The following is a 57,671-nucleotide window of genomic DNA, read 5'->3' as shown; positions in this document are numbered from 1 at the left end:
GGGCCTATTCACCGCAATCGCAAATCCGTGCTCGTATCTGGAGTTTTCAACCGGATGAAACCATCGACTTGGCGTTCTTTGTTCGCCGCTTGCAACAAGCGCAACATTGGCGTGATTGGTTGGCCCAACGTGATGGGCTGGACAGTTATCGCCTGATTGCCGGTGAGTCTGACGGGATGCCAGGGATAACCATTGATCGCTTCCAAAACTTTCTGGTTTTGCAGTTACTTTCCGCCGGAGCAGAATACCAGCGAGCCACTCTCATCTCTGCGCTACAGCATTGCTACCCGGACTGTGCCATCTATGATCGTTCAGATGTTGCCGTGCGTAAGAAAGAAGGCTTGCCACTGGCACAAGGCCCTATCTTGGGTGAGCTCCCCCCTGCTCTGCTGCCGATTACTGAACATGGCCTTAAGCTATTGGTTGATATTCAGCAAGGCCACAAAACGGGTTTTTATCTTGACCAACGTGACAGTCGTTTAGCGGCACGCCACTATTCTTCTGGTCGCCGTGTACTGAACTGCTTTTCTTATACCGGCGCATTTGCTGTTGCTGCGCTGATGGGGGGTTGTAAGCAAGTCATTAGTGTCGATACCTCACAGGCGGCACTGGATATTGCCCAGCAGAACGTCGAACTGAACCAATTGGATCTCAACAAAGCCCTGTTTATACGTGATGATGTCTTTCAACTGCTGCGTAATTACCGTGCGCAAGGCGAAAAATTTGATCTGATCATCATGGACCCACCTAAATTTGTGGAAAACAAAAATCAGTTGGCGGGTGCTTGCCGTGGTTATAAAGATATCAATATGTTAGCACTACAGCTGTTAAACCCAGGCGGGATCCTGCTCAGCTTCTCTTGCTCTGGCCTGATGCCAACAGACTTGTTCCAGAAAATTTTGGCTGACGCCGCTCTAGATGCCGGATGTGATATACAATTTATAGAGCAGTTCCGACAAGCTGCAGATCACCCAGTGATTGCGACCTATCCTGAAGGGTTATACCTAAAAGGGTTTGCTTGCCGGGTGATGTGACTTGAAATACGTTGTTTTGCCCTTATGTATAACTTATGAGTTTTGAGTTGTGCCAGGTGTTCTCCGCTTTGTATGCTACAAGGCGGCGACCGGCAGTTTGAATTATCATAGGTATAAAATGCAAAACATTGTTCCTCAGGGGGCCATCATGATTGCCAGCAAATTTGGTATCGGACAGCAGGTTCGTCATAAACTGCTGGGGTATTTAGGTGTCGTTATTGATATCGACCCCCAATACTCGCTAGAACAACCCAAAGCAGACGAGATCGCTGCTAATGATGAGTTACGTTTTGCCCCTTGGTATCACGTCGTAATGGAAGATGAAGAAGGGATGCCCGTTCATACCTATCTGGCAGAGGTGCAATTGGCCGGTGAAGAGCAAGATGCCCACCCAGAGCAACCGTCATTAGACGAGTTGGCGGCATCCATTCGCAGTCAATTACTGGCACCGCGATTACGCAACTAAATACTAAAACCTGAGATACAAACGTAAGGGCTTAATGATGTTAAGCCCTTATTATTTGTTCAATCAATGTTCCAGACCTAAACGGGGGATCTCGATTTTCGGGCAACGATCCATAATCACTTTTATTCCCGCCGCTCTTGCCAGTACCGCGGCCTGTTCGTTGATCACCCCAATCTGTAACCATAACACCTTGGTACCAATGGCAATTGCGTCTTGCGCCACACCGTAAGCCGCTTCCCCATTACGGAACACATCTACCATATCAACAGGATAGGGAATATCCGCCAAGGTGGCATAAACTTGTTGACCCAGTAATATTTGCCCAGCCAATTTTGGGCTCACTGGCGTAATTTGATAACCCTGAGCCTGCAGATAAGCCATCACATGGTAGCTTGGGCGGCTTGGGTTATCACTGGCCCCGACCAACGCAATGGTCTTTACTTGTTTCAGTACATCTGCAATTTCTTGATCTTGCATGTTTAGCTCCTGGTACTTTGATAAGAATGCTGTCCATTCAGTGTAACCGAAGGAACTGTAACTGCTAAAATTTGTTGTATCCCGTTCATGCAAGGGCGGTGGTGCTTGCTACGCACAGATACTCGACTTTTCCTGAGCCTCCCCCTGTTTATTTTCGTTTTGCCCCGGTTAATGCTAGGCAGTGAAATACAGTTTCAGTAATCTGTGGAAAACCATCTGATTTGCCAAGGAAACCAACATGGAACAAACCACTCGCACACTCGCTGTATGCAAGCATATTGCGCTGGTTGCACACGATCATTGCAAACATGCCTTACTGAAATGGGTTGAAGACCACCAAGCTCAACTCATGCAACATAAACTTTATGCCACCGGTACCACCGGCGGTCTGATCCAGCGTGCCAGCGGTATTCCAGTGCAAAGCATGTTGAGTGGCCCAATGGGGGGAGACCAACAAGTTGGTGCACTGATTTCCGAAGGCAAGATTGATATTTTGATCTTTTTCTGGGATCCGCTCAATGCAGTACCCCACGACCCTGATGTAAAAGCCTTGCTGCGCTTGGCAACAGTCTGGAACATTCCGGTAGCCACCAACCGCTCAACTGCTGACTTTCTTATTGACTCATCCTTCTTTAATAGCAAAGTCGATATCGCCATACCGGATTATGATAAGTACCTCGCAGCACGCCTGCAGAAATAGGCCAATCACCATTCAAGCTGCAGTTCCTGCAGCTTGAATTTATCTGGTCACTGGACGCTCATTTAAGGTTTTCGCTGTACCGGTACACCGATATCCTGTAGCTGCTCAACAAATACTGAAGGGTTAGCGGGATCTTGCATTAACCAAACCTGGTGCCTGGCACGGGTCAACGCGACATACAGCAAACGCCGCTCTTCCGCCTCAGGGAAATTCTCAGGTTGCGGTAATAATACCGCTTCAAGAATAGATTCACGCGCCGCCGCCGGGAAACCATCATAACCATCACAGAGACCGGTAATGATTACGTAGTCTGCCTGCTGCCCTTTGCTGGCATGGATAGTCATAAACTCAATATTCAATTTGGGCCAGCGTGTCGCCGCTTTTTGCAAGACCTCAGGTTTGAGATGGTGATAACGGGCCAACAGCAAAATACGCGCATCGGGTGGCGCATAACCACTGAGTTTGTCCAATAAGGCTTCCAGTTGTTCCTGCGGCAGAATAACCACCGACTTTTTATTCCCTTTACTCAGGCTATTCAGCGTTTTTTTCAATTGATAAGGATTCTGCTGAACAAAGGTGTTGGCAACGTCTCCGATGCGGTCATTAAAGCGATAGCTGGTATCTAACGCGCATTGCGTTCCCTCACCAAAGTTCTCTGCAAAGGCGGTGGTTAACGACAACTCAGCACCACTGAAACGATAAATCGCTTGCCAATCGTCACCTACGGCAAACAAACTGGTGCACTTATTCTGCTTGCGCAACGCCGCCAACAATTGCGCACGTTGTGGCGAAATATCCTGAAACTCATCCACCAGAATATGCTTCCAGGGGGTGATAAAGCGCCCCTTTTCCAGAATATTCACCGCCTGATGGATCAACCCGGGGAAATCCACCGCACCTTCATCTTTTAAGGCGGTTTTCCATGCTTTGAGTAATGGCGCCATCAATCGGATGCGTTTGGTAAAGAGATCACGGCTCTCTTCATCCGCCTGCTCAATCATTTCCGCTTGGCTACCCCCATGGGTACGCATCAGCCCGACCCAACGTTCCAAACGGCTACCCAGGCGATCCGCTAAATGTGTGTCGTGCCAAAAATCCCCCTCGGGGATTTCCCACTCCAATTCTTCACTTAACCACTGACGCCAACCCTTTGCCTGCGCTTTTTTGTCGCTGCATTGTTGCTGCCAGTTTTTTATCAGCAGCGCACGACGCGCATGGGTATCGCTCTCGAGTTGACTGATCTTGGGGGCTTTACGGCTCCCCTGCTGAATAATCTGCAATGCCAATGCATGGAAAGTTTTAGCCTGAACAGCCACACTCCCTAACCGTTGCGCAATCCGCTCGTTCATCTCTTCAGCTGCTTTACGCCCGAATGCCAGCATCAAAATCTGTTCCGGTTCAGCCTCTTGCCTGAGCAGCAACCACCCCACCCGAGCAACCAATACCGAGGTTTTACCGCTGCCCGCCCCCGCAAGCACCAACACCGCATCTTCCCCATTCACAACCGCCCGGCGTTGTGACTCATTCAACGGGGATGTTTCAATAGTCTGGAAAAAATCTTGATGGGTGACCAGCATACGTTCGCTCCAGCGCAGATTGCGCTGTTCCACTTTGCGCCGCCCCTGCTGTAACCATTGCTGACACCGGTGATAGTTGTCGCGACAGAGTTCAAATTCCTCAAGACGCACCACTGGCATCGGTAACGCACTAAACGCCTGACGGATCTGCTGTTGCAATTTGCCTAATTCGGCCAGCTTGAACCACTTATCCTGTTGTTCAATATGCTGGATATGATCAACCTGTTCCTGCAATACGCTTGCGCAGATCTCACTCATCTCAACACTCCATTGCTGCCAGGAATGCTGTAAATGATGATAAAAACGCTGGGTTTCCTGCCATTCAGTCCCATGCAGGCGAACGACTTTTTCATCTGGTAGTTCAAACTCCAACTCACCCCAGACGATGCCCCGCTTACAGCGAACCTGTATTAACTGGTTAAAGGGAATAAGGTATTCATGCTTGTCCCCACTTACCTCAACACCAGCATGCAACAACCGCACTCGGTTGTATGGGTGCTGTGCCAGGTGTTTACCCAGCGATGTCGCTTTGAGTTCCATATGCTGATGCCGTGATTATGTTGAGATTAATATCACCAGTTTACCTGCGATAAGCCATGACACTCTAGTGTTAAAAAAAGTAGAATGCCTCTCTAAATATACGCAGATTTAGGTTACTTGCAGCCAGAAGAGCATCAGGCCCCCTGGAATCTGGCTGGCAGCAGGTATTTCCGCATTTTTATCGCACCATCATTAGAGGAAAATGACGATTATGCGTACTGTATTGAATATTCTTAACTTTGTCTTGGGTGGTGTCTTCACCACGCTAGGTTGGCTCATTGCCACCTTTTGCACCATTATTCTGATCTTTACCCTGCCATTGACCCGCTCTTGTTGGGAGATCACCAAAATTTCCTTCTTGCCGTTTGGCAACGAGGTGATCAGTGTTGATGAGTTATACCCAGAAAAACGTAACATTCTGCTGGCCTCAGGGGGGACGTTATTAAATATTGTCTGGTTTGTCCTGTTCGGCTGGTGGCTCTGTTTGTTACACATTGCGGCGGGTATCACGCAGTGCTTGACCATTATTGGCATTCCTATTGGGATCACTAATTTCAAGATTGCTGCCATCGCGCTTTGGCCGGTAGGTCGTCGTGTGGTTTCTGTTGAGATGGCACAAGTCGTACGTTCAGAAAATGCCCGCCGTCAGTATCATCAGCGCTAATTATCGCTCGCCGTTCAGGAGCTTATTGTGCTCGCTTTAGCACTGGCAATTCGCCGTTATATCTATAACAGCAACCTGCTTTATAATCTGCGCATTTTTATTGCGTTGGCAGGTGCTTCCGCCGTTCCTTGGTGGTTGGGCAGCCCGAAGCTGACCATTCCTCTCACTTTGGGGGTGGTCGCTGCCGCGTTAACGGACCTGGATGATCGGCTGGCAGGGCGGCTGCGTAATCTGTTGATTACGCTGTTGTGCTTTTTTCTTGCTTCAGCATCAATCGAATTACTCTTCCCTTATCCCTGGTGGTTCGCTCTGGGGTTAATCACCTCAACCTGTGCTTTTATTCTGCTGGGTGCCTTGGGGCAACGTTATGCCACCATCGCCTTTGGTGCGTTGTTAATTTCTATCTATACCATGCTCGGCACATCAATGTATGACACCTGGTATCAGCAACCTGTTCTGCTGCTTATCGGTGCCATCGGGTATAACGTGCTGGCTCTGCTGGGGCATTTACTTTTTCCCATCAAACCATTACAGGAAAACCTGGCCCGCTGTTATCAACAGTTGGCGAACTATTTAGATGCCAAAGCCAACCTGTTTGATCCCGATGGCGAATACCGTGACGAACGCCCTTGGTTAGAGGTTGCCATGGCCAACAGCACGCTGGTGGCGATGCTTAACCAGACCAAAACGTCGCTACTTACCCGGCTGAAGGGTGACCGAGGTCAGCGAGGTACCCGCCGAACGCTGCACTATTATTTTGTGGCGCAAGATATTCATGAACGTGCCAGTTCTTCCCACGTACATTATCAGGCGCTGAGTGAACAATTCCGCCACAGCGATATTCTGTTCCGCTTTCAACGTCTATTGACCATGCAGGCCCGCGCATGCCAGCAATTGGCGCAATCAATACTGTTGAAGCAAAAGTACCTGCATAATCCGCGTTTTGAACCGACGTTTAACCGTATAGAAGAAGCCTTGCTCCGGGTTACCGTGACACCAGAAAACAGTGACTTACTTCAGGCGCTTTCGCACCTGCTGAAGAATTTGCGCGCTATCGACGCACAATTGGCCAATATAGAATCAGAACAGAGCCAGCTCCGCCGACCAACAGAAGAAGATACGCTATCGGATGAGCAAATTACCGGATGGAGTGATATTCGCTTGCGTATCAGCCGCCACCTGACACCACAATCCGCCCTTTTTCGCCATGCCGTGCGTATGTCCTTGGTTTTATGTGTGGGTTACGCATTGATTCAAATTACCGGTATGCAGCACGGTTACTGGATCCTGCTGACTTGCTTATTCGTTTGCCAACCCAACTACAATGCCACCCGTAGGCGTCTAGCGTTACGCATCGTCGGTACACTTGCTGGTATTTTGCTCAGCTTGCCGATCCTCTATTTTGTTCCTTCCCTTGAAGGGCAAATGATGTTGATTGTCATCTCTGGCGTTCTGTTCTTCGCATTCCGCACCGTACAATATGCCCACGCCACGATGTTTATCACCCTGTTAGTCTTGCTCTGTTTTAATCTGCTGGGAGAAGGATTCGAGGTCATGGCCCCACGGGTCTATGATACGTTGCTGGGCTGCGCCATCGCCTGGGCAGCAGTGAGCTTTATCTGGCCTGACTGGAAGTTCCGTCAATTATCGTCCATCGTTCGTAACACACTGAACAGCGATTGCCGTTATCTGGATGCTATTTTGGTGCAATACTATCAAGGCAGAGATAATAGCTTGCCCTATCGCATTGCCCGCCGGGATGCCCATAATAGTGATGCAGAGCTGGCTTCAGTGGTATCCAACATGTCAGCCGCCCCGAAAACAGACAAAGATATTCAGGAAGCCGCATTCCGCCTCTTGTGCTTAAACCACACGCTGCTGAGTTATATTTCTGCCTTGGGCGCACATCGCGATCGCCTTGATAATAGTACTGTACTTGATTTGCTCAATGATGCCGTCTGTTATGTCGATAGTGCATTACACCATACGGAACAAGACCACCCGCGTCTGACACAAGCATTAAAAAACCTCTCTGGGCGTATTGAAATGCTGGTTACCGCACCAGAGAGCAAGGAACACTTGGTGTTGCAACAAATTGGTTTGGTTCTTGAGTTGCTGCCTGAATTAACACGGCTCAGCGCACAAATCGGCAAAGAGAATTAATTATTAACCGCTTGAATATAGGCTCTTCTACCCCATTGCGCTTCAAGACAGGAAGCCGCCGCAGTTTCCTCGAACCAGGTGGTTAATGTTGCACGCTGTACGTTGGGCAAAGCAGCATGATGGTATCCAGACATCGCGCCAGCCAGTGCCAGTAGCACTTTCACCCCCAGGTTTTTATGCCGTTGTTGCAATTGTAAGTAAGTCCGCTTTGCGCCCAGCAAGCGTAAGTCATAGCTACTTTGTATGCCCACTTGCCAAAGTAAGCGTTCCATTGCCGCATCAATATTCGGCAAATCTTTTAACCGCCCTTTACTCCGTCTTTTTACTTTTATCTCTTTACGAGACTCATGTAATGCCTGGCTGGCCAGGATCAACAGTTCGCGGCAATCAGCCCATAACCTGTCATCGACTCGATAATAACGCATCGTCATCGGTGCTCCGCGTTTTAAATACGTCATGTTCACCATTCCACGTGCACGGAAAGCCGGCTCCAGCGTTTCTGTCGCACGCAAGTACAACTCCCCTTCTGCAATAACCGCAAACATCGTGCCATCAGCAAGTAATCCGTAACCACCAAATTGCGAACGTGTCGTAATTTTCCCCAAGGCAGCAAAGCAGATTTTTGCCTGTACTATTCTTTTTGCGGATCTTCCATTCATTAAGTCCTCCTTTAATAAGTAAGCAATATTACCCAGTCCCATTCACTCGACAGAGGCATCTGCGGCGAGTTGAATGACCCGGATATCACATTCACTGTTGAAATAAACGTAACCGGAACAACTAATTAAAGAAAATACGCATTATCACGACAGGTGCCAATCATAAAATGCAGTAGTGCGTGGAATGATCTCAATTATGCGATGCGTTACGAAAATTTGTGTTGATCTTCTGTGTTTACATCTATACTGTATATAAACACAGTAATGGTGCAGGGGAATATACAATGCGTACTCAATCACTTAATCAAAGCCACTTCAGCCAAGTCCCTTTGCCTGCAGGTCAAACTGTTGCAAACGCCAAGGATGACAAAAAAAATGGCCTTATCAGTGAGCTGGTCTACAGTGAGCAGCAATCCGTTGTCACCCAGTTACTGGTGCCGTTGCTGCAGCAGCTAGGTCAGCAATCACGTTGGTTATTGTGGCTCACCCCACAGCAAAAGCTCAGTAAATCCTGGCTTCAGCAGGCTGAGTTACCGGTCAGTAAGGTGGTACAACTGAGTCAGATTTCGCCACTCGCCACTGTTGATGCCATGGAGAAAGCGTTACTGACTGGAAATTACAGTGTCGTTCTAGGTTGGTTGCCTGAATTAACTGAACAAGACCGTATAAAATTAAGCCGGGCAGCAGAATTGGGGAATAGTTACGGGTTTATTATGCGCCCACAACGCGATACTAATTCCCCCCACCGGCACCATTCCACTCTAAAAATTCACTCGCCTTTATACCATTAAGTCATTTTAAGACTTTTCTTGCATTCTCTCCCTGGGAATAATTACCCAGGGAATTGGTGTGCAAAATGTGATCAGATGCACTTTTGCAATAAGTAATTCGACAAAATAAGCCCTATTCTTCCTTGAATGTGTTAAGAAATGTGTCTAATCCAATATTTTTTAGAGCATCAGCACATCACGCTTGTAACTTTCGCGCCAAGTTGTAAACTTTACTCTGCTAAGATTGTTATACAACGCCAGTAATACTGGTAAAATAACAAATGAGTGCTAGAATCTTGGCGCAGGAATTTTAAACCAAAGGCATAACATAGCGTTAAGCTCATTGCCTATTTGGATGATAACGAGGCGTAAAAAATGAAAAAGACAGCTATCGCATTAGCAGTGGCACTGGCTGGTTTCGCTACCGTAGCGCAAGCCGCACCAAAAGATAACACCTGGTACACCGGTGCTAAACTGGGTTGGTCCCAGTACCACGACACTGGTTTCGTTGATGGGGCTATAGGTAACGGCCCTACTCGCGATTCTCAACTGGGTGCTGGTGCGTTTTTCGGCTACCAAGCTAACCAGTATATGGGTTTTGAAATGGGTTACGACTGGCTTGGTCGCATGGCTTATAAAGGCAATGTGAACAACGGTGCGTTAAAAGCCCAAGGCGTTCAACTGACCACTAAACTGAGCTATCCGATCATGAACGATCTGGATATCTATACCCGTCTGGGTGGTATGGTTTGGCGTGTAGACTCCACCGCTTACTTCGGTGGTAATATCAATGAGCGCGTATCTGGTGATGATACCGGTGTTTCTCCACTGGCAGCCATCGGCTTTGAGTATGCTCTGAATCAGAACTGGGCTACTCGTCTGGATTATCAATGGACCAGCAACATCGGTGATGCACAAACCGTTGGTGCACGTCCAGACAATGGTCAGCTGAGTGTTGGCGTAGCTTACCGTTTTGGTCAGGATACAGTGGCTCCAGTTGTTGCTCCAGCACCAACTCCAGCTCCTACCGTTGAAACCAAGAAGTTCACTCTGACTTCTGACGTTCTGTTTGCTTTCGGTAAATCAACGCTGAAACCAGAAGGTCAACAAGCTCTGGATCAACTGTACAGCCAGCTGAGCTCACTGGATCCAAAAGATGGTTCTGTTGTTGTTGTCGGCTTCACTGACGTAGTAGGTTCTGCTGAATCTAACCTGCGTCTGTCTGAGAACCGTGCCCAGAGTGTTGTCAGCTACCTGATCTCTAAAGGTATCCCAGCAGACAAGATCACTGCACGTGGTATGGGTGAAGCTAACCCAATTACTGGTGACAAGTGTGGCTACCGTTCTGGCCGTGCTACCCCAGCACAAATCGCTTGCCTGGCTCCAGATCGTCGTGTAGAGATCGAAGTGAAAGGCATTAAAGAAGTGGTAGCTCAGCCTCAGGGCTAAGTGTCAACTTCTGATAAAAAACCCTGCTCTGCAGGGTTTTTTTTTCTGATTTTAATTCAGATTTTTCATTTCTAACCGACTTAGCCGTTATCCTTACCCAAGATCGCTTTTAAATCTTGTTTCAATAGTGACATGTGGCTAGCATATTTATCTTTGTGTTCAGCATCTTCAATCAATTGAACAATGGTTTCAGACAAAGTAAGCTCTCGGCGCTGCGCCAGAGCGGCCAACCGCTGCCAGACCAGAAACTCCAGATCAATAGACTTTTTACGTGTATGCTGATGTTCTGAATTAAAATGGCGCTTACGCCGAGCACGAATAGTTTGCTGCATCCGGTTAGTTAACGCCAGATTCATATGCTCATTAATCCATGCCAGTACTTTTACAGGTTCATTTTCCAGTTTCAGCAATTCAGCAATGGCTTGTTGAGCAGCGCTGATTTCAAGGTAGCGCGTGATCAATTCACCTTCACGGTGCTTTTTCACCAGATATTTCCATTTCCAACCGCTCTCCAGATTTTCCAATTGCTGATATTTCATGGTGAACTCTTCTGTGACCGTGTAACTTTAGTAAGCATAACAGTTTTATAGCACTTTTCCCCGGCCAATAAACTCTTTTTAGCCGTTTTTTTAGACAGTCACCTCGCAATATCAAATTCCTCACACTCAGCCATGACTGAGCATGTATCAAGCTGACATATTCTTGTATAATCCCTTATTCACTTATTATTTGACGATTACATCTAACACTTTGACCATTAACCGACTTGAATGGCAATCTCTGTTGCCTAGTGCTGCGCCTTACCAGGCTATCTTTGACTCAGCTGCTCAATTGGCCCCTGTCGCCTTTGCTGCTATCCAGCCTCGTCTGGAAAATTCGCTGGCTCTATTTCTGCACCCTCAATCTCAGCCATGTTTTATGCTGTTAAAAGCGCAAGAAACCCATGAGCATCTTGCGCTAATCGCCAAAGTAACAAAACAGCTGCAACCTCCGCATATGATTAAAGGCAGCCGCTATGTGATTGCAGGAGGTAAAGCCAACATTGAAACTGCAGTTAATGATGATGAACCTTTTGCCGCCCATGGCGACTGCATTTTTCAGCAATGGATTGAGCCTGAACAGTTGTTTGGTTGTGTCAGAATTTATAACGGTGAAATCAGCTTACAGCCAGGTTTAATTCACCAGGCTAACGGTGGGGTGTTGATCCTGTCAGCACGGGCTTTGTTAGCACAACCGCTAATGTGGCTACGTCTAAAACAGATGATCATTCAGCGCCAATTTCAGTGGTTTGCTGCGGATGAAACCCGGCCATTACCGATTTATATCCCCCCCATGCCATTGGCGTTACGCCTGATTATCGTCGGTGATCGCCATAGTCTGGCTGATTTTGACGATATGGAACCCGAGTTATGTGAACAGGCTGTCTACGGTGAGTATGAAGACGATCTGCAACTTACCGAACCCGATGATATGGCGCAATGGTGTGGTTACATCAATAGTATTATTGCCGACCAACAGTTACCTCCGTTGGCTGCTGATGCCTGGTACCCACTAATGGTTCAAGCGGTTCGCTATTCTGGTGATCAGGGTAATTTACCCCTCTCCCCATTATGGATTAGTCAGTTGCTTTCTGAAGCGAAACTCTACACTCAGGAACAGCAGATCACGGCTAACACGTTGGAAGTAGCACAGAATGCCCGAGAGTGGCGTGAAAGCTATCTTGCCGAGCGAATGCATGACGATATTGAACTGGGTCAAATCATTATCGATACTGAAGGTGAGGTCATCGGTCAGATCAATGGCCTGTCGGTACTGGATTATCCAGGGCATCCTCGGAGTATGGGTGAACCATCACGCATCAGTTGTGTTGTCCACTTGGGCGATGGTGAGTTTACCGACGTTGAACGTAAAGCCGAACTAGGGGGCAATCTGCATGCTAAAGGCATGATGATCATGCAGGCTTTTCTGGTTTCTGAGCTGGCACTGGATCAACCACTCCCCTTTTCAGCGTCAATCGTTTTTGAACAATCTTATGGTGAAGTTGATGGTGACAGCGCATCGTTAGCTGAGCTTTGTGCGCTGATCAGCGCCCTGTCACAGCAACCTCTGACACAACAGATTGCAGTAACCGGCTCTGTGGATCAATTTGGCAATGTGCAGCCCATTGGTGGTATCAATGAGAAGATCGAAGGTTTCTTCGAAGTCTGTCTGCGCCGAGGCCTGACGGGACAACAAGGCGTCATTTTGCCCATATGCAACGTGCGTCATCTTTGTCTACGAGCAGACGTTATCGAAGCGGTGCGTAATGAACAATTTCATTTATGGGCGGTCGACAATGCAGGTCAAGCGCTACACTTATTAACAGGATATCCCTATAGCGATGAGCAGCAACCGAGTTTACTGGCGGCTATCCAAGAGCGCATTGCACAGGTGAATTCACATGAACGACGTCAATGGCCATGGCCGTTACGTTGGCTTAACTGGTTTAACCACGGCTGATCGGAGTTGTTCAGCGTACACGTGTAAGCTAATCTGCATCCTTCATTAATATAAGGCTGACTGAGAACATGGTAGATAAACGCGAGTCCTATACAAAAGAAGACCTTGAAGCATCAGGTCGTGGTGAGTTGTTCGGTGCGGGTGGTCCGCCGTTGCCAGCAGGTAATATGTTGATGATGGACCGCGTAATTAAAATGACCGAGGACGGCGGTAGTCATAACAAAGGTTATGTTGAAGCTGAACTGGATATTAATCCTGACTTGTGGTTCTTTGGCTGCCACTTTATTGGTGATCCAGTAATGCCTGGCTGCTTGGGTCTGGATGCCATGTGGCAACTGGTAGGCTTCTATCTGGGTTGGCTCGGTGGTAAAGGTAAAGGCCGTGCATTAGGCGTAGGTGAAGTGAAATTTGCTGGTCAAATCCTGCCAACCGCCAAGAAAGTCACCTATCGCATCAACTTCAAACGCGTTATCACCCGTAAATTGATTATGGGTGTAGCGGATGGTGAAGTGCTGGTTGATGGCAAGGTGATCTATACAGCTAACGACTTGAAAGTGGGCTTGTTTAAAGATACTGAAGCTTTCTAAACAGAAACCTCCGCCTAAGGCGGAGGTTGTTCTTTCTTACAGAGAGCCGCTTAAGCGGTCACAGCCCTGTCTTCCATAGCTTGTCGCCACCCTCCCAGCCAATTAGCCCGAGCGTCTAAAGATTGATAGGGGCAATGCTCCCTTGAGCGCCCGACAATACCTGCTTGATAACCTCTCGATTGAGCCCGCTCCAGACGATCTCTTTTCTGTCTTTTCATGCCTCGTTTCCCTCATTTTTACACTGCTGGAAAGAAAACACATGCCTGTATAAAATACAGTCACATTTAAGAAATAGCGCTATTTTGCTGGAAGGTCAATGTGCAAATTTAACAGCGATGTCATATTTGTGAGCTATGCACGAAGAATTTGCTAAGTGGCTGATAAGTCTAATATGGTTGTAATGTCATGATATAAAACAAAAAACCCGGAAAAGCATGGTATGCTTACCGGGTCTGCGTTAAAACACTTTGTGACAAAGGAAATTAGAGACGCGTAACCTGCGTGGCGATCTCTTGAGCTTCCTGCAACCAGCCTTGAGCCAAGGTACGGACCAACGCATCATAGCCATCCTCACTTTGCTTCAATTCCAGATTGAATGGCTGCTTAATCAACTTACCTTGATAACTTAGCACCCATTCACCGCGAACAATTGCCCTGCCATCATAGCGGCCATGAAAACCGTTAATAGTGACATTAAGCACCGCCTGCTCACTGTTCATCGGTTGTGATGAAACCACCCACCCCGGCAATGCTCCACCCAAATTGCTCAGTAGTGTCTGCTGTAACTGCTGATCCAACGGACTGGCCCACAAGTTATTCTGCCCCATCACAAGTTGCACATCGTTAGTCTGATATACCACCCCATTTTGGGCCAGAAAATCCGCCACACTAACATGCTCAATCCAGAGTTGGCGCGATGGTAGCGTGTTACTCACCGGCACCGGCGTACCTAACGCCGGTAACTGATAGTAGGTTTTAGTTGGCATACTGCTACAGCCACTCAATAACAATACCAGGGCGAACGTAATCCATTTCATCATTTATTGGCCTTCTTCGGCTGAGGGTCATCACTGCCCGCGGCTTCAAATACCAGGGCATTACTCTTGTCGTTCAAAGTGCGAAGCACAGGTTGCAACTCACGCAACACCTGATCCAGCCGTTGCATATCTGACACCATCTTGTTGTAAGCCGGCGAACCAGGTTGGAACCCTTTCATACTGCGACTCAGTTCCTGCAACGTTTTCTGCATATCTGCAGGCAATGCCTTCATCTCTTTACTGCCGATGATGTCATTAAGCGACTGGATAGTTTTCTGCACTTCACGCATGGTTTTCTGGCTTTCGGACAACGTTTTAGTGGCTTCATTGATCATTGGATTGAGCGGCAACGCGTTGATCTTATCCAACATCTGCACCAGTTTCTGTTGGATTTGGGCCAAACCACCATTGGTTGTTGGTAACACCGGATAACCAAAGAGCTCATGCGGCCCTTTCCACGGCTTCTCTTGCGGGTAGAAGTCTAGGTCGATAAACAGCGAACCCGTTAACAGGTTAGCGGATTTCAGCGATGCGCGCAGACCTTGAGACTCCGTATCCTTGAGATACTGCGCAATATTGAAGTTATTTCCTAACTGCTGTTTCAAGCGTTCAGGCTCAATATGAATCAGCACTGGAATACGGAAATCACTATCAAGACGCTGCTGCATTCCCTCTTTGTAGAACGGTACTTGCCCCACCGTACCCAGGCGAATACCACGGAACTCTACCGGCGCGCCCGGCTGTAAACCACGCACCGATTCAGAGAAGAACACCAGATAATCCTGGTGGATGGTATACAGAGAATCTTGAATACTGCGCTGATTGTCGAATAGCGCAAAATCCACCATCTCTTTAACCTGTTCTCCTCGTTCCCAGCCTTCCGGTACATCAAAACTGACACCACCACTAAATAGCGTCGCCAGTGAGCCCATTTCCATGCGCATTCCCTGGGCTGACATATCAAAAGCAATGCCACTGTCCTTCCAGAAGCGCACATTGCTGGTGACCAATTGGTCATAAGGGGCAGCAATAAAGAGTTGATAACGCATAGAGCGTAACTTGGGATCGAAATAACTGGTTTCTACCGAACCGACACGATACCCGCGGAACAACACCGGATCGCCCGCCGTCAACTGACCCGCTCGCGTACTATCAAGCACGATACGCAACCCTTTGGCATCGGGGGGAGCCAACGGTGGAGCATCCAACAGTTGAAAATGGTTTTGCCCCTCCTTGCCTTTGCTACCAGGTTGCAATTCGATATAGGCACCGGAGAGCAAAGTACCCAATCCCGATATCCCATCACGACCAATCTGCGGTTTCACCACCCAAAAAGCAGTGTCGTCGTGCAACAGTTTTTCCATATCATCATTGAGGCGAGCCTGTATCACCACTTTGCTCAGATCATCGCTTAGCGAGACACTTTCTACCGTTCCCACATCAACACTACGGCTCTTGATCTTGGTTTTCCCCGCTTCCAAACCTTCCGCTGAGGTGGTAATCAAAGTGACTTCCGGCCCCTGATGGCTGAAGTGGTAAAACAGGATCCACGCACCAATCAATGCGGTAACAATGGGAACAATCCATACCGGCGACCAGCGTTTGATCTTTTCGATTTCCGCGACGCTATGATTACTTTCAGTCACCTTGTGACTCCTTGTTGACTATTTCACTTGCACGATCCCAAGTCAGACGGGGATCAAACGTCATCGCTGCGAACATACTGAAGATAACCACCATGGCGAATAACAGTGCACCAATATCTGGGTAAATACTCATCAGTTGCCCCATACGTACCAACGCTGAAAGCACAGCGATAACAAAGACATCGATCATCGACCAGCGGCCAACAAATTCGACAACTTCATAGATTAAGTGCATACGCTCACTATCCGCTCTACTCTTACCTTTAACATTGGCATCCAAGCATAACCAACCAATCGCCAGCATTTTGAGCGAAGGCACCATCACGCTGGCAATAAAAATCACCATCGCCACCGGATAAGAGCCTTCTCCCCATAGCAGGATCACCCCGGCCATCACCGTAGAGGGCATTTTATTGCCCAAGGCTTCGGTGATCATAATGGGCATTAGCATGGACGGAATATATAACATTATCGCGGTCACCAATAACGACCAGGTCCATTGCAAGCTATGGCGACGGCGTGCATACCCCACGCTATAACAACGGGGGCATCTTGTTTGGTCTGCCGGCAAAATGGCTGTACAGCAGGAGCAAGAGCGCACTCCTTGGCGTAAACCCGTGCGGCCAACCTGTAACGGTAGAGCCAATTGGGGTGCTGGGGCGATATCTTGCCACAGCCAGCGCCGGTCAATACACTGAAAAGCTCGCACCTGTAGCAGACAAAACAGGCTATAGGGAATAAAACTGGTGCCAATACCAATATCACCATAGGCCATCAGTTTGACAAAACTGACCAGCACACCTGCCAGAAAAATTTCCACCATGCACCAGGTTTTAAACTGGAACAGGATCTTGGCCATCCATACTTTCAGTTTCAGTGGTAACGGCGCTCGGGTACACAACAAAATAATCGCCAACATGCAAAATGTCGGAACCAGTTGCACCAACACTAAAAACAGCGTCGCCAGACTGGTGTAATTTTCCGCCACCATCACTTGGGGGATCTGCAGCAGTTTTATCTCGCTGACTATGCCCGCAACGCGCATATTAATAAACGGGAATATATTGGCCAGTAACAGCATAAACAATGCACTGATAGCATAGCCAACCGGTTGTTTACGTGGTTCAGCCCAGCGAGTACTCAGTGTTGTTTTACAACGGGGGCAAACTGCCTTTAAGCCAAAGGCTAAAGGCGGCATCGCCACTAACATATCGCATTGCGGGCACAACATCAGACTATCTGCTGACTGCGGGCGATGCACCGCATGGCCATGTTGTTGTTGGCCATGTTGTTGACTATGTTGTTGTTGACTATGTTGTAGTCTATTTTCTTGGGAAGGCACCCTATAACTCCTTGATAGTGCTGCCTATCGGTAACGACCTGTCGCCATTCATGCAACAGGGTTATCATCACATTTTACCAATTAAGCGTTTTTCATTGCTTCCAACTCTTCCCAACGTGCAAAAGCCTCTTCCAGACTCTGTTCTGCCTTGGCGAGATCGGCCAGCACCTGTTGTGTTTCGTTATGTGGACGGGAGAAAAACTCCCCATCATTAACTTGCACCTGCAAAGCCGCAATATCCGCTTCCAACTGTTCGAGACGCTGTGGTAACTGCTCCAGTTCACGCAACAGGTTGTAGCTCAATTTGCTTGATGATTTCTTAGGTTGCTCAACCGCCTTTTCTACCGCGGCTTTCGGTTTTTCCACATCGGTTTGGCGCAACGGCTTGGCCGTCGCCCGCTGGTGGTGTGCATCGTAATAGCCACCGACATAAATGTCGATCACACCGTCACCTTCGAAGATCCAACACTCACTCACCGAGTTATCTACAAACTGACGATCGTGGCTCACCAGCAATACCGTACCCTGATAGCTATCAATCAGTTCTTCCAGCAGTTCCAGTGTTTCGACATCAAGGTCATTAGTCGGTTCGTCGAGGATTAATAAATTGCTGGGCCTCAGAAATAATTTCGCCAATAACAAGCGGTTACGCTCGCCCCCTGACAACGCCTTTACTGGCGTCATGGCACGTTTGGGATGAAACAGGAAATCCTGCAGATAGCCAAGCACATGGCGTGAACGACCGTTGACCATCACTTCCTGCTTGCCTTCCGCCAGGTTGTCCATCACCGTGCGTTCTGGATCCAGCTCAGCGCGGTGTTGGTCAAAATAGGCGACTTCTAATTTGGTACCGCAATGTACTCGCCCGCTATCAGCCTGTAACTGACCGAGCATCAGTTTCAGCAGGGTGGTTTTGCCACAACCATTGGGCCCCACCAGCGCAATTTTATCGCCACGTTGCACCTGAGCACTAAAATCACGCACCAGCACTTTGTCGTCGATCCGGTAATTAACCGCTTCCATTTCGAAAACAATCTTACCGGAACGTACCGCTTCTTCCACCTGCATCTTGGCGCTGCCCATCACTTCGCGCCGTTCTGAGCGTTCATTGCGCAAGGCTTTCAATGCGCGAACACGCCCTTCATTACGGGTACGTCGCGCCTTGATCCCTTGGCGGATCCACACTTCTTCCTGCGCCAATTTGCGGTCAAATTCAGCATTCTGCAGCTCTTCCACCCGCAATGCTTCTTCTTTACTTTCCAGATACAGGTCGTAGTTCCCTGGCCACGACACCAGTTTGCCGCGATCCAGATCGACAATCCGTGTGGCCATATTGCGAATAAATGAGCGGTCATGGGAAATAAATACAATGCTGCCCTGAAACTCTTTCAGGAACCCCTCCAGCCAATCGATGGCAGTGATATCAAGATGGTTGGTGGGCTCATCAAGCAATAACACCCGAGGAGAACTGACCAGAGCCCGGCCAAGGGCCGCCTTGCGTAACCAGCCGCCAGAAAGGGAAGAGAGCTCCGCATCACCATCCAAGCCAAGTTGTAATAGCACTTCACTGATACGGCTATCAAGCTGCCACAGGCCCTGATGATCGAGAATTTCCATCACCTTCGCCAATCTTGCCAGGTTCTTTTCGCTCGGATCCTGTTCGACTTGATGGGAAATAGCATGGTAAGCCTTCAGGTGCTCGGCCTGTTCTGCCACCCCTTCAGCTACAAAATCAAACACCGTACCGCCAATATTGCGCGGCGGATCCTGTTGCAGACGCGCCACAATCAGGTCCTGTTCATAAATAATACGCCCGTCGTCCAGCGGGGTCTCTTTACCCAAGATCTTCAACAGGGTCGATTTACCGGCCCCATTACGCCCCACCAGGCAGACACGTTCATTGTCTTCAATATGAAGTTCGGTGTTATCTAACAAAGGTGCATCACTGAAAGAGAGCCAGGCACCAGACAGACTGATTAACGACATAGCAATTATTTCCCTTCGCCAGCATGGGTCACCAGCCAGCAGTTGTGGATTTGACGGTTACGGGCAAAGTCTTGTGACTGCGTCTTGGCCGTAATTTCTTGCGCCTCCAGACCCAGCGCACTCAAACCCGCCAAATCCATCTGGAAACCACGCTTGTTATTCGAGAACATAATGGTCCCGTTATGGCGCAGTAACCGTTTTAAATCTTTCATCAGCGCCAGATGATCACGCTGCACATCAAAGCTATTCTCCATACGTTTGGAGTTGGAGAAGGTCGGGGGATCAATAAAGATCACATCAAACTGTTCATCGCTGTTATGCAACCATGATAGACAGTCTGCCTGAATCAACCGGTGCTGCTTGCCAGTCAAACCGTTAACCCGCAAGTTCTTCTCTGCCCATTCAAGATAGGTACGCGACATATCTACCGTAGTGGTAGTCCGCGCCCCGCCCAACCCGGCATGGACACTGGCGCTGCCGGTATAGGCAAACAGATTGAGGAAGTCCTTGCCTTTACTCATCTCCCCCAGCATACGCCGCGCGATACGGTGATCCAGAAACAGGCCCGTATCAAGGTAATCAGTCAGGTTAACCCACAATTTGGCATTGAATTCCGTCACCTGCAGGAACTCGCCCTTCTGCGCCAATTTTTCATACTGATTTTTACCCTTCTGCCGCTCACGGGTTTTCAATACCAGTTGGTTTGAGGGCAAATCCAGCACCGCCAAAGTGGCATTAATCACATCAAACAGGCGTTGCCGCGCTTTTTGTGCATCCACCTGCTTGGGTGGCGCGTACTCCTGCACCACCACCTTACTGCCATAGCGATCCACTGCCACGTTATATTCCGGTAGGTCAGCATCGTACAAGCGGTAACATTCAATACCCTGCTGTTTTGCCCACTTATCCAGTTTTTTCAGATTTTTCCGCAGCCGGTTGGCAAAATCTTCCGCCACCTGAACGGCAGCCATCCCTTGAGGATTTTCTGCCAACTGATAATTTTTCTGCACACATTCCAATGGGCCATTTTTCGCCTTGAATTGGCGCTCAGCACGCAATTGCAGACAACTGAGCAATTCAGGTGAGGCACTAAACAGTGAGAGCTGCCAACCGCCAAAAGCGCTCTTCATGATACGCCCGAGCATATTATGCAAGGCAACCAAGGCAGGTTCACTCTCCAGACGTTCGCCATACGGTGGGTTACTGACCACCGTACCTACCGGGCCTTGCGGCAAAGGATTAGTCAATTTACTGACATCGCTGACCTGAAGGGTGATTAACTCCGCAACACCCGCACGGCGTGCGTTACTGCGCGCCATTTCCAGTACCCGGCGATCATTATCCGAACCGAAGAAACGCGACGTTGTTTCCTGCAAACCTCGCCGGGCACGCACCTGAGCCTCGGTGAGGACTTCACGCCACAGTTCAGCCTGATGACCACTCCAGGCTGTAAAACCCCAACGATGGCGTTGTAACCCAGGAGCATGATCGGCGGCGATCATCGCTGCTTCAATCAATAACGTACCGGAACCGCACATCGGGTCGAGCAACGGTGTTCCTGGCTGCCAGCCAGAGCGCGAGATGATGGCTGCCGCCAGGTTTTCTTTCAACGGAGCCAAGCCAGTCTCATCACGATAACCACGCTGATGTAACCCGTCACCACTCAGATCAAGGGCAACACTGGCCATATCACGCTGCAGCCAGACGTTAACCCGGATATCTGGCTGCTGTTTGGCCACCGTGGGCCGTTGATTGATCTTACGGGTGAAGCTATCGACAATGGCATCTTTAACCTTCAACGCGCCATATTGGCTGTTACGGATCTCTTCATTCACCCCACTGAAGTGGACGGCAAACGTTTTATCGACACCGAATACGCTAGGCCAATCGATAGCCTGAACCCCCAGATACAGGTCCAAATCACTGTGCACACGGAATTCATTCAACGGCAACAGAATACGTGAAGCCAAGCGGCTCCATAGCAAACTCTGGTACAAAAGACGATCGTCACCCTGAAAATGGACCCCGCCCTGCACCACTTTGCAGTCATGGGCACCAAGCCGCTCCAGTTCGCTTTTTAATAGTTCTTCCAGTCCACGGGATGTGCTGGCAAACAGAGTGTTCATATCGTGCTTATCACCAAAAAGAAAATAGTGGCGCATTATAGCTAATCCTGGCCGCTTGTCATAAAGTTGCTCGATTCTGTCAGCCACTTCTTGCAAGATGTCGCTAAGTAATTCCCCATGGGCTAGCGCTATCACTCGCACCAGTCGCACGATGACCCGCAGCTATTGAATTGATTTATCGCATGGAGGTAACAGTGACCACCCTTTCTCGGCTCTATATTCATCCGGTTAAATCGTTACGCGCCTTACAGTTATCCCACGCCCAGGTAGGCAGTAGCGGGCTCGCTTGCGATCGTATTTTCATGATCACTGAGCCTGACGGTACTTTTATCACCGCCCGCCAATATCCGCAGATGGTACTATTCACCCCGGCGTTGCTAACCGACGGCCTGTTTTTAACCGCCCCGGATGGTGAAAGTGCTACCATTCGTTTCAACGATTTTAGCGCCTCCGCACAGCCAACCGAAGTTTGGGGTAACCATTTCACGGCGTTAATTGCCCCACAAGCAATCAACCACTGGTTAAGTGGCTATTTCCAGCGTGATGTGCAACTACGTTGGGTGGGGGAGGAATTAACTCGTCGGGTAAAAAAACACCCAGAGATTCCACTCTCCTTTGCTGATGGTTACCCGTATCTGCTGGTTAATGAGTCCTCATTCCAGGATCTGCAAAAACGCTGCCCTGCTGGTATCAAACTAGAGCAATTTCGCCCCAATCTGGTGGTCACCGGCAGCCCCGCCTGGGCAGAAGATAGCTGGCAAACGATTCGCATTGGGAGTGTGGTATTTGAACTGGTGAAGCCCTGCAGCCGCTGCGTATTAACCACCGTCAGCACCGAGCGTGGCCACAAGCATCCACATGGCGAACCACTCAATACGCTGCAACAGTTCCGTACAGCCGAGAATGGCGCTATCGACTTCGGCCAAAATATGATTGCCCGTAACAGTGGTATTATCCGCGTTGGCGATCACGTCGAGATACTGTCCCGCCAATCACCGCCATCTTATGGTGCAGGCGCGGTAATCGAAAGCCTATCGCCCCCAAAAGAGAGTGCCAAGAGTGTAACGATTGAATATCAAGGGAAAGTGTTTACCGGTAATAACCAGCAAATATTATTGGAGCAACTGGAACAACAAGGGATCCGAATTCCCTATTCTTGCCGGGCAGGGTTGTGTGGTAGCTGCAAAATAACCCTGATGGCAGGGGAAGTGGCGGCATTAAAAGGGAATGCGGTGAACAGCAATGGGTCCATTTTCTGCTGTAGCTGTATTCCCAAAAGCGATTTGCAATTAGCCTAGTGCTATCGCGGTTATCATACCGCCTTGGCGTAAAACTGGGCTGAGAACTCATCGGTGATGCAAGGCTTCAAACGGTCATGCATCACTTTGATGGCATCCCCCAGTTGCATATTGCGGCCAGCCAGTAACAATTGATTCTGTGCCAGCAAACATAGGCTGGCATTATCCCCGGCTTCCACCACCAGCAAACAGGCATCTTCACCGCTTTCCATCACTTTCACCAAGGCCAGTTCACCGTTCTTTGGCCGCAATGGATAATGCTGCTGAGCAAAATGCCAGCTCTTAGGCATCAGTGGTTTCAGAAAACGGAAAGCCACCAGCGCATTTAATACTAGCTCGGCACGTTGTTCATGGCTGAGTTTTATCTGCTTGCTCTGCTCTTCATAATTAAAATAGAGGGCGGCATCATCAACGGAGAAAGCACATTCACCGAATGCATCCGGAGTTAACATTTTTGCCGGAAAACGCGAACGAAAGATCATACCATTGGCTAAATCCAGCATCAGCCGATCATGCTCAGCGTCGAAATACCAACGCCAATTGTCATCAGGTTTTATCTTCATTTGTTATCCTTGCCGCCACATGCAAACGTGGTATTACGCAATATACCTTTCATCATGGAAAACCTAAATACCAGATAAGTCTGAAAACGGTATTTATGCCAACGAACAAAATATAGACTAGCCGGGGAAAGAAATAAACCCCCGACTAGAAAATGAGCAAAAATATTAGATGTGGTTAACAATATCTTTAATCAAACCCGGTCCATGGAAGATAAATCCGGAATAAATCTGTATCAAACTTGCCCCAGCGGCCATTTTTTCTCTGGCGGCGGTCAAAGAATCAATCCCACCGACACCAATAATGGGCAGGCGCCCTTGTAATTCTTGCGCTAAACGACGGATAACCTCGGTGCTGCGTAATTGTATCGGGCGGCCACTTAATCCTCCCGCCTGTTCACAATTATTCAGCCCCTCAACCAGTTTACGATCAAGGGTGGTATTGGTGGCGATCACCCCATCTATATTATGACGAAGTAGACTATCGGCAATTTGGATCAACTCTTCTTCAGAAAGATCCGGCGCGATCTTTACCGCCACTGGCACATATTTATGATGACGGGCATGCAATTCGCTCTGCTTATTCTTAATCGCCGCCAAAAGATCATCTAACGCTTCACCATACTGTAACGATCTTAATCCTGGCGTATTGGGTGAAGAGATATTAATTGCGATATAGCCAGCATAAGGATAAACCTTATCCATACAGATCAGGTAATCCTCTTTTCCTTGCTCCACCGGGGTATCTTTATTCTTGCCAATATTAATCCCTAGCACACCATCAAAATGGGATTTTTTAACATTTTCAACCAGATTATCTACCCCGTGGTTATTGAAACCCATACGGTTGATCAACCCTTCAGCTTCAACAATACGGAATAGACGCGGCTTGTCATTACCTGGCTGCGGACGTGGCGTGACGGTCCCTATTTCGACAAAACCGAAACCCATAGCGCCTAAAGCATCAATACATTCTCCGTTTTTATCCAGCCCTGCCGCCAAGCCTAACGGATTTTTAAAACTGAGCCCCATACAGTTCACCGGCTTGCTCGGCACTGACTGACGGATAAGGAACTCTAATGGGGTGCCGGTAATACGGCGGAGTTGGCTAAAGGTCAATTCATGCGCACGCTCGGGATCGAGCTGAAACAACGCCTTCCTGATGATGGGATAGTACATAGGCTCTCCGGTTAGACTGGTCAAGTGACTAGGTGTTGGCAGTGTCTACTTAACCGAATCATTGGGCTTCTGGATGAAACTGGAATGAACTTGAGTAGTCTTGCAAACCGGGGGCATATTATCCGGTATCCTGGCAGTAATTGGAATTGATTAACCGTATAAATCGCGTTTTTAATTGCAGGGCGACCATCGCCGCCCTGTTTTTTATGCGGCTAACGCTTTGGCGATCTTCTCGTACAGATCCCCTGAGAGCTGGTCCAGCCCTTTTAATTGCTCTAACGCCTGACGCATCAGTGCCTGACGCGAAGCATCATAGCGTTTCAAGCGGATTAACGGTTCAATCAAACGAGCGGCGACCTGAGGATTGCGCTGATTAAGATCACTGAGGATCTCCACCAGGAATTGATAACCACTGCCATCTACCGCATGAAAAGCCGCAGGATTGGCTGAAGCAAAAGCACCAATTAGCGAACGGATGCGGTTAGGGTTACTGAGGCTAAATGAACGGTGTTGTAATAATGCGCGCACGTTGCTGAGCACATCGGCTGCTGGGCTGGTGGCCTGCAGTACAAACCATTTATCCATCACCAAGCCATCTTGATGCCAACGTTGGTCAAACTCGGTCATTAACGCCTCACAACAAGGCAATTGCGCAGCAACCGCCGCTGCTAAGGCAGCCAGTGAATCAGTCATATTATCTGCCTGATGGAACTGCTGAGTCACTAATCGCTCTGCCAACGTCACCTCACCGAAGGCCAGATAATGCAGGCAGACATTACGCAATGAACGTTTGGCAATATCACCATGCTCAACTCGGTAACCTTGTGTTTTATTGGCATAATAGACCGCCAGCCACTCATCACCCATTTCTTGTGCCAGGCAATGGGTGATCGATTCATGCACCGCTGCAATCGCCGTCGGATCAATGGTGGTAAACAATTCCGCTATTTCGTTTTCCCCAGGAAGGGTGAGGATCTGTGCCGCCAACGCTGGATCCAGTTTTTCATCCAACAACACCGCACGGAACGCATCCACCACATGATGTGGCAATGACAGCGGTTGTTTTTGCTGATATTTCGCCACATTCAGCTTGATATAAATCGCCAGCAAGCTCTGCGCTGCATCCCAGCGGGCAAACTCATTGCGTGCATGCTGCATCAGGAAAGTTAACTGCTGATCGCTATAAGGATAATCCAACTTCACTGGCGCAGAAAATTCACGCAACAATGAAGGGACGGGCTTCTCCGCCACGTTATCAAACACAAAAGTCTGTTCAGCCGCAGTGACATTCAAGATGTTCTTCACCGGTGAGCCGGCTTTTTGCAGGGCTATCACCTTGCCTTGGCTATCATAAAGCTCAATATCCAGCGGGATATGTAATGGCAGTTTTTCTGGCTGGTCCGCTGTCGGTTCAGTTTTCTGGCTGACATGTAAACGGTATTGCTGCAGTTCGGCATCATACTCGTCGCGCACCGTCAACTGAGGTGTACCAGATTGACTGTACCAACGGCGAAACAGCGATAAATCAACGTTGGAGGCGTCTTCCATTGCTTGAACAAAGTCGTCACAAGTGGCGGCACTGCCATCGTGACGTTCAAAATAGAGCTGCATCCCCGCCTGGAACTGTTGTTCCCCCAGCAGTGTATGCAGCATACGAATCACTTCAGACCCCTTTTCATACACCGTTAAGGTATAGAAGTTGTTCATCTCGATCACTTTGTCTGGCCGAATGGCATGGGCCATCGGGCTGGCATCTTCGGCAAACTGAGCCCCGCGCATCACTCGAACATTATCGATACGGTTAACCGAACGAGACCCCAGATCGGAACTGAACTCCTGGTCGCGGAATACCGTCAACCCCTCTTTCAGACTCAGTTGGAACCAGTCGCGGCAAGTCACCCGGTTGCCGGTCCAGTTATGGAAATATTCGTGACCAATGACTGCTTCAATATTCAGGTAATCTTTATCGGTGGCAGTTTCCGCCTTCGCCAGCACATATTTCGAGTTAAAGACATTTAACCCTTTGTTTTCCATCGCGCCCATATTGAAGAAATCTACCGCGACGATCATGTAGATATCCAAATCATATTCCAGACCGAAACGCACTTCATCCCACTTCATGGCACTCTTCAGTGAGGTCATCGCCCAATCAGCACGATCCAGATTGCCGCGATCAACAAACAGTTCCAGCGCGACCTGACGACCAGAACGTGTGGTGAAGGTATCACGTAACACGTCGAAATCACCGGCTACCAAGGCGAACAAATAACAGGGTTTAGGAAACGGATCCTGCCATTCTACCCAGTGACGCCCATCGCCCAGTTCCCCGGCAGCAACGCGGTTGCCATTTGACAATAGGAAGGGGTAAGCGGCTTTATTGGCGGTGATTCGGGTGGTAAACCGCGCCAATACATCAGGACGATCCAGATAGTAAGTAATATGGCGGAAGCCTTCGGCCTCACACTGAGTGCATAATGCGCTGCCAGAAAGGTATAGCCCCTCTAATGCACTATTTTTTGCCGGATGAATCTCGGTAACCAGAGTGAGGGTAAACTGTGCCGGTAACTGTTCAATGGCCAGTTGATTATCCTGTTGATGATAAGCATGCCATGGCTGCCCATCCACCAGAATACTCACCAGCGTCAGCTCTTCACCATTAAGGACCAACGCAGCACCATCAGTACTGTTCTGCCGTTTGACCTGGCTGATTGCCGTTACTCGTGTAGTTTCGGCATCCAGTTCGAAATCCAAAGCGATATCCGTAATGGTGTAATCTGGAGCACGATAATCATGGCGAAACTTCGCCTGAGGTTGTGATGTCATAGAAAACCTTCGACGTTTCAGTGAGTAAAAAGGTAGCCGCTATACCCAGGTTAATTCCCATTACCTAAATAAGTGTTCCTAATACCGCTACACTTTAAGCTTTTGGTCGGTGGGAATGGTCAGGAACGCCAACACGCCGTAAACCCCTCCCTGGGGGCTCGTATCGCGCGTCCATGCGCTCAACGGTCGGCTAACCTGCCTCATTCTCACCTTTAGCACTATTACGCGCCGCTATTTAGGGTCAACAGTGAATAAACTGTACCACAGACAAGGGAAAAACCCAGTGACAGCGGTGAATTACCGCAAGATTTACCCTTACCGCTCAGCTAACTGTTTATCCCGTGTGCCGTTATTGCGCGCTGATTTAAGCAATCGTTCAATCCTTCGGTTATCAATGCCATAATGATTGCGATACTAAAGGAGAATGAAAATGAAATTTGTCGGTGCACATGTCAGTGCTTCAGGTGGGGTAGACCAGGCGGTACTCCGTGCCCATGAACTAGAGGCAACCGCATTTGCCCTGTTTACTAAAAATCAACGTCAATGGAAAGCGGCACCACTCACCACTGAGGTTATCGATAAGTTCAAGCGTGCCTGTGTACAATATGGCTATGGTCCACAGCAGATCCTCCCTCATGACAGTTATCTGATTAATCTTGGCCACCCGGACAGCGAAGCCCTGGAAAAATCCCGTGAGGCGTTTCTCGACGAAATACAGCGCTGCGAACAATTAGGGCTGACGCTACTTAATTTCCATCCTGGCAGTCATTTAATGCAGATCGATGAAGCGCAATGTCTGGCGCGTATCGCGGAATCTATCAACATTGCGTTAGATAAAACCCAAGGGGTGACGGCGGTGATCGAAAATACCGCCGGTCAAGGAACGAATCTGGGTTTTAAATTTGAACATCTGGCGGCGATCATTGACGGTGTGGAAGATAAAAGCCGCGTCGGTGTTTGTATCGATACCTGCCATACTTTTGCCGCGGGTTATGATCTGCGTAGTGAAGAGGATTGCCAGCGCACATTTCAGCAACTGGGGGATATCGTCGGCTTTAATTATTTGCGTGGCATGCATCTTAATGATGCCAAGAGCGAGTTTAATAGCCATGTTGATCGCCACCACAGCCTGGGTGAAGGCAACATTGGCAAAACCGTGTTCCGTTATATTATGCGCGATGCGCGCTTCGATAATATCCCGCTGATTCTGGAAACCGTAAACCCAGATATCTGGGCTGAAGAAATCGCCTGGTTAAAAGCGCAGCAATAAGTCGCCACTATCCTCAAGTAAAACCGGCACCTGTTTCAGTGCCGGTTTTGATGGTGACTTGTATTAATCGTTGATTGCTATTATGCCGCTGCCGACACCTCAGAACGCTTCAGGACGGCATAGCATCCCCCAGCCAGCAAGGTTCCGGCAACAATCGCCAGCAGATACAACAGCACCGGTGAAATCGCGCCAGGAATCAGCAGAACAAACAGACCACCGTGAGGTGCCATCAGTTTTGCCCCGAAATACATCGACAGTGCCCCTGTCAGCGCACCACCAGCAATACAGCACGGCAGCACTCGCATTGGGTCACGTGCGGCAAACGGAATCGCACCTTCACTGATAAAGCAAAGACCAAGTACCAACGCCGCTTTGCCACCTTCCTGCTCAGATTTCTCGAACTTGCGGCGTGCTAGAATCGTTGCCAGGCCCATCGCCAACGGTGGTACCATCCCTGCGGCCATAATCGCCGCCATTGGTGCATAGACAGATGAACTTAACAGCGCAACCCCAAAGGCATAAGCCGCTTTGTTGACGGGGCCCCCCATATCGGTACACATCATGGCACCCAGGATCGCCCCCAGCAGCACCGCATTGCCGGTGCCCAATGACTGCAGCCAATCGGTCAACCCCTCCATAATTTTCGCGACCGGCGTGCCCACCACGTAAATCATAATAAGGCCGGTGATTAAACTGGCACCTAGCGGAATAATCAGTATGGGCTTCAGCGCTTCCATACTCTGTGGCAGTTGTAACTTGCCACTGATGGCTTTAGCCACATAACCTGCCAGGAAACCAGCAATAATACCGCCAAGAAAACCCGCCCCGGTGCTAACCGCCAACATACCGCCAATCATGCCCGGCGTCAGACCTGGACGATCAGCAATAGAAAACGCGATATAACCAGCCAGTACCGGCACCATCAGGGCAAAAGCGGAAGCACCACCAATTTGCATCAGGGCGGCAGCCAGTGTCCCTTTGACTTCAAACGCTTTGATACCAAAAACAAATGACAGCGCGATGCACAAACCGCCCGCGACCACCATCGGCAACATATAGGAAACGCCAGTCAACAAGTGGCGATAGGGCCCGGTACTCTCTTTTTTCTTGCTCGCGCTAGTAGCGGCACCGCTTTTCTGAGGTTGGAAAACCGTTGCCTCAACCAGGGCCTTATCCAGCTCTTGTACCGTTTTCTTCAACGCCAAACCGGTTGAAGTGCGATACATCGGCTTACCAGCAAATTTATCGAGATCCACCTCAATGTCTGCTGCAACAATCACCAGATCAGCAGCCGCGACTTCTTCCGCCGTGATGGCATTACCCGCCCCCACTGAGCCGCGAGTTTCTACCTTCACCCACCAACCACGCTTTTTAGCTTCCGCTTGTATCGCTTCTGCAGCCATAAAGGTATGTGCCACGCCAGTTGGGCAGGCGGTGACTGCCACCACCCGCTTTTGGCTAGCGGGGCTTAACGGTGCTGCCGCCGAGGCGTGGTATGGTTTGGCTTCTGCCTGTGCCGTGGCCAGAAACGCCTCAGCTTCACGCACCGCCTGTTCCACATCACCAAGATAAACCTGCTTGCCGTTCAGCTCAGCGTCAGCAGGTATTGAATTCCCAGCGACCACCACCAGTTCCGCATCATTTAATGACTCAACCAGTATCAGGCCAGTTTTGGCCGCAGCGGCCTCGAGCATACGTTTCGCCAGGTGACTACGTGCCTGACCCAGCGAACTATCTATCATTAGCAGCGTTTTCATTCTGCCTCCTGCTATCAATTGAAAGGTTTCAGATCGACACGCGCCATCATCGCGGCCAGTTGTGGACGGTCAGAGATACCAACATTACTCTGGCTAACAGCAATGGCAGCCACCGCAGTGGCTAAACGCAAGGTATGTTCACTGGATTCCCGCATCAGCAAGCCATAAATCAAACCACCCACCATCGAGTCACCTGCACCCACGGTACTGACCACTTCACAAGCTGGCGGTTTGGCTATCCAGGCCCCAGAAGCATTCACCCACAATGCGCCTTCAGCCCCTAAAGAGATCACCACATGGGCAATACCTTGATCACGAAGTGCATGAGCCGCTTCAACCACATCCGCCAATGTCGGTAATGGACGACCAGCCCAGATTTCCAGTTCGCGACGGTTGGGTTTTACCAACCAAGGCGAGGCTTTCAAACCGGCAACCAGTGCTTCACGGCTACTATCAAAAATAATGCACGGGCAAAGCGCACGCAGGCGAATCATCCACTCGGTAAAGGCTTCTGGAGCCACACCGCTAGGCAGACTGCCGCTAACCGCCACCATATCGAACTGCCCTAGCCAAGTCAGAGAATCGGTAACAAAGCGTTCCCAATCCGGTGGGGTCACCTCAAAACCAGAAAAATTGAAATCGGTGACTTCACCCTCTTTTTCCGTCAGCTTGACGTTGATACGAGTACGCCCGGGTACCACCTGAAAACGGTTGGCAATGCCCAGGTCGCTGAACAGCTGCTGAAAGCCATCCTGGTTGTCTTTACCCAGGAACCCGCCAACAGTGACATCGATACCCAGATCTTTCAGCACTTTAGCAACGTTAATCCCTTTGCCTGCCGCGTGTAACCCAGCCGTTTTTACCAGATTGACTTCGCCGCGCTCAATCTCGGGGCAAAAACCCACCAGATCGTAAGCCGGGTTCAAGGTAATAGTGGCGACTCTTCTGCTCATGCTGCACCCTCGCCAAGCCCTTCACTGATCGCTTCGCCGATTGCTGTTAGGGCGGCTTGCGCATCCTCACCACTGGCGGTAAAACGTAAGCGATGACCTTTTTTCACCCCTAATGCCACCACTTTCATCAAGCTGCGACCATTTGCCGGTTTACCACTCCCATCGAGATTAGTGACGGTAATTTCGCTATTAAACTGCTTGATCACATTCACCAACACGGTACCTGGGCGGGCATGCAAACCATGTTCGTTGCGCACCACATATTCTGCACTCAGTAAATCATTCTCTTCAGCCACGGCGCTAGTTAACAAGGCCAGTACCCCTGAGACATCCGCCTTCAGCAAGCTTTCAGCTTTATGACTCTGTAGCAGATCACTTAAGTAATTCAGTACTTCCAGCGGTTGTTGATCGGCAACCGACACCGTCAGTAACAGCGCAACTTTTTCACCATTTTCATCAAACGGCTGCGCGGGGCGGCTAACGGTAGCGGCACTGACCAAATTGCCTTCTGTGCTGTCGCTTAGCCAAATCCCCTGCCCCAGGTTCAAGGGTTTATGGGTGATCACCTCGCTGACAAACTGCGCATTGACGACACCTCTTTGTTGCAGACGGCCGGCATTCAACGCTTGCAGTGTCATCAAAGAATCTGCCGCTACATCCAGGGCAACCAACGCAGCATCAAACTGGAATTCAGCCGTCAGTTGCTCGCCCATCAGCACGCTACGCAGCTCTTCTGCTGACGTGGTAGTGGCTAATGATTTAGCAACACCCTCATCACTCAATACATGGGTCAATTGACGCAATAAGCCCAAATGCTCATCGGAACGGGCTGCAATACCGATAACCACATAGGCGGTTTGCCCTTCACCCCATTCAATGCCTTGCGGAAATTGAAATACCTGTACACCGGTGTTCAGCACCAGACCACGAGTCTCCGTCGTACCATGTGGAATGGCGATGCCATTGCCCAGGTAGGTGGATGTTTGCAGTTCTCGCTGTAGCATGCCGTCCACATAACCGGCACTGACATTCCCGGCAGCGGTGAGCGCTGCCGCAACCTGCCGGATAGCATCCTGTTTACCACTGGCAGCGGCTCCCAGGTGAATATTTTGCTGTGACAACTGGAGCATAGTTCTCCTCCCCTACTGAATTGAATCGTTTCAGTTATAGCGACTAAAAGGAGCGCTGCCCCTCTTTTTCTACAAAGGGGAACAGCGCTGAAACGTTTCAATCAGTCTGTGATTAGCGATGAATAAAAGCAAGATCCGTTACTGCTCCGGTGATAAATTTTTGACCTTGCGCACACTTTATTGTAAGAAACCTGCGAATAAAAAGAATAGTGGCATACTTTGCTGAAATCGAGCTGAAGGAGTAATTATGGCAGTGCTGACCGGTGTGGGTGTCATCATCGTTAATCCTCAAGGGCAAATCCTGTTAGGGAAACGGTGCAGCTCCCACGCCCCTTTCTGGTCAATTCCCGGTGGTTATCTGGAGGCCGGTGAAACCTTTGAACAATGTGCTCAGCGTGAAGTTGCTGAAGAGACCGGGCTAGAAATTGCACCGCCGCGCTTTATTGGTATCAGCAATAATCTACAAACCTGGCAATCTGAGGGAAAGCACACGGTCTCCATCTGTATGCTGGTTCATCATTCTGGTGGCAAAGCTGAATTAAAAGAGCCGGAAAAGTGTGCTGAATGGCGCTGGTGTTCACCCGATGAACTCCCTGAACCCCATTTTGAAGCCAGCAAAGCGGCAATTTACTTATGGCGTAACCAACTCGCTTATTTGCCGGTACCTGCTATAGCTTGATTAATCAGGTAGTTCTTGTTCTTCAAGTTCTGGTTCTGCAGGTTCTGGGAATACCCCCTACGCGGCTCGATGGGTACCTGGCAAATGAAACAACCTGACTGTCATGGTTTTGTTTTTTTAAACCTCTATTTCACGTATTATGCCCGCGACCTCTCACTCTTTGGCAGTTTATATGAGTACCTTCTCGGTAATAACGCGGTTTTTGCCTAATTCGACTTCGCTGGCTTTCCTGATTGTTGCTTTCCTCACGGGTATTGCTGGTGCCTTACAAATGCCCACGCTAAGTCTATTTCTGTCCACTGAAGTCAATGCACGCCCAGCAATGGTTGGTCTGTTTTTTACCGGCAGCGCGGTCATCGGTATTTTGGTCAGCCAATTTCTTGCTACTCGTTCGGATAAAAAAGGCGATCGGAAATCACTGATTTTTGTCTGCTGCTTACTGGGAGCATTGGCTTGCGCGTTATTTGCCTGGAACCGTAACTATTATATCTTGCTGTTTATTGGTGTGTTGTTAAGTAGCTTTGGCTCTACCGCCAATCCACAGATGTTTGCCCTGGCACGAGAACACGCCGAACACACCGGGCGTGAAGCGGTCATGTTCAGCTCGATACTGCGTGCCCAGATCTCCCTGGCCTGGGTGATTGGCCCGCCGATTGCATTTGCCTTGGCGCTGGGTTTTGGCTTCAAGGTGATGTATCTAGCCGCAGCGGCGACCTTTATTCTTTGTGGTGGGCTGGTCTGGAAAATGTTGCCTTCCATGCCTAAAGTGCCCGCCGCCAAAGACGCTGCAGTGTTAGAAGCCCCACGCCAGAATCGTCGCGATACGCTACTGTTATTTTTCGCCTGCACATTGATGTGGACAGCTAATGGGATGTATTTGATTAATATGCCATTGTACCTGGTCCGGGAACTGAATCTACCCGAGAAACTGGCCGGGATACTGATGGGGACCGCTGCCGGGCTGGAGATCCCAGTGATGTTGCTCGCTGGTATGGTGGCCAAACGCTTTGGCAAACGCTTTTTAATGCGCTGTGCCGTAATTGCCGGGGTTCTGTTCTATGCCGGATTGCTGTTTATCAATGGCAGCGGAGCACTAATCGCTCTGCAACTGTTCAATGCTTTGTTTATTGGCATTCTGGCAGGTATCGGTATGCTCTATTTCCAGGATCTGATGCCCGGGCAAGCAGGCGCGGCAACCACCTTATTTACCAATACCACACGCGTCGGCTGGATCATTGCCGGTTCAATCGCCGGTTCGGTGGCCGAAATATGGAGTTACCACGCGGTGTTTTACTTCGCGCTGGCAATGATGCTGGCAGCCACGCAATGTTTATGGCGCCTCAAAAAAGCTTAAGGGGCGGTATCCACTTCCAATTTGGCCAGGTAAATTAAGGCCTCATTACGGTGGGTACCACACATCTCTGCGCAGGCCTGCAAACTGGCACAGACTTTTGGACGCAGCGGCGAGTTAAACAATTCGCAACGCCATTGGCTATCCAGATGAATACAACGAATATTGGCCGGTTTGCCATCAGGCATGCCGGGTAACGAACTGGAAATAGAGGGTGCGATACAGCAAGCACCACAGTCAGAGCGGCATTCCATTAACGATTCCCTTGGCAAACCAGCAAAAGCAGGTAGCGAACCATACCAGTCCACTGCGCTTGTTACCACCTGGTTGTGCGGTTAATCAGTCATCCCGCGCTAACTTGTAGGGCCACTCCGCACCACACCAATCCACACCACAGATGGGAGCCAAGTTGATTTGATTGGGTGACTAAAGGTACGGATAACCAAGCAATGCAGTAACTCCCCTAACCATGGATATAAAACAGCAATATACCGGCTTTACATGCACAATTCCCGCATGTACTATTGAGCTAGTACAACAATACTTTTTCAATGGCTAGCCAGGAGTCACCATGCCAACCAACACCACTCATCAACCTTCCCGCCCTTCTGTCCTTGGTGGTGCGATGATTATTGCCGGTACCGCTGTCGGCGCAGGGATGTTTTCCATTCCTATTGTCACTTCTGGTGTATGGTTCAGTGGGTCTGTCGTGCTGCTGGTCTATACTTGGGCCTGTATGCTCATTTCCGGCTTGATGATCCTGGAAGCGACGCTTAATTTCCCTACCGGTGCCAGCTTCCCCACGATGGTAAAAAGCCTACTGGGTAAGGGGTGGAATACACTTAATAGTTTATCCATCACCTTTGTTTTATATATTTTGACTTACGCCTATATCTCGGCAGGTGGCTCGATTATTGCCCACACTCTGGAGGACATCATCGGTACCAGTCAGGCGGTTTCTGGCTTGGTGTTTGCCATGGTCGTGGCCTTTATTGTCTGGTTATCAACTCGTGCCGTTGATCGCCTCAGCACCATTCTGATCGGTGGAATGGTGATCACTTTTGTGCTGTCCGTTGGGGATATGTTTACTCATGTTCAATCAACCCTATTATTTAATCGCAATGAGAGTCACCCCAGCTATCTGCCCTATGCGTTGGCTGCGATGCCCTATTTGCTGACCTCATTTGGTTATCATGGCAACGTCCCGGGGTTAGTGAAGTATTACCATAAAGACAGTGGCGCGGTAGTGCGTAGTTTGGTGTATGGCACGCTACTGGCTCTGGTGATCTACATCCTGTGGCAGTATGTGATTCAAGGCAATATTCCCCGAGACGCCTTTAAACAAGTGATTGCTGAAGGCGGTAATATTGGCAATCTGCTCAAACAAATGGGGCATGCGTCCAGTAGCCAAGCTGTCGGCCAGTTACTCAATGCGTTCTCTTATATGGCACTGGCGAGTTCATTCCTTGGCGTATCGCTCGGCTTGTTCGATTTCCTCGCCGACTTTTTCAAATTTAGTGATAGTCCCGTTGGCCGCACGCAATCTGCACTGCTCACCTTCGTCCCTCCAGCGTTAGCTGCAGTTCTGTTTCCTAACGGTTTCCTGTATGCCATTGGTTTTGCTGGCCTGGCGGCCACGGTTTGGGCGGTGATTGTGCCAGCAATGATGGCTCGCGCGAGCCGCCGTCAATTCCCGCTAGCCAAATACCGTGCTCCAGGTGGCCAGGGTATGATCCTGTTTATCCTGCTCTTTGGTTTGATTAATGCTATCGCTCATGGGCTAACGCTGTTTAATTTACTGCCAGTGTTTAAATAGCAACCAAGGGCGGTATTCACCGCCCATTTGCCGCACTCTTTTTACACCAGACTCTTGCCTGAAAAGCAGGGTACGAGTAACGTGTGACAACTTTTAAAAATTTCTACCCTTACGGATTTCAACTGGCAACCAGAGGCGCATTCAGAACAAATAGCGCCCTGACCATTTGAATCACAACGGGTCACTATCGACAGGTTTTTTTCATGGCAAAAGCAAACGAAATCAAACGTGGTATGGCGATCAACTACAATGGCAAATTGCTGTTGGTGAAAGATATTGATATCCAGAGCCCAAGCGCCCGCGGGGCCAGTACTTTGTATAAAATGCGTTTTTCCGACGTTCGTACCGGCCTGAAGGTAGAAGAGCGTTTTAAAGGTGATGACATTCTCGATACCATCAGTCTATCCCGCCGAAAAGTGAGCTTTTCTTATATAGACGGTGAAGAGTATGTCTTTATGGATGAAGAGGATTACAGCTCGTATATCTTCAAGAAAGATCAAATTGAAGATGAGCTGCTGTTTATTCCGGAAGCAGGCTTGCCAGGCATGCAGGTACTGACGTTGGAAGGTCAAGTATTGGCATTGGAACTGCCACAAACTGTGGACATGGAAATTGTTGACACCGCCCCAGGCATCAAAGGGGCTTCTGCTAGTGCGCGCAATAAACCCGCCACCATGGCCACCGGTTTAGTTATTCAAGTGCCAGAATATCTCAGTGCTGGAGACAAAATCCGCATCCATATCGCTGAGCGTCGCTATATGGGCCGCGCTGATTGATATCGCATAACATACCATGCCAGGCTTCCCGCTGGCATGGTATGAGTTAATACACTAACGATATACGACTGTCATCACGGCCAGTTTCTGCTGTTGATCTATCCATTTCATTTCGGTAGTGCCGATATTCAACGGCAACTCTTTACTACGACCATCAACATTTGCCAGAGTCTGCGCCGACGTGTAATTATGACCATTACGATAACATTGAGTATTAGCTGTTGAATTGTCCACGTTGGTTAAACAGGGGCTTTCAACAATGGCACCGACAAAGTTAATCACTCCGCCCGTCGTGCCAGCTTGACTTGCAGCCATCCATGAAGACAACACTCCTGCGATTAAGAATAACCGTAAGATGTTCATGGTAACCTCAACTTTTGTTAAGTTACTTTACACTCATGTGTTAAGTCCCTTTAAACATTTATTGTTAAGTCTCTTTAAACATAGTGCATTCTTTAGGAATACGAGTCATCAATAGGTGGTTTTTTATTACAATTATGTAACCAAAAGTGCGATTTGATTTAATACACTGATCGGGAAAGTATTTTTATCTTGATCGTTAAAATAAAAATCAGATGCCTCAAATAAGAACTGTTTTCAATTGCAAATTTATATTGCTGTAGATTTCAGCTCAGTATTGATGTACTTAATAAATCAACAAGCCTTAAGAATCATTGAAATAACTCTGACTTATTGAGAGGAAAACATGACAAAAACCAATCTGATCACCGGCTTTCTCGGCAGTGGCAAAACCACGACCATCCGTCATCTTCTCGCCAATAAGCCAGAAAATGAGCGTTGGGCGGTACTGGTGAACGAGTTTGGCGAGATTGGTATTGATGGCGCTCTGTTAGCAGATAGCGGTGCGGTATTAAAAGAGATCCCCGGCGGTTGCATGTGCTGTGTGAATGGCTTGCCAATGCAACTGGGGCTTAACCTGCTGCTCCAGCAAGCAAAGCCCGACCGATTATTGATAGAACCCACCGGTCTGGGGCACCCCAAGCAGATCCTGGCGCTGTTAACCCAAGAGACCTATGGCGGATGGATTGACCTGCGGGCAACGCTCTGTTTGCTTGATCCTCGCCAATTGGGTCAGCCTCGTTACTACGAAAATGAAAATTTCCGTGACCAATTGGCGGCTGCCGATATCATCATCGCCAATAAAATGGATACCTGGCAACCCCAGGATGCCCAGGCACTCAGCGAGTGGCAAGCACAGCAGGGGCAACAACGACCTGTTTATCCCCTCGAACAGGGGCGTATAGACCTGAAGTTGTTAGACCTGCCACGCACCAATCACATCGAATTAGCCGATGCACAGCAGCATAATCACCCTGCTCAATCCAAGGGATTGGCCGCCCTGCGTCTCACTAAAAATGATCGTTGGCGCAGAGCACTTAATCATGGCCAGGGATTTACCAGTTGCGGCTGGATTTTTGATCATCAAACCCAGTTTGATACCGTTGGCATGATGGAGTGGATCCGCTTGGCCCCCGTTGAACGGGCAAAAGCCGTAGTACGCATTGCCGAAGGGTGCTTGCTGATCAATCGACAAGGGCAGGACCTCAGTATTGAAACACGCCCTGTGCCACCGTTGGACAGCCGGGTAGAATTAATCCATAGCGCCGAAGCAGATTGGAATAGCCTACAATCTGCCCTATTAAAGATTCGTTTGAGTGAATAATTGACTATCACACTTGGCGGAACGATACCGATTCCGCCATTTAACACAAAGCCAACATAAGCACTACATATTGTTTTATTTATGTAAACACTTACATTTTTTTCAATCAAACCCAAAAAAAACTCGCAATCATCACCTCATTCCGGTAGTCTCAGCGCGTTATGCCTAACTAAGAGCGTCAGTAACCCGCTGATTAAAAATGTGCGTTGTAGCACATCTGGGACGATAACTGATTGTTCTTCTTATGAGTGAAGGCTACCCTCGTAAAGTTTGGTATTTTTAGATAGCGGATTCATCGCTAAGGATTTCAAGGGAATATAACTACAATGGTCAAGTCTCAACCTTTTATGAGATATTTTTTGCGGGTCGTGCCTGCAATCACAGTAGCAATGATGCTTTCAGCCTGTGGCTCAACAAACACTTCGAAGTTAGATGGCTCACAAACTGAGATGCATGCAGTTAATGACAAAAATGGTCTTTTACTGCAAGCCTCTCAGGATGAATTCGAAGCCATGGTGCGTAATGTTGACGTCAAGTCAAAGATTATGACCCAATATGCAGCTTGGAAAGGCGTTCGTTATCGTTTAGGTGGTGAGACTAAGCGCGGCATTGATTGTTCTGGATTTGTACAGCGTACTTTTCGCGAACAATTTGGTATGGATTTGCCCCGCTCAACTTACCAACAAAGTGACATGGGTAAGAAAATCCAGCGTGCTAAATTGCGTGTCGGCGATTTAGTGTTATTCCGTGCTGGCTCTACGGGCCGCCATGTGGGTATTTATTTAGGCAACGACAAATTCGTTCATGCCTCTACCAGCATTGGTGTGACAATCTCCAGTATGAATGACAGCTATTGGAACAAGCGCTATCATGAAGGGCGTAGAGTATTAAGTAAAAGCTCTAGCTAATAGCGGCATACCAGATTGAGTCCTAAATCCCGAACAAACGAGATAAAAACGCGACCCTATGGTGGCGTTTTTTTTTGTAAGCCTCCCCTTGCTATACTCAATTTGACCATTCAGCAGTTATACTCGTCAAACTTCCCGTTGCATGCATATTAGCTGCAAATTATAAAGCCGCGGTGACTATAATACAGACAATAGAAGAATGATGGTTTAATACCCGGAGCTGTAGGAGCAAATTATGGGCTTAAAGCGGGCGTTTGCACGCCATGCTTCACACAAACGACGTAGCCTGATTAAAAGCAGTATTGCCGCTCTGGCTTTTTTTGTTGTCTTTACGTTCACAACGCTATTTCTGATTAGCCATCAGCGCAGTCAATATCAACATGAACTTGAAATGCGCATAGAGAAATTTACGGTTGATTATTTCGATCACCTGATAGAAATCATGCAGCAGTTGATGCCACTCGCGGATAAATCCTGCCCTACCGCTCAAGACGATCTCTCTTATCGTGCTGCGTTCACTTCGGGTGTTCGCACGTTTGTTCTGGTACGTAATGGTATTGCTTACTGCTCTTCCGCCATCGGAAACATGATGCTGGAGACACAGGTTCTTTACCCTGAAGTCGACTGGCAAAAACCACTGGACCTAAAATTGCGACAAGGTACCGCCTTTGTACCGGAAAGACCGGCCATCGCGTTGTGGCTACAACAGCCAGGTGCAGGTAATACTGGCGTATTGGCCACACTGGATCTTAGCCTGACCCCTTATCTGCTGCTCACCGCTCATCAAGATGATGCTCAAGGATTAGCCATTGTGATGGGCAAAAATGCCATGACCACCTTTAGCCCAGACCTGATGCCGGTAACGCAATTACCCACCACCCATGCCAGTAGTCTGCACATTGAAAAATACCCCTTGACCCTCCTTTTCTACCACCAGCAACTAACCGCTGACAATATACGTTTTACGGTTCTCGGTAGCCTGGCGCTTTCCTTGCTGGTCAGCGTACTGTATTACTTTCTGCAGATACTCAACCAGAGCCCTGACCGAGCACTGCGCAGAGGCATCAAGCGTAATGAGTTCTTTGTGGAGTACCAGCCGGTCTACCACAGTAAAACGGGCTCGCTTGCTGGATTGGAGGCATTGATCCGCTGGCAACACCCTACGGAAGGGCGGATCCCGTTGGAACTGTTTATTCCCTATGCTGAAACTGCCGGGCTAATCATTCCGCTAACGCGCCATCTGTTCAGCCTGATCGTGGCGGACACCCCGCAGTTGGTGGAAATTTTGCCCAAAGGGGCCAAAATCAGCCTCAATCTCGCCCCTTCTCATCTCGCTGTCGCTTCATTTCGTGATGATATTCTCAACCTGTTGGCACAATTTCCGCGCGAACACTTGACGTTGGTTGTGGAAATTACGGAACGCGGCATGGTAGAGGAGAAGAATGCTAAAGATGAATTTGACTGGCTACATCACCATGGCGTCGAGATCGCGGTAGACGACTTTGGCACCGGCCACAGTGCGTTGATCTACCTGCAACATTTCACCCTGGACTACCTGAAAATCGACCAGGGTTTCGTCCGTTTTATCGGTCATGATACCGTTACCGTCCCAGTATTAGATGCGGTCATTTCACTGGCTAAAAAACTAAAAATGCAAACCATCGCCGAAGGGGTGGAAACCATCGAGCAAGTCAATTTCCTGCGAGAGCGTGGCGTTAATTTTCTACAGGGCTATTATTTCAGTAAACCGCTTAACATTGAGGATCTGATGGCCTTTTGCCAGACTACCTCTGAGTAGGGAACTTGAATTATAGCGAATCGCGCTCAGACCTTTAAACTTCTTTACCCTGCAACGCAGGGCAAAATGGTATGCTAGCGGCCAAATCAATCAGTTAACACCCATATTCATCCAGGTGACTGCGCAAAAGTATCGATTGAAATACTGCAACGCAGCGAGGCTAATGGATGAACCCGATAACTGAGGGCCGCCATCCCCACAGTTTGAATAACACGGGTAAATTGCAGCAGGAGCTTACCGTAGAGATGTCTATCCGCATTTTTGCCGCGCTGGCCCTTTCGGCCCTCAGTTTCTGCTTGCAGGCTGAAACACTGAATGAAAGCTATGCGTTCGCCGCACTCGGTGAACCCAAATATTCCAGCGACTTTGGCCATTTTGACTATGTCAACCCGGCGGCCCCGAAAGGGGGAGATGTGCGCCTGGCGGCCATTGGCACTTATGATAACTTCAACCGTTTTGCTTCGCGCGGTGTGCCAGGTGAGCGAACACGTGAGCTCTACGACACATTATTCACCACCTCCAACGATGAACCTTCCAGCTATTATCCGCTAATTGCTGAATCAGCGCGGTTTCCTGCCGATATGCGTTGGATGGAGCTGGATATCAATCCACATGCCCGCTTTCATGATGGTAGCGCGATCACCGCTGCGGATGTTGCCTTCACCTTTAACAAATTTATGACCGAAGGTGTACCGCAATTTCGCTCAATTTACAAAGGTGTCACGGTAAAAGCCCTTTCTCGGCTTACCGTACGTATAGAACTACCCGAGCCCGATAAAGACAAGTTACTCGGCCTTTTCACGCTACCTATCCTGGCAGAGAATTTTTGGAAAAATCACCCGCTGAATGAACCACTCAGCACCCCACCGTTGGGCAGTGGGCCGTATAAAGTGGGGAGTTATCGTTTAGGCCAATATATTACCTACGAGCGGGTGCGCGACTATTGGGCCGCGAATCTGCCAGTAAACCGTGGGCGTTTTAACTTTGATACCCTGCGTTACGACTACTATCTCGACGATAACGTCGCGCTCGAAGCATTTAAAGCCGGCGCCTATGATTTCCGCCTGGAAAGCTCACCTAAAAATTGGGCCTCTCAGTATCAGGGGGGGAATTTTGCCCGCAACTTTATTATTAAACAGGACGATACCAACCAAGCGGCACAAAATGCCCGTTGGTTAGCCTTTAATACCCAACGCCCCCTCTTTGCTGATCGCCGGGTACGCGAAGCCATTACCTTAGCCTTTGATTTCGACTGGATGAATAAAGCGCTCTATTATGAGGCCTATCAACGCACTAATAGCTATTTCCAGAATACCCCCTATGCGGCAACAAACTACCCCGACGCAGCAGAGTTAACCTGGCTGGCACCATTAAAAAGCAAAGTTCCTGAAGAGGTGTTCACCACCATTTATCAGCCCCCTTCTTCTGATGGCAGTGGTAATGATCGTGAAAACCTGCTGAAAGCCACCGAATTACTGCAGCAAGCTGGTTGGGAAGTGAAGAATCAGCAACTGATCAACAGTAAAACTGGCAAACCATTCACCTTTGAGCTGATGCTATTAAGTGGCAGCAACTTTCAGTATGTCTTGCCCTTTCAGCACAATCTGAAGCGCTTAGGTATTGATATGCAGATCCGTGAAGTTGATGCCAGTCAGTTCACGCGACGCCTGAGAACCCGTGACTTCGATATGATGCCAAAAGTATATGCGGCAATGCCGTTTCCCGATGCTGATCTCCAGATTATCTGGGGCTCACAATATCTGGACTCAAGCTACAATACGCCTGGTGTCAATGATCCAGCAGTAGATGCCTTGATTGAGCAAATCATCAAACATCAAGGGGATGAAAATGCCTTACTTTCCCTTGGCCGTGCGCTAGACCGCGTGCTGACCTGGAACATGTATATGCTACCCATGTGGTATTCAAACCATGACCGCTATGCTTATTGGGATAAGTTCTCTTCTCCACCACAACGCCCAACCTATTCTCTTGGCTTTGATAGCTGGTGGTTTGACGTCAACAAGGCTGCCCGCCTGCCGTCGCAACACCAATAAGGAGACGCCGTGGCCGCTTATCTGATACGCAGATTACTGCTGGTGATCCCAACATTGTGGGCCATCATCACTATCAACTTTTTCATTGTGCAAATCGCACCTGGTGGCCCGGTTGATCAGGCTATTGCCACCATTGAGCTGGGGCAAGTCAGCGGCTTTAGTGGCGGCGGTGCTAGTGACGGTCTTGGGCATGCCAAAGCCGGGGGGGGCAACGTTGGTGAAGGCCAATATCGCGGTTCCCGCGGGCTCGACCCTGAAGTGATTGCAGAAATAACCAAACGCTATGGTTTTGACCAACCCCTGTATCAGCGTTACTTCACCATGTTGTGGAACTATATGCGCCTCGATTTTGGTGAAAGCCTGTTTCGTGGTGCCTCGGTAATGCAACTTATCGGCCAGAGTCTGCCGGTTTCCATTACCCTGGGCTTGTGGAGTACGCTGATTATCTACCTGGTGTCGATTCCGCTGGGGATCCGCAAAGCGATTCACAGTGGCAGTGCTTTTGATACCTGGAGCAGTGCGCTAATTATCATCGGTTATGCCATTCCGGCATTTCTGTTTGCCATTCTGCTGATTGTGGTGTTTGCCGGGGGCAGCTATCTGGATTGGTTCCCGTTACGTGGGCTGGTTTCAAGTAACTTTGCCACCCTGTCGTGGCATGGCAAAATTCTTGATTATCTCTGGCATATTACGTTACCGGTGCTGGCTACCGTTATCGGTGGGTTTGCCGCGTTGACGATGCTAACCAAAAACGCGTTCCTTGATGAGATCCGCAAACAATATGTGGTCACCGCCCGTGCCAAAGGGCTGGATGAGAAAAAAATTCTTTACCGACATGTTTTCCGTAATGCCATGCTGCTGGTGATTGCGGGTTTTCCTGCCACTTTTATCAGCATGTTTTTTACCGGGTCACTACTGATTGAAGTGATGTTTTCACTCAATGGCCTTGGGTTGCTAGGCTATGATGCCACCTTGCAGCGCGATTATCCGGTGATGTTCGGCACCTTGTACATATTTACCCTCATCGGCCTACTGCTCAATATCCTGAGTGATATCACCTATACCTTGGTTGACCCACGCATTGATTTCGAGGCCCGCCAATGAGCCGCTTAAGCCCCATCAATCAAGCCCGTTGGGCACGTTTTCGCAGCAATCGCCGTGGCTATTGGTCGCTGTGGATTTTTTTGATTTTCTTTATACTCAGCTTGGCCGCCGACCTGATTGCCAACGATAAACCCTTACTGGTGCGCTATGAAGGCCGCTGGTATCTCCCCTTGATGGTCAACTATAGCGAAACCACTTTTGGCGGCCAGTTCAAGACCACCACAGATTTTCAAGACCCCTTTGTGCTCAGCCAAATTGAAAAACACGGCTGGGCCATTTGGGCACCGATCCGTTTTAGCTATAACACCATCAATTTTGCCACTGAGGTGCCCTTCCCCTCACCTCCATCACGGCACAATCTGTTGGGCACAGACAGTAATGGCAGTGATGTATTGGCGCGGGTACTGTACGGTTTTCGTATCTCAATGCTGTTTGGGCTGGCACTGACGCTGTTCTCCAGCGTGATCGGCATCTGTGTCGGCGCAACGCAGGGCTATTACGGCGGTCGGATTGATCTCTGGGGGCAACGGCTAATCGAGGTCTGGTCTGGGATGCCGACTCTGTTTCTTATCATTTTGCTCTCCAGCATTATACAACCCAATTTCTGGTGGTTGCTGGCGATTACGATTCTGTTTGGTTGGATGAGTCTGGTGGGGGTTGTACGTGCTGAATTCCTGCGCACGCGCAATTACGATTACATTCGTGCTGCGCGCACCCTGGGCGTACCGGACAGGGTGATTATGTATCGCCATATGCTGCCTAACGCCATGGTCGCCACCTTGACCTTTCTGCCCTTTATTTTATGTGGCTCGATCACCACTCTCACCTCCTTGGATTTTCTTGGTTTTGGCTTACCCCTTGGCTCCCCTTCCCTCGGTGAGTTGCTATTACAGGGTAAAAACAATTTGCATGCACCCTGGCTGGGTATTACCGCCTTTCTGGTTCTGGCTGTGTTGCTCTCACTGTTAATCTTTATCGGCGAGGCGGTACGCGACGCCTTCGACCCCAGCAAGGTGCACTGATATGACTCCCCCGCTGCTCACCATTGAGGATCTCTGCATTGCCTTCCGCCAAGGGGGTACAGTTAATCAGGTGGTTAATGGCGTTTCGCTGCAAATTGAACAGGGCGAGACACTGGCTCTGGTGGGTGAATCCGGTTCTGGCAAAAGTGTCACCGCGCTGTCGGTACTGCGCCTGTTACCCTCCCCACCAGTGATTTATCCCGGTGGAGATATCCTGTTTAACGGTCATTCACTGCTGCACGCAACGGAAGCTGAACTACATCAAGTGCGTGGCAACCAGATATCAATGATTTTTCAAGAACCCATGGTTTCACTCAATCCGTTGCACACCATTGAAAAACAGTTGAGCGAAGTTTTGATACTGCATCGGGGGATGCGCCGCGACAGCGCCCGCAGTGAACTGATTCAATGCCTGGATCGGGTTGGTATCCGCAATGCCAAAGGGCGGTTGAAGGATTTCCCGCACCAACTTTCTGGTGGCGAACGCCAGCGCGTGATGATAGCGATGGCGGTACTCACCAACCCCAAACTGTTAATTGCCGACGAACCCACCACCGCATTGGATGTGACCATTCAGGCACAAATTTTAACGCTATTAAAAGAGCTAAAGCAGGAACTGGGCATGGGATTGCTGTTTATCACCCATAACCTGAATATCGTTCGCCGCCTGGCAGATAACGTAGCGGTGATGCACCAAGGATACTGCGTGGAGCAAAGCAGCCGGGAAAGGTTGTTCACGTTGCCGCAACATCGTTATACCCAGCAACTGTTGGCCGCTGAAGATTTGGGGAAACCGCTGCCACTGCCATCAGTTGAAACGCCGGAAGAGGCCCCTCCCTTGTTAAAAGTGGAAAATTTGCAGGTCTGCTTTCCCATCAAACGCGGTTTATTGCAGCGCGTTGTTGATCAAAACACCGTGCTGAAAAACTTGAGTTTTACCTTACAACCCGGTGAAAGTATCGGGCTGGTGGGTGAGTCGGGTTCCGGTAAAAGCACTACAGCTCTGGCATTGTTACGCCTGATAAACGCCAAAGGGGCCATCTGGTTTAATGGCCAGCCACTGCATACCTTCAATAACCAGCAAATGCTGCCCTATCGCAGTCAAATACAAATGGTTTTCCAGGACCCTTATTCCGCCTTGAATCCACGTTTGAACGTGCTGCAGATCATTGCCGAAGGATTGGCCGTACACCAACAGTTGACCAGCGAGCAACGTGAACAACGAGTCATTGAAGCGCTACAGGAAGTGGGGCTGGATCCTGAACTGCGGCACCGTTATCCCAATGAATTCTCTGGTGGGCAACGCCAGCGGATCGCCATTGCACGCGCCTTGATCCTGCAACCACAACTGCTGATCCTGGATGAGCCGACCTCATCATTGGATAAATCAGTACAAGCGCAGATATTGCTGCTACTGAAATCGTTACAACAGCGACATCATCTAGCTTATCTATTTATCAGTCACGACCTGCAAGTGGTTCGTTCACTCTGCCATCAGGTGATTGTCTTGCGCCAAGGTGAAGTGGTGGAACAGGGTGACTGCCAAGTCATTTTCAATACGCCTGCGGCGAGCTATACACAGCAACTGTTACAATTGGTGGATTAACAACATCATTTAGAAGGGGTAGATCTCACTGATCTGTTCGGCAATTGCGGCACCGATATCTTTTAGCCGACATAGCGCGGCACTTTCATCACGACAGTGAACAAACAGGCAAGGCTCACCTTCCCATTCAACCACCGCGCAATCGATCTTAATCGTTTGCAACGACAACTTGAGTTGTTGCATGACTTGCTCTGCATCCAGCCCATCAGGGCTGAGCAATTTCAGGCCAATCAAATGGTTACCTTCATTTGAGCCACTCTGTGCCGTGGGCTCAACCTTGACGCCGGTAAACCCTGATAGCCAACGATAATTTTGCGGTAAGCGATGTACCACCGAAAGCTGAACACTGTTCACATAGAATTCCCAAGTTCAAAATTAAACATTTCGTTTACATTAAACGCTATCTAGTTATAGCTTTAATCACCAGGCTTCACCGCCAAAATCGTTACTAAAACGTACAATGTACCAGCAGCAACTCGACAGATTATCCCTGGCTGGGCTTTCCTGGCGGCAAAAAAACCCTTATCATGTTTGTGATCTTCAACACATTTTTTCGCTATATTTACCTATTTTAAGCCCGCATGGCAACATTTTTATTTCAAAATGGACACGTAAATTACTTAATATATTTACATTTTGTCATTAATTGAATTATTCCCAGAATTTGGAATGATAAATCCCTTTGATTTAAAACAAAATTAAATCAATACCATGATAAAGAATGGTCAATATCCTCCGGGTTAAAACACAGCTTCTCACTTGGAATATCGAGTTAAATTAACAATAAACCCACAATTTATTTACTGTTATTGTGCCTTCGGGGGGACCAAATGACTGGCAGGCCATCGATAAGCAAATCCCCCCATTGAATCAAGTCAATGGGAGGACTTTAATACCTTAGCCAAATCAGGCAGGGTGCTGACCGGAGCGATAAGCATATAAATACAACGACACGGCAATAATGCCGCACAATGCCATAGAGGAGACCATCGGCCATGCGCTGTTACCCGGTGCCAGTGACAATATCGCCCCCACCAATGCACCAATACTAAAACGCAGCGTACCAGCCAACGAAGACGCAGTCCCTGCCATGTGTGGGAAATCATCCAGAATAACCGCCATCGCATTAGAAGAGATCATCGCGATACAGCCGATATAAACCGCAACACCTAACACCAATGCCCAGAAACCGAACCCACCTGCACTGACTAGCAACAGCCACAGCCCCATTGCCAGTTGCACAAACAACCCCAGTCGGAACATTTTAAGTGCCCCCACTCGGCGGACATAGCGGCTGTTAAACCAGGTTGTCAGGAACAAAAATACGATATTCAGCGCAAAGTAATAGCCAAAATGCTGCGGTAACACGTTGTTGAGTTCAATGTAGACAAAAGGCCCAGCGCTGAGGAAAGAGAACATACCAGCAAATGAAAATGCACTGGCCAGCATATAGCTCAGTACACGTTTGTGGCGGAACAGTGAGCCGAAATTTCTCAGTGTGGTGTACAGATGGAATTTTTGCCGCCGCTCTTTGGGTAATGTCTCTTTGATAAAGAACGCCACCAGCACCGAGCCCAACAATGCAGCCGCCCCCATGGCCCAGAAAATAGCATGCCAATTAAACCACAATAGCAAAGCACCACCGAGCATCGGTGCCAACAGAGGGGCAATCGTCATCACCAGAATGACAAACGACATCATGCGTGAGAACTCATCCTTGGTGAACATGTCACGCATCAGCGCATTGATCACCACACTGGCCGCTGCGGCAGACAAACCATGCAGTAAACGCAAAATGATCAGTTGATCTATCGATTGAGCCATCGCACAGGCACCACCCGCAATAGCAAAAACCAAGGTTCCCCACAAGATCACCGGCTTACGACCGAGACTGTCTGACATCGGCCCATAGAACAACTGACCAATAGCAAACCCGAGCATGTAAGCACTGAGCGTCATCTGCACCTGACCTGCACTCACCCCAAATTGCTGGGCAATAATCGGCATGCTGGGCAGATACATATCGATCGCCAATGGCATCAGCATGGAAAGCAGGCCCAGGATAAAAATTAAACCGAGGTGAGACGGCCGGTTTTGTTGCATATTTAACACTTCCTTGGCATAAAAATATCAATCGGGTTGTTACGGGGCTACTGCGCTGGCAATCTCTTCTTCCGTCAGTGGGCGATAGTCTCCCGGTGCCAAATCTTCATCCAACACGATACCGCCAATGCGTTCCCGGTGTAATGCCACTACCCGGTTCCCCACAGCAGCAAACATTCGCTTCACCTGATGATAGCGCCCTTCACTGATCGTCAGACGCACCAGATTATCTTCGATTTTTTCCAACCGGGCTGGTTTGGTCAGATCTTTTTCATTATGCAACTGTACCCCCTGGGTAAACTGCTCTGCTGTATCCGCAGCCAGTGGATGTTCCAATGTCACCAGATAGGTTTTATCACAATGATGTTTTGGTGATGTGATACGGTGTGACCACTGGCCGTCATCGGTCATCAATACCAATCCGGTGGTATCAATATCCAGCCGACCTGCGGCATGCAGCTTGTAAGCCACCGGCTCATCGAGAAAATAGAGCACCGTGGGGTGATCGGGATCATCCGTCGAGCACACATAACCCTGCGGTTTGTTAAGCATAAAATAACGTGGTCCAGTCTGTTGGACTAAGACGTTGCCATCGAACGTCACCTCCTGCTGTGGGGTGAGTTTCATCGCGCCGCTCTTCACTATCTCACCATCTACGGTGACACGTTTCGCACGGAGTTCACGCACTACCAGTGCGCGGCTGATACCTAACTGCTGAGATAAAAACTTGTCCAATCGCATTGAGTCTGCTTTGCCTGTGGTTGTTATGATCATGTTGCTCGTCTGAGCATGATGTCCTGCTTATGCAGCGCCAAGGGCCGATAAACAGGCTTGAGAGGTATACTCTTCTTTCTTCACGTTGCCGCAGCATTGGCGACAACGCTATCGCGAGGGGCATAATAATAGAAACTTTTCCGCCCATCCGAAAGTATAATGTCACAATGTTAGTCGGCTGTTATATTGCAATTGGTTATATTGCAATTGGTTATGTTGCTAAATGGACATTTATAGTCAAAATCATTCGAATTGCTTGTTGGCGGCAAACGTTGGCCCAAAGGGTGAACCTCGGGAGCGAGGCGAGTAACCGCAGCCAACCCCCAAGCAACTTAAAGGATGAAGAGTATACTCCTCATTATCGTCAATGGTGTTAATACATGAGCTTTACCCTACGCCCTTATCAATTGGAGGCGGTCGACGCCACCATCAGACACTTCCGCCAACACCCTGAACCCGCGCTGATCGTGCTACCGACCGGTGCCGGTAAAAGCCTGGTGATTGCCGAGCTGGCAAAGCGCGCCCGTGGTCGAGTGTTGGTGCTGGCTCATGTTAAAGAACTGGTGGCACAGAACCACAGTAAATATTGCGCCTATGGGCTAGAAGCCGACATTTTCGCTGCGGGACTGCAACAAAAAGAGAGTGACGGCAAAGTCGTTTTCGGCAGTGTGCAATCCGTCGCACGCCACCTGCCGCTTTTTGATAATGCATTTTCGCTGTTGATCATCGATGAATGCCACCGTATCAGCGACGATGATGACAGCCAGTACCAACAAATTATCCGGCACCTACAAAAAAACAATCCCCAGCTACGCCTACTGGGACTAACAGCGACGCCCTATCGGCTAGGTAAAGGCTGGATCTATCAATATCACTACCATGGCACTCTACGCGGAGACAGTAATAGCCTGTTCCGTGACTGTATCTATGAGCTACCACTACGTTATATGATCAAACACGGTTTTCTGGTGCCACCGGAACGGCTGGATATGCCAATCGTGCAGTACGATTTCAGCCAATTAGCCGCCAGAAGTCACGGTCTGTTTAGTGAAGTCGATCTTAACCGCGAACTGAAAAAGCAACAACGTGTGACTCCACTGATCATCAACCAGATTATGGAATATGCCCAAACGCGCAAAGGGGTGATGATCTTTGCCTCAACGGTGGAACATGCGAGCGAAATATATGGTTTGCTACCCCGTGGCGATGCAGCGTTGGTCAGCGCAGAAACACCGCCTCTCGAACGCGATACCTTGATTGAAGCCTTCAAGCAGCAGCAATTGCGCTACTTGGTTAACGTCGCCGTGTTGACGACCGGCTTCGATGCCCCTCATGTCGACCTGATTGCCATTTTGCGGCCAACCGAATCGGTCAGCCTATATCAACAAATCGTCGGGCGCGGGTTAAGGCTGTTTCCCGGCAAAACCGATTGTTTGATCCTCGACTATGCGGGTAACCCCCATGATCTGTTCACCCCGGAAGTAGGTGGCAGTAAACCCCATGCTGACAGCCAACCTGTTCAGGTATTTTGCCCCGGTTGTGGCTTCGCCAACCTGTTTTGGGGCAAATGCACCCAGAGCGGTGAAATTATCGAGCACTATGGTCGCCGCTGCCAAGGGTGGTTTGAAGATGACCAAGGGAAACGTGAACAATGTGATTACCGCTTCCGCTTCAAAAGCTGCCCTCACTGTGGCGCAGAAAATGATATCGCCGCACGTCGTTGCGGCCAGTGCCAAGCGCTGTTGGTGGACCCGGATGATATGCTGAAAGCCGCACTCAAGCTGAAAGATGCCTTGGTATTACGCTGCAGCGGCATGGAATTACAAAGCGGTCAGGATAATAAAGGGGAATGGCTGCAAGCCACCTATTATGATGAAGATGGCTGCAGTACCAGCGAACGCTTTCGCCTACAAACACCGGCTCAGCGTAACGTTTTTGATAAGCTGTTCTTGCGCCCACATCAACGAGCCCCCGGTGTACCCTTCCATTGGCAAACCGCGCTGGAGATCCTCAGCAAACAGGATTTATTACGCCATCCTGACTTTGTTGTTGCACGCAAACGTGGTCAGTTTTGGCAAGTTCGCGAAAAAATTTTTGATTATCAAGGGCGTTTTCGCCGTGCCAATGAGCTCTAACCTTTACTGCTTCTCGTTATCCCCAGGTGGCAGCTTGATTGAGCTTGAGGGCATCAGGCAGGTTTCCATTGCCCACAGCGCCGCTTTCCGTTAAAATGCCGCCCGCTTTACTTGGCTATTTCCAAGGTAAAAGCAGGTTATCGAGCCTGTTACTGGGTCGCCTGTAGCAGGATACATTTTCTTAAAGAGAAAAAACAATGTTCACTATCAATGCACAAGTACGTAAAGACCAGGGTAAGGGTGCGAGCCGCCGCCTGCGTGCAGCAAACAAATTCCCCGCTATCGTTTACGGTGGTAAAGAAGCTGCAATCTCCATCGAATTAGACCATGATTCAGTGAAGAATATGGAAGTAAAACCAGAATTCTACAACGAAGCAATCATTCTGGTTATCGATGGTAAAGAAACCAAAGTTAAGGTTCAGGCTGTTCAGCGTCACCCATTCAAGCCTAAACTGGCTCATATCGACTTCATGCGCGCTTAATCGCCATATTGTCGTGCCTTCGGAATATCGAAGCAAAAAACGCCGCAATCGCGGCGTTTTTTATTGTCTGAAGTCAGGGAGATAGCCTATTTAGCGTTGCCAGAACGGCGCTGTAACTGATCACGCAAATTAGGTGGCGTACCACGAATCGTCAAAGTATCGGTGGCTGGATCCCAGAAAATCCGCTCCCCTAGTAGCATGGCATCAAAGTTGATGCTGATACCACCACCACTGCCGGCAAACTTGGTCAATTGGCGTAATGTGCTGCGATCAGCGGGGAAACTCTCTTCCAACTGGTAACCTTGTTCACTGGAAAACTGCAAAAAATCCTTGTCCCCCACAGGCGCAATCTCTTGAGACAGCTCCTGTAACGCAATCTCTTCCCCCGCCTGCAGTTGTTCGTTGCAATAGCTGTAGACTTGCTGGCGTACTGATTGGCGTTGGTTTTTATCCAGTTGTGCATCAGTGCAATAATCATCCACTGCCTGCAATAAGCCACGGTTTTGCGCTTTGGTGTCCAGCCCTTCCGCCGCTGCCAAAAAATCCATAAAGAAATCAGAAACTTTACGCCCCACCCGACCTTTCAAAAACGTCAGATAACGGGTTGACTCTGGGTTGGTTTCCCACTCGGTCAAATCGATGCGAGCCACAATATCTGCATGATTAATATCCAGATAGTGCGTGGTGCTAATATCCAGCGTTTCATTAACATGCATACTGTTGCAGCTGTTAAGCACGGCAATCAGCAAGTACTCTACGGCCAAGTAACGATATTGGCCGAACAGCACCACACCACCTTCAGCAAACGGGTATTTAGCCAGTTCGTCACGCAAACGGCCTGTGGCCGCACGGCTAAACGCCAGGAAATCCTCATCCCCCTTGCGGCAATGGCGTAGTGCATCCGCTAGTTCACTCTGTTCGTTGAATAGGCCGTAGGCTTTGCTCTTGGCGCTGTATACGCGGTGCAGCTCTGCCATCATCTCTTCCACTGCCGCGTTGGTAGGAAGAAGGGAATCGCGCAACACCACATCCAGCGTCTGCTCATCACGTTTCACCAACTGGTGCAGTGCAATCTGCTCGATATCCAGACTCATGATCATTTCTCCTGTTCTTTGAGCGCGTATTCAAGCACTGAAGCGGTTACGCTGCAACACAAAAGCCACGCCATTAAATAATCCTCGACACGCTACTCAACCTCATACCACTTGCCCTGCTCCGCGGCTACTTGAGCGCCGCATTGATAAAAGAGCAGAAAATCACGACTCTATACGGTAAGATAAGAAAAATTTTCAGGCTTTGAGCTCAATCTTTATGCCACAATCATCCCGTTATAGTGACCAACATGTTGAACTACTGCTCTCTGAGCTGGTCAATGTTTTGGAAAAACATCATACACCCACTGACCTTTCCTTGATGGTACTGGGTAACATGGTAACCAACTTGATCAACACCAGTATCGCTCCCGCACTGCGGCAGTCGCTGGCCAGGTCATTTGCTGAAGCTCTACAGGCTTCTATCCATGAAGATAAAGCACATTAATAGTTAGTTATGGTGACAAACCGTCAACTTTATCGCGAAAAAGTCTCCCAGATGATCAGTTGGGGGCACTGGTTCGCCTTATTTAATATTTTGCTCAGCATTGGGTTGGGTAGCCGTTACCTGTTTGTTAGCGACTGGCCGTCATCACTCCTGGGCCGAATCTACGCCTTTGTCAGCCTGATTGGGCAATTCAGTTTTATTGTTTTTGCGGCCTATCTGCTTATTATCTTCCCGCTGACCTTTGTCGTGATGTCGCAACGCCTATTGCGATTTATCTCTGCAGCGCTGGCTACCGCCGGGCTCACCCTACTGTTGGTCGACAGTGCAATCTTTGCTCACTTCCACCTGCACCTTAACCCGGTGGTTTGGGAGTTAGTGATCAACCCAGAGCAGAGTGAAATGGCACGCTCTTGGCAGTTAATGTTTATCAGCGTCCCAGTGATATTCCTGGTCCAAATGCTCTTTGCCACCTGGAGCTGGCAGAAATTACGGAGTCTTAACCGACACAGCTTCGGCAAGCCCCTGGCGGTATTGTTTATCTGTTCATTCTTTGCATCCCACCTGTTCTATATCTGGGCTGATGCTAATTTTTACCGTCCTATCACCATGCAGCGCGCTAACCTTCCCCTCTCTTACCCGATGACCGCGCGTAAGTTTCTGGAAAAGCATGGTCTGCTCGACCCACAAGAGTATCAACGTCGTCTGATACAACAAGGCAACCCGGATGCAGCAGCGGTTGAATATCCGCTAAGTGATTTAACCTATAGGGATAAAGGTAGCGGCTATAACTTACTGATGATTGTGGTCAATGGCATTCGCAATAAAGATATTGCGCAAGATATGCCAGCCCTAACCCATTTTGCGCAGGAAAATATTCACTTCAGCAATCATTACAGCACAGGTAATCAAGCTGATACCGGGTTATTTGGCCTGTTCTATGGCATTTCCCCTACCTATCTGGATGGTATTCTGGCTGGGCGTAAACCTTCCGCCTTGATTAAAGCATTAAGCGATCAAGGCTATCAATTTGGCTTGTTCTCATCAGATGGCTTTAATGCCGCGCTTTACCGCCAAGCGTTGTTTGCCGACTTTTCATTACCACCCGCACCGTTGGCACAGAGCGATGCACAAACCACACGCCAATGGCAACAGTGGTTGGCCGATCGAAGCAACGATAGCCCATGGTTTTCTTACGTCAATTTCAGTGGCAGTGAATTGCCCAATAAAACCTTACCCGCAGATGCCTTTATCCAGCACTATCGCACTGGAGCAAACAAGATTGATGCACAGATTGCCCAGATGCTGACGACACTGAATGAGAAAGGCATGTTGGATAACACAGTCATCGTCATTACGGCTGAGCACGGTATGGAGTTCAATGATACTGATAAAGGAAACTGGGGGGCTGGTAATAGCTTTAACCGCCACCAATTACAGGTTCCGTTGGTGATCCGCTGGCCGGGTACACCTGCACAAAGCATCAATAAACTCACCAACCACAATGATGTGATGCGTACACTGATGCAGCGCCTGCTACATGTAAAAACCAGCGCTAACGATTACTCACAAGGTGAAGATCTCTTTACCCCACAGCGTAAAAATAACTGGGTCGCCACGGGTAATGGTAGCCAATTGGTCATTACCACCCCGACACAAACCCTGGTATTACAAGGTAATGGGCGTTATCACGCTTACGACCAAGACGATCAAGAAATCAAGGATGAAAAGCCACAGTTAGCCCTACTGCTGCAGGTCTTGACCGATGTCAAACGCTTTATTGCTAACTAACTGCTTAAATCTAAAGCGATCAGTAAGATGGCAACTTGAATTTAGTGCCAAAAACGGTAGTATAGCTTCCACTGCGTCGGCATGTAGCGCAGCCTGGTAGCGCACCGTCATGGGGTGTCGGGGGTCGGAGGTTCGAATCCTCTCATGCCGACCAACTTTTTATAGAAAAACCAACCTGTTACGGTTGGTTTTTTTATGTCTGCAATTTTACCATGGTAAAAAAATGGTAAAACCTCCGACGAAAAGCGCTGAAAAAGCTCCCCCTCCCTGTGTTCTCCAACCCTAAATGAAAACGAAGCCGGTTCGGGGTAGCTCTACGTATGTAGTGGCTGGTTTTGAGATTTCAACCCACATCCTTTCACTTCAGAACCACTGAACAAAATCACAGCATTTCAAACCAAATGACAATTTGGCTACATCAGAACAGGTCATGTATCATCTTAAGAGTCAACATACCGCTAACTGTCTCTAATTCCATTGAGGAAAAGTATGTCATCAAAAAATTTTGCCACCTTCTGGCTCGCTAGAGCCGATCTTCCATACTTTATTGAACCTCATGAATTTTACGTTTCGGAAGCAAAGCGTAGACTCCTATCGCAGTTTGGCGATTTAGAACAAGAAGCAGAAAGGAGAGAGCAACAGTATTTAGAGACTGCCGCAGAATATTTCGATCCTGATAACGATGATCTAATGGCTACCTACGAGCAAGCTTACCACGAGGGAATCAATTATGTATGGTCGCTACTGGAGATGCAAAATACCGTGTTGTTAGCAGTAACAGCAGGAATGTACCACCAGTTTGATAAAAAACTAAGAGAACACACCATCAAAGAACTAAGTAACTGGTTCAAAAAAGAGTTGATTACTACCCCCATGATCTGGAATTTAAATTTCCATCAGCTTATTGATTTGCTCGAATGGATCGGCCTCAAAATCAATGGAACTGAATACGGAGAAAGGATCAAAGCATGTAACTTGGTAGTAAACGTATACAAGCATGGGGACGGCGATTCACATCAAACACTATCATTCAATCATCCTGAATACTATCCACACCCTACCGATGTTCGAGGTACGCAAAACGTGCCTAGCCATGATGATTTACATGTCTCAGAAGATCAATTTGTAGAGTTTGCTGACGCAATAACTGCATTCTGGAAAGCAGTTCCAGAGAATTGCTACTACTCAGATCTCAAAGAAGAACCCAAATGGTTGAGTAAAGTTGTGACAAAATTAGAAAAAAAGCAGGAAGGAAATAGGGGTAATTAGCCCCATATCAAAACATCAAATTTGCAGTGTTCTGCTCCCCGTTTATTAGCATAGACTGAAGCTAACAATGTCCGCTGGCACGAAACGGACA

49 protein-coding genes and 1 tRNA gene (1 of these 50 running past the window's edge) are annotated in these 57,671 nt (G+C 48.9%); 28 read left to right on the top strand and 22 right to left on the bottom strand.

Annotated features, from left to right (window positions below; translation table 11 throughout):
* Positions 1-1,034: the 3' portion of a 23S rRNA (cytosine(1962)-C(5))-methyltransferase RlmI gene (gene rlmI, locus AC2A06_RS11400; RefSeq protein WP_484380330.1), read on the top strand. 151 nt of this gene lie to the left of the window's left edge; the window shows 1,034 of its 1,185 coding nt (coding positions 152-1,185); its start codon lies beyond the left edge, outside the window; it ends in the stop codon at positions 1,032-1,034.
* Positions 1,035-1,182: 148 nt separating this feature from the next.
* Positions 1,183-1,500: a heat shock protein HspQ gene (hspQ, locus tag AC2A06_RS11395; RefSeq protein WP_037385159.1), complete on the top strand. Its 318-nt coding sequence runs from the start codon at positions 1,183-1,185 to the stop codon at positions 1,498-1,500.
* Between the two features lie 63 nt (positions 1,501-1,563).
* Here the strand turns inward: hspQ and AC2A06_RS11390 are convergent, their stop codons facing one another.
* On the bottom strand, positions 1,564-1,977 hold the full coding sequence (locus AC2A06_RS11390) for a CoA-binding protein (protein ID WP_023490462.1): 414 nt from the start codon (positions 1,975-1,977) through the stop codon (positions 1,564-1,566).
* A 238-nt stretch (positions 1,978-2,215) separates the two neighbouring features.
* Between AC2A06_RS11390 and AC2A06_RS11385 the strand changes: the two genes are divergently transcribed.
* Positions 2,216-2,677: a methylglyoxal synthase gene (locus AC2A06_RS11385; protein ID WP_023490463.1), complete on the top strand. Its 462-nt coding sequence runs from the start codon at positions 2,216-2,218 to the stop codon at positions 2,675-2,677.
* Positions 2,678-2,739: 62 nt separating this feature from the next.
* Here AC2A06_RS11385 and helD read toward each other — a convergent pair whose 3' ends face one another.
* On the bottom strand, positions 2,740-4,794 hold the full coding sequence (gene helD / locus AC2A06_RS11380) for a DNA helicase IV (protein WP_484380329.1): 2,055 nt from the start codon (positions 4,792-4,794) through the stop codon (positions 2,740-2,742).
* A 211-nt stretch (positions 4,795-5,005) separates the two neighbouring features.
* Between helD and AC2A06_RS11375 the strand changes: the two genes are divergently transcribed.
* Together AC2A06_RS11375 and yccS are read left to right on the top strand one after the other, a co-directional pair.
* On the top strand, positions 5,006-5,458 hold the full coding sequence (locus AC2A06_RS11375) for a YccF domain-containing protein (RefSeq protein WP_484380328.1): 453 nt from the start codon (positions 5,006-5,008) through the stop codon (positions 5,456-5,458).
* 27 nt (positions 5,459-5,485) lie between these two features.
* Entirely contained in the window at positions 5,486-7,621 is a 2,136-nt protein-coding gene (yccS, locus tag AC2A06_RS11370) for a YccS family putative transporter (protein WP_484380327.1), read from the top strand.
* On the opposite strand, the gene AC2A06_RS11365 is transcribed toward yccS, so the two are convergent.
* Positions 7,618-8,280 (bottom strand): TfoX/Sxy family protein, encoded by a 663-nt coding sequence (locus AC2A06_RS11365; protein WP_484380326.1) that lies wholly within the window; start codon positions 8,278-8,280, stop codon positions 7,618-7,620. The genes yccS and AC2A06_RS11365 overlap by 4 nt on opposite strands.
* Before the next feature lie 284 nt (positions 8,281-8,564).
* On the opposite strand from AC2A06_RS11365, the gene sulA reads away from it, so the two are divergent.
* Complete coding sequence (gene sulA / locus AC2A06_RS11360; protein ID WP_473197480.1) at positions 8,565-9,071, top strand: SOS-induced cell division inhibitor SulA; 507 nt, start codon at positions 8,565-8,567, stop codon at positions 9,069-9,071.
* Positions 9,072-9,425: 354 nt separating this feature from the next.
* Positions 9,426-10,499 (top strand): porin OmpA, encoded by a 1,074-nt coding sequence (gene ompA / locus AC2A06_RS11355; protein WP_484380325.1) that lies wholly within the window; start codon positions 9,426-9,428, stop codon positions 10,497-10,499.
* Positions 10,500-10,579: 80 nt separating this feature from the next.
* Here the strand turns inward: ompA and matP are convergent, their stop codons facing one another.
* Positions 10,580-11,038 carry a macrodomain Ter protein MatP gene (matP, locus tag AC2A06_RS11350; protein ID WP_484380324.1) on the bottom strand — a complete coding sequence of 153 codons (459 nt, stop codon included), beginning with the start codon at positions 11,036-11,038 and terminating at the stop codon, positions 10,580-10,582.
* Positions 11,039-11,249: 211 nt separating this feature from the next.
* On the opposite strand from matP, the gene AC2A06_RS11345 reads away from it, so the two are divergent.
* Both AC2A06_RS11345 and fabA read left to right on the top strand, forming a co-directional pair.
* Positions 11,250-12,998: an AAA family ATPase gene (locus AC2A06_RS11345; protein WP_484380384.1), complete on the top strand. Its 1,749-nt coding sequence runs from the start codon at positions 11,250-11,252 to the stop codon at positions 12,996-12,998.
* Positions 12,999-13,066: 68 nt separating this feature from the next.
* Positions 13,067-13,585 (top strand): bifunctional 3-hydroxydecanoyl-ACP dehydratase/trans-2-decenoyl-ACP isomerase, encoded by a 519-nt coding sequence (gene fabA / locus AC2A06_RS11340; RefSeq protein WP_023490472.1) that lies wholly within the window; start codon positions 13,067-13,069, stop codon positions 13,583-13,585.
* A 50-nt stretch (positions 13,586-13,635) separates the two neighbouring features.
* Here fabA and rmf read toward each other — a convergent pair whose 3' ends face one another.
* The 6 genes from rmf to rlmKL form a co-directional block, all read right to left on the bottom strand.
* The gene (rmf, locus tag AC2A06_RS11335; protein ID WP_023490473.1) at positions 13,636-13,803 is read right to left on the bottom strand and encodes a ribosome modulation factor; all 168 of its coding nucleotides are present in this window, start codon (positions 13,801-13,803) and stop codon (positions 13,636-13,638) included.
* Between the two features lie 264 nt (positions 13,804-14,067).
* The gene (pqiC, locus tag AC2A06_RS11330) at positions 14,068-14,625 is read right to left on the bottom strand and encodes a membrane integrity-associated transporter subunit PqiC (protein ID WP_484380323.1); all 558 of its coding nucleotides are present in this window, start codon (positions 14,623-14,625) and stop codon (positions 14,068-14,070) included.
* The gene (pqiB, locus tag AC2A06_RS11325; protein ID WP_484380322.1) at positions 14,622-16,268 is read right to left on the bottom strand and encodes an intermembrane transport protein PqiB; all 1,647 of its coding nucleotides are present in this window, start codon (positions 16,266-16,268) and stop codon (positions 14,622-14,624) included. Before pqiB ends, pqiC begins: the two co-directional genes overlap by 4 nt.
* Positions 16,261-17,499: a membrane integrity-associated transporter subunit PqiA gene (gene pqiA, locus AC2A06_RS11320; protein WP_484380383.1), complete on the bottom strand. Its 1,239-nt coding sequence runs from the start codon at positions 17,497-17,499 to the stop codon at positions 16,261-16,263. The genes pqiB and pqiA overlap by 8 nt, the downstream gene beginning before the upstream one ends.
* 192 nt (positions 17,500-17,691) lie before the next feature.
* Complete coding sequence (locus AC2A06_RS11315; protein WP_023490477.1) at positions 17,692-19,596, bottom strand: ABC transporter ATP-binding protein; 1,905 nt, start codon at positions 19,594-19,596, stop codon at positions 17,692-17,694.
* A gap of 5 nt (positions 19,597-19,601) precedes the next feature.
* Complete coding sequence (rlmKL, locus tag AC2A06_RS11310; protein WP_473197991.1) at positions 19,602-21,722, bottom strand: bifunctional 23S rRNA (guanine(2069)-N(7))-methyltransferase RlmK/23S rRNA (guanine(2445)-N(2))-methyltransferase RlmL; 2,121 nt, start codon at positions 21,720-21,722, stop codon at positions 19,602-19,604.
* Positions 21,723-21,916: 194 nt separating this feature from the next.
* On the opposite strand from rlmKL, the gene AC2A06_RS11305 reads away from it, so the two are divergent.
* A complete protein-coding gene (locus AC2A06_RS11305; protein ID WP_484380321.1) occupies positions 21,917-23,020 on the top strand; it encodes a YcbX family protein in 1,104 nt (367 codons plus the stop codon).
* Between the two features lie 14 nt (positions 23,021-23,034).
* Here the strand turns inward: AC2A06_RS11305 and AC2A06_RS11300 are convergent, their stop codons facing one another.
* The 3 genes from AC2A06_RS11300 to pepN all read right to left on the bottom strand — a co-directional run bounded on the left by AC2A06_RS11300 (position 23,035) and on the right by pepN (position 27,582).
* On the bottom strand, positions 23,035-23,583 hold the full coding sequence (locus AC2A06_RS11300) for a cell division protein ZapC (RefSeq protein ID WP_484380320.1): 549 nt from the start codon (positions 23,581-23,583) through the stop codon (positions 23,035-23,037).
* A gap of 165 nt (positions 23,584-23,748) precedes the next feature.
* Positions 23,749-24,759 carry a quinone-dependent dihydroorotate dehydrogenase gene (pyrD, locus tag AC2A06_RS11295; protein ID WP_484380319.1) on the bottom strand — a complete coding sequence of 337 codons (1,011 nt, stop codon included), beginning with the start codon at positions 24,757-24,759 and terminating at the stop codon, positions 23,749-23,751.
* Positions 24,760-24,963: 204 nt separating this feature from the next.
* On the bottom strand, positions 24,964-27,582 hold the full coding sequence (gene pepN / locus AC2A06_RS11290) for an aminopeptidase N (RefSeq protein ID WP_484380318.1): 2,619 nt from the start codon (positions 27,580-27,582) through the stop codon (positions 24,964-24,966).
* Between the two features lie 430 nt (positions 27,583-28,012).
* On the opposite strand from pepN, the gene nfo reads away from it, so the two are divergent.
* Positions 28,013-28,852 carry a deoxyribonuclease IV gene (gene nfo, locus AC2A06_RS11285; RefSeq protein ID WP_484380317.1) on the top strand — a complete coding sequence of 280 codons (840 nt, stop codon included), beginning with the start codon at positions 28,013-28,015 and terminating at the stop codon, positions 28,850-28,852.
* Positions 28,853-28,932: 80 nt separating this feature from the next.
* On the opposite strand, the gene fruA is transcribed toward nfo, so the two are convergent.
* The 3 genes from fruA to fruB are packed head-to-tail and all read right to left on the bottom strand — an operon-like array spanning position 28,933 to position 32,692.
* Positions 28,933-30,609 carry a PTS fructose transporter subunit IIBC gene (fruA, locus tag AC2A06_RS11280; RefSeq protein ID WP_484380316.1) on the bottom strand — a complete coding sequence of 559 codons (1,677 nt, stop codon included), beginning with the start codon at positions 30,607-30,609 and terminating at the stop codon, positions 28,933-28,935.
* Positions 30,610-30,623: 14 nt separating this feature from the next.
* Positions 30,624-31,562: a 1-phosphofructokinase gene (fruK, locus tag AC2A06_RS11275; protein ID WP_484380315.1), complete on the bottom strand. Its 939-nt coding sequence runs from the start codon at positions 31,560-31,562 to the stop codon at positions 30,624-30,626.
* On the bottom strand, positions 31,559-32,692 hold the full coding sequence (fruB, locus tag AC2A06_RS11270) for a fused PTS fructose transporter subunit IIA/HPr protein (protein WP_484380314.1): 1,134 nt from the start codon (positions 32,690-32,692) through the stop codon (positions 31,559-31,561). Before fruB ends, fruK begins: the two co-directional genes overlap by 4 nt.
* Positions 32,693-32,939: 247 nt before the next feature.
* Here fruB and AC2A06_RS11265 point away from each other — a divergent pair, with 247 nt between their 5' ends.
* Both AC2A06_RS11265 and AC2A06_RS11260 read left to right on the top strand, forming a co-directional pair.
* Positions 32,940-33,371, top strand: coding sequence for a nucleotide triphosphate diphosphatase NUDT15 (locus AC2A06_RS11265; RefSeq protein ID WP_484380313.1), 432 nt, complete (start codon positions 32,940-32,942; stop codon positions 33,369-33,371).
* A gap of 172 nt (positions 33,372-33,543) precedes the next feature.
* Positions 33,544-34,725: a sugar efflux transporter gene (locus AC2A06_RS11260; RefSeq protein WP_484380312.1), complete on the top strand. Its 1,182-nt coding sequence runs from the start codon at positions 33,544-33,546 to the stop codon at positions 34,723-34,725.
* On the opposite strand, the gene AC2A06_RS11255 is transcribed toward AC2A06_RS11260, so the two are convergent.
* The gene (locus tag AC2A06_RS11255; RefSeq protein ID WP_473197468.1) at positions 34,722-34,976 is read right to left on the bottom strand and encodes a YkgJ family cysteine cluster protein; all 255 of its coding nucleotides are present in this window, start codon (positions 34,974-34,976) and stop codon (positions 34,722-34,724) included. The genes AC2A06_RS11260 and AC2A06_RS11255 overlap by 4 nt on opposite strands.
* 317 nt (positions 34,977-35,293) lie before the next feature.
* Between AC2A06_RS11255 and mtr the strand changes: the two genes are divergently transcribed.
* On the top strand, positions 35,294-36,538 hold the full coding sequence (gene mtr, locus AC2A06_RS11250; protein WP_484380311.1) for a tryptophan permease: 1,245 nt from the start codon (positions 35,294-35,296) through the stop codon (positions 36,536-36,538).
* 203 nt (positions 36,539-36,741) lie between these two features.
* Complete coding sequence (gene yeiP, locus AC2A06_RS11245; protein ID WP_023491612.1) at positions 36,742-37,314, top strand: elongation factor P-like protein YeiP; 573 nt, start codon at positions 36,742-36,744, stop codon at positions 37,312-37,314.
* Positions 37,315-37,368: 54 nt separating this feature from the next.
* Here yeiP and AC2A06_RS11240 read toward each other — a convergent pair whose 3' ends face one another.
* Entirely contained in the window at positions 37,369-37,677 is a 309-nt protein-coding gene (locus tag AC2A06_RS11240; RefSeq protein WP_023491613.1) for a hypothetical protein, read from the bottom strand.
* A gap of 343 nt (positions 37,678-38,020) precedes the next feature.
* Between AC2A06_RS11240 and AC2A06_RS11235 the strand changes: the two genes are divergently transcribed.
* From AC2A06_RS11235 to yejF, 7 genes are all read left to right on the top strand, one after another.
* Positions 38,021-38,998: a CobW family GTP-binding protein gene (locus tag AC2A06_RS11235; RefSeq protein WP_023490722.1), complete on the top strand. Its 978-nt coding sequence runs from the start codon at positions 38,021-38,023 to the stop codon at positions 38,996-38,998.
* Between the two features lie 326 nt (positions 38,999-39,324).
* Positions 39,325-39,906, top strand: coding sequence for a bifunctional murein DD-endopeptidase/murein LD-carboxypeptidase (gene mepS / locus AC2A06_RS11230; protein WP_473197465.1), 582 nt, complete (start codon positions 39,325-39,327; stop codon positions 39,904-39,906).
* A gap of 235 nt (positions 39,907-40,141) precedes the next feature.
* Positions 40,142-41,704: a cyclic di-GMP phosphodiesterase gene (locus AC2A06_RS11225; RefSeq protein WP_484380310.1), complete on the top strand. Its 1,563-nt coding sequence runs from the start codon at positions 40,142-40,144 to the stop codon at positions 41,702-41,704.
* Between the two features lie 245 nt (positions 41,705-41,949).
* Complete coding sequence (locus tag AC2A06_RS11220) at positions 41,950-43,758, top strand: extracellular solute-binding protein (protein ID WP_484380382.1); 1,809 nt, start codon at positions 41,950-41,952, stop codon at positions 43,756-43,758.
* Between the two features lie 9 nt (positions 43,759-43,767).
* Entirely contained in the window at positions 43,768-44,862 is a 1,095-nt protein-coding gene (locus AC2A06_RS11215) for a microcin C ABC transporter permease YejB (protein ID WP_023490726.1), read from the top strand.
* Positions 44,859-45,884, top strand: coding sequence for an ABC transporter permease (locus AC2A06_RS11210; RefSeq protein WP_023490727.1), 1,026 nt, complete (start codon positions 44,859-44,861; stop codon positions 45,882-45,884). Before AC2A06_RS11215 ends, AC2A06_RS11210 begins: the two co-directional genes overlap by 4 nt.
* Position 45,885: 1 nt before the next feature.
* A complete protein-coding gene (gene yejF, locus AC2A06_RS11205) occupies positions 45,886-47,490 on the top strand; it encodes a microcin C ABC transporter ATP-binding protein YejF (RefSeq protein ID WP_484380309.1) in 1,605 nt (534 codons plus the stop codon).
* Positions 47,491-47,499: 9 nt separating this feature from the next.
* Here the strand turns inward: yejF and AC2A06_RS11200 are convergent, their stop codons facing one another.
* From AC2A06_RS11200 to rsuA, 3 genes are all read right to left on the bottom strand, one after another.
* A complete protein-coding gene (locus AC2A06_RS11200; protein ID WP_023490729.1) occupies positions 47,500-47,844 on the bottom strand; it encodes a YejG family protein in 345 nt (114 codons plus the stop codon).
* A 552-nt stretch (positions 47,845-48,396) separates the two neighbouring features.
* Positions 48,397-49,593 (bottom strand): Bcr/CflA family multidrug efflux MFS transporter, encoded by a 1,197-nt coding sequence (locus tag AC2A06_RS11195; protein WP_484380308.1) that lies wholly within the window; start codon positions 49,591-49,593, stop codon positions 48,397-48,399.
* Between the two features lie 39 nt (positions 49,594-49,632).
* Positions 49,633-50,334: a 16S rRNA pseudouridine(516) synthase RsuA gene (gene rsuA, locus AC2A06_RS11190; protein ID WP_023490731.1), complete on the bottom strand. Its 702-nt coding sequence runs from the start codon at positions 50,332-50,334 to the stop codon at positions 49,633-49,635.
* 413 nt (positions 50,335-50,747) lie between these two features.
* On the opposite strand from rsuA, the gene radD reads away from it, so the two are divergent.
* Both radD and rplY read left to right on the top strand, forming a co-directional pair.
* Complete coding sequence (gene radD, locus AC2A06_RS11185) at positions 50,748-52,502, top strand: DNA repair helicase RadD (RefSeq protein ID WP_484380307.1); 1,755 nt, start codon at positions 50,748-50,750, stop codon at positions 52,500-52,502.
* 197 nt (positions 52,503-52,699) lie between these two features.
* Positions 52,700-52,984, top strand: a complete 285-nt coding sequence (gene rplY, locus AC2A06_RS11180) for a 50S ribosomal protein L25 (RefSeq protein WP_023490733.1) — start codon at positions 52,700-52,702, stop codon at positions 52,982-52,984.
* Between the two features lie 86 nt (positions 52,985-53,070).
* On the opposite strand, the gene yejK is transcribed toward rplY, so the two are convergent.
* Entirely contained in the window at positions 53,071-54,078 is a 1,008-nt protein-coding gene (gene yejK, locus AC2A06_RS11175) for a nucleoid-associated protein YejK (RefSeq protein ID WP_023490734.1), read from the bottom strand.
* A gap of 217 nt (positions 54,079-54,295) precedes the next feature.
* Between yejK and AC2A06_RS11170 the strand changes: the two genes are divergently transcribed.
* From AC2A06_RS11170 to AC2A06_RS11155, 4 genes are all read left to right on the top strand, one after another.
* A complete protein-coding gene (locus AC2A06_RS11170; RefSeq protein WP_473197458.1) occupies positions 54,296-54,523 on the top strand; it encodes a YejL family protein in 228 nt (75 codons plus the stop codon).
* A 9-nt stretch (positions 54,524-54,532) separates the two neighbouring features.
* A complete protein-coding gene (gene yejM / locus AC2A06_RS11165) occupies positions 54,533-56,311 on the top strand; it encodes an LPS biosynthesis-modulating metalloenzyme YejM (RefSeq protein ID WP_484380306.1) in 1,779 nt (592 codons plus the stop codon).
* A 77-nt stretch (positions 56,312-56,388) separates the two neighbouring features.
* A tRNA-Pro gene (locus AC2A06_RS11160) sits at positions 56,389-56,465 on the top strand.
* A gap of 335 nt (positions 56,466-56,800) precedes the next feature.
* Complete coding sequence (locus AC2A06_RS11155) at positions 56,801-57,580, top strand: hypothetical protein (protein ID WP_484380305.1); 780 nt, start codon at positions 56,801-56,803, stop codon at positions 57,578-57,580.
* The last annotated feature ends 91 nt before the right edge of the window (positions 57,581-57,671 follow it).

Source organism: Serratia sp. HNCC26DJ244 (assembly GCF_057180565.1).
Note: the sequence above shows the minus strand (reverse complement) of the source record. Positions and strands in the feature narration are given on the sequence as shown.

Coding starts and splice junctions, on each gene's coding strand:
- yejM (WP_484380306.1), top strand. CDS start 54,533: ATGGTGACAAACCGTCAACTTTATCGCGAAAAAGTCTCCCAGATGATC.
- fruB (WP_484380314.1), bottom strand. CDS start 32,692: ATGCTCCAGTTGTCACAGCAAAATATTCACCTGGGAGCCGCTGCCAGT.
- hspQ (WP_037385159.1), top strand. CDS start 1,183: ATGATTGCCAGCAAATTTGGTATCGGACAGCAGGTTCGTCATAAACTG.
- AC2A06_RS11300 (WP_484380320.1), bottom strand. CDS start 23,583: ATGAAGATAAAACCTGATGACAATTGGCGTTGGTATTTCGACGCTGAG.
- radD (WP_484380307.1), top strand. CDS start 50,748: ATGAGCTTTACCCTACGCCCTTATCAATTGGAGGCGGTCGACGCCACC.
- AC2A06_RS11155 (WP_484380305.1), top strand. CDS start 56,801: ATGTCATCAAAAAATTTTGCCACCTTCTGGCTCGCTAGAGCCGATCTT.
- yejF (WP_484380309.1), top strand. CDS start 45,886: ATGACTCCCCCGCTGCTCACCATTGAGGATCTCTGCATTGCCTTCCGC.
- AC2A06_RS11240 (WP_023491613.1), bottom strand. CDS start 37,677: ATGAACATCTTACGGTTATTCTTAATCGCAGGAGTGTTGTCTTCATGG.
- AC2A06_RS11385 (WP_023490463.1), top strand. CDS start 2,216: ATGGAACAAACCACTCGCACACTCGCTGTATGCAAGCATATTGCGCTG.
- mepS (WP_473197465.1), top strand. CDS start 39,325: ATGGTCAAGTCTCAACCTTTTATGAGATATTTTTTGCGGGTCGTGCCT.
- AC2A06_RS11315 (WP_023490477.1), bottom strand. CDS start 19,596: ATGTCGTTAATCAGTCTGTCTGGTGCCTGGCTCTCTTTCAGTGATGCA.
- helD (WP_484380329.1), bottom strand. CDS start 4,794: ATGGAACTCAAAGCGACATCGCTGGGTAAACACCTGGCACAGCACCCA.
- AC2A06_RS11220 (WP_484380382.1), top strand. CDS start 41,950: ATGTCTATCCGCATTTTTGCCGCGCTGGCCCTTTCGGCCCTCAGTTTC.
- mtr (WP_484380311.1), top strand. CDS start 35,294: ATGCCAACCAACACCACTCATCAACCTTCCCGCCCTTCTGTCCTTGGT.
- rsuA (WP_023490731.1), bottom strand. CDS start 50,334: ATGCGATTGGACAAGTTTTTATCTCAGCAGTTAGGTATCAGCCGCGCA.
- fruK (WP_484380315.1), bottom strand. CDS start 31,562: ATGAGCAGAAGAGTCGCCACTATTACCTTGAACCCGGCTTACGATCTG.
- pqiC (WP_484380323.1), bottom strand. CDS start 14,625: ATGATGAAATGGATTACGTTCGCCCTGGTATTGTTATTGAGTGGCTGT.
- AC2A06_RS11255 (WP_473197468.1), bottom strand. CDS start 34,976: ATGGAATGCCGCTCTGACTGTGGTGCTTGCTGTATCGCACCCTCTATT.
- AC2A06_RS11210 (WP_023490727.1), top strand. CDS start 44,859: ATGAGCCGCTTAAGCCCCATCAATCAAGCCCGTTGGGCACGTTTTCGC.
- nfo (WP_484380317.1), top strand. CDS start 28,013: ATGAAATTTGTCGGTGCACATGTCAGTGCTTCAGGTGGGGTAGACCAG.
- AC2A06_RS11265 (WP_484380313.1), top strand. CDS start 32,940: ATGGCAGTGCTGACCGGTGTGGGTGTCATCATCGTTAATCCTCAAGGG.
- matP (WP_484380324.1), bottom strand. CDS start 11,038: ATGAAATATCAGCAATTGGAAAATCTGGAGAGCGGTTGGAAATGGAAA.
- fruA (WP_484380316.1), bottom strand. CDS start 30,609: ATGAAAACGCTGCTAATGATAGATAGTTCGCTGGGTCAGGCACGTAGT.
- AC2A06_RS11260 (WP_484380312.1), top strand. CDS start 33,544: ATGAGTACCTTCTCGGTAATAACGCGGTTTTTGCCTAATTCGACTTCG.
- AC2A06_RS11195 (WP_484380308.1), bottom strand. CDS start 49,593: ATGCAACAAAACCGGCCGTCTCACCTCGGTTTAATTTTTATCCTGGGC.
- AC2A06_RS11235 (WP_023490722.1), top strand. CDS start 38,021: ATGACAAAAACCAATCTGATCACCGGCTTTCTCGGCAGTGGCAAAACC.
- AC2A06_RS11375 (WP_484380328.1), top strand. CDS start 5,006: ATGCGTACTGTATTGAATATTCTTAACTTTGTCTTGGGTGGTGTCTTC.
- AC2A06_RS11225 (WP_484380310.1), top strand. CDS start 40,142: ATGGGCTTAAAGCGGGCGTTTGCACGCCATGCTTCACACAAACGACGT.
- yejK (WP_023490734.1), bottom strand. CDS start 54,078: ATGAGTCTGGATATCGAGCAGATTGCACTGCACCAGTTGGTGAAACGT.
- sulA (WP_473197480.1), top strand. CDS start 8,565: ATGCGTACTCAATCACTTAATCAAAGCCACTTCAGCCAAGTCCCTTTG.
- fabA (WP_023490472.1), top strand. CDS start 13,067: ATGGTAGATAAACGCGAGTCCTATACAAAAGAAGACCTTGAAGCATCA.
- AC2A06_RS11390 (WP_023490462.1), bottom strand. CDS start 1,977: ATGCAAGATCAAGAAATTGCAGATGTACTGAAACAAGTAAAGACCATT.
- AC2A06_RS11170 (WP_473197458.1), top strand. CDS start 54,296: ATGCCACAATCATCCCGTTATAGTGACCAACATGTTGAACTACTGCTC.
- pepN (WP_484380318.1), bottom strand. CDS start 27,582: ATGACATCACAACCTCAGGCGAAGTTTCGCCATGATTATCGTGCTCCA.
- yeiP (WP_023491612.1), top strand. CDS start 36,742: ATGGCAAAAGCAAACGAAATCAAACGTGGTATGGCGATCAACTACAAT.
- pyrD (WP_484380319.1), bottom strand. CDS start 24,759: ATGTACTATCCCATCATCAGGAAGGCGTTGTTTCAGCTCGATCCCGAG.
- pqiA (WP_484380383.1), bottom strand. CDS start 17,499: ATGTTGTGCCCGCAATGCGATATGTTAGTGGCGATGCCGCCTTTAGCC.
- rmf (WP_023490473.1), bottom strand. CDS start 13,803: ATGAAAAGACAGAAAAGAGATCGTCTGGAGCGGGCTCAATCGAGAGGT.
- AC2A06_RS11365 (WP_484380326.1), bottom strand. CDS start 8,280: ATGAATGGAAGATCCGCAAAAAGAATAGTACAGGCAAAAATCTGCTTT.
- rplY (WP_023490733.1), top strand. CDS start 52,700: ATGTTCACTATCAATGCACAAGTACGTAAAGACCAGGGTAAGGGTGCG.
- rlmKL (WP_473197991.1), bottom strand. CDS start 21,722: ATGAACACTCTGTTTGCCAGCACATCCCGTGGACTGGAAGAACTATTA.
- ompA (WP_484380325.1), top strand. CDS start 9,426: ATGAAAAAGACAGCTATCGCATTAGCAGTGGCACTGGCTGGTTTCGCT.